General features: G+C 71.6%; 48 protein-coding genes and 2 riboswitches (1 of these 50 running past the window's edge). Of the genes, 17 read left to right on the top strand and 31 right to left on the bottom strand.

Annotated elements, in window-relative coordinates; genetic code table 11:
- Window positions 1-263, bottom strand: the 5' portion of a protein-coding gene (locus ACWGJO_RS15610) for an ATP-binding protein (protein ID WP_452184097.1). Its footprint begins 175 nt before the window's first position; only the first 263 of its 438 coding nucleotides appear in the window; the start codon lies at window positions 261-263; its stop codon lies beyond the left edge, outside the window.
- A gap of 234 nt (window positions 264-497) precedes the next feature.
- Here ACWGJO_RS15610 and ACWGJO_RS15605 point away from each other — a divergent pair, with 234 nt between their 5' ends.
- Both ACWGJO_RS15605 and ACWGJO_RS15600 read left to right on the top strand, forming a co-directional pair.
- Window positions 498-1,352 carry a helix-turn-helix domain-containing protein gene (locus tag ACWGJO_RS15605; RefSeq protein WP_452184096.1) on the top strand — a complete coding sequence of 285 codons (855 nt, stop codon included), beginning with the start codon at window positions 498-500 and terminating at the stop codon, window positions 1,350-1,352.
- A gap of 27 nt (window positions 1,353-1,379) precedes the next feature.
- Window positions 1,380-1,589 carry a DUF397 domain-containing protein gene (locus ACWGJO_RS15600; RefSeq protein ID WP_452184094.1) on the top strand — a complete coding sequence of 70 codons (210 nt, stop codon included), beginning with the start codon at window positions 1,380-1,382 and terminating at the stop codon, window positions 1,587-1,589.
- A gap of 62 nt (window positions 1,590-1,651) precedes the next feature.
- Here the strand turns inward: ACWGJO_RS15600 and ACWGJO_RS15595 are convergent, their stop codons facing one another.
- The 5 genes from ACWGJO_RS15595 to ACWGJO_RS15575 form a co-directional block, all read right to left on the bottom strand.
- The gene (locus ACWGJO_RS15595) at window positions 1,652-2,671 is read right to left on the bottom strand and encodes a ribonucleotide-diphosphate reductase subunit beta (protein WP_452184092.1); all 1,020 of its coding nucleotides are present in this window, start codon (window positions 2,669-2,671) and stop codon (window positions 1,652-1,654) included.
- Window positions 2,671-5,097, bottom strand: coding sequence for a ribonucleoside-diphosphate reductase subunit alpha (locus ACWGJO_RS15590; RefSeq protein ID WP_452184122.1), 2,427 nt, complete (start codon window positions 5,095-5,097; stop codon window positions 2,671-2,673). Before ACWGJO_RS15590 ends, ACWGJO_RS15595 begins: the two co-directional genes overlap by 1 nt.
- A 192-nt stretch (window positions 5,098-5,289) precedes the next feature.
- Window positions 5,290-5,446, bottom strand: a riboswitch (cobalamin riboswitch).
- A gap of 49 nt (window positions 5,447-5,495) precedes the next feature.
- The gene (locus ACWGJO_RS15585; RefSeq protein ID WP_452184090.1) at window positions 5,496-7,193 is read right to left on the bottom strand and encodes a glycosyltransferase family 39 protein; all 1,698 of its coding nucleotides are present in this window, start codon (window positions 7,191-7,193) and stop codon (window positions 5,496-5,498) included.
- Window positions 7,193-8,278 carry a glycoside hydrolase family 26 protein gene (locus ACWGJO_RS15580; protein ID WP_452184088.1) on the bottom strand — a complete coding sequence of 362 codons (1,086 nt, stop codon included), beginning with the start codon at window positions 8,276-8,278 and terminating at the stop codon, window positions 7,193-7,195. The genes ACWGJO_RS15585 and ACWGJO_RS15580 overlap by 1 nt, the downstream gene beginning before the upstream one ends.
- 5 nt (window positions 8,279-8,283) lie before the next feature.
- Window positions 8,284-9,702, bottom strand: a complete 1,419-nt coding sequence (locus tag ACWGJO_RS15575; protein WP_452184120.1) for a glycosyltransferase family 2 protein — start codon at window positions 9,700-9,702, stop codon at window positions 8,284-8,286.
- Window positions 9,703-10,136: 434 nt separating this feature from the next.
- Between ACWGJO_RS15575 and ACWGJO_RS15570 the strand changes: the two genes are divergently transcribed.
- From ACWGJO_RS15570 to ACWGJO_RS15560, 3 genes are all read left to right on the top strand, one after another.
- Window positions 10,137-11,357: a ricin-type beta-trefoil lectin domain protein gene (locus tag ACWGJO_RS15570; RefSeq protein WP_380548244.1), complete on the top strand. Its 1,221-nt coding sequence runs from the start codon at window positions 10,137-10,139 to the stop codon at window positions 11,355-11,357.
- Between the two features lie 94 nt (window positions 11,358-11,451).
- On the top strand, window positions 11,452-12,843 hold the full coding sequence (locus ACWGJO_RS15565) for a LamG-like jellyroll fold domain-containing protein (protein WP_452184086.1): 1,392 nt from the start codon (window positions 11,452-11,454) through the stop codon (window positions 12,841-12,843).
- Between the two features lie 187 nt (window positions 12,844-13,030).
- Window positions 13,031-14,719, top strand: a complete 1,689-nt coding sequence (locus tag ACWGJO_RS15560) for an ArnT family glycosyltransferase (protein ID WP_452184085.1) — start codon at window positions 13,031-13,033, stop codon at window positions 14,717-14,719.
- A gap of 19 nt (window positions 14,720-14,738) precedes the next feature.
- Here ACWGJO_RS15560 and ACWGJO_RS15555 read toward each other — a convergent pair whose 3' ends face one another.
- The gene (locus tag ACWGJO_RS15555; RefSeq protein ID WP_387695194.1) at window positions 14,739-15,233 is read right to left on the bottom strand and encodes a GNAT family N-acetyltransferase; all 495 of its coding nucleotides are present in this window, start codon (window positions 15,231-15,233) and stop codon (window positions 14,739-14,741) included.
- Between the two features lie 408 nt (window positions 15,234-15,641).
- Here ACWGJO_RS15555 and ACWGJO_RS15550 point away from each other — a divergent pair, with 408 nt between their 5' ends.
- Complete coding sequence (locus ACWGJO_RS15550; RefSeq protein ID WP_387695195.1) at window positions 15,642-16,604, top strand: helix-turn-helix domain-containing protein; 963 nt, start codon at window positions 15,642-15,644, stop codon at window positions 16,602-16,604.
- A gap of 90 nt (window positions 16,605-16,694) precedes the next feature.
- Here ACWGJO_RS15550 and ACWGJO_RS15545 read toward each other — a convergent pair whose 3' ends face one another.
- From ACWGJO_RS15545 to ACWGJO_RS15530, 4 genes are all read right to left on the bottom strand, one after another.
- Window positions 16,695-17,594: a histidine phosphatase family protein gene (locus tag ACWGJO_RS15545; protein ID WP_452184083.1), complete on the bottom strand. Its 900-nt coding sequence runs from the start codon at window positions 17,592-17,594 to the stop codon at window positions 16,695-16,697.
- 154 nt (window positions 17,595-17,748) lie between these two features.
- Complete coding sequence (gene mctP, locus ACWGJO_RS15540) at window positions 17,749-19,362, bottom strand: monocarboxylate uptake permease MctP (protein WP_359904553.1); 1,614 nt, start codon at window positions 19,360-19,362, stop codon at window positions 17,749-17,751.
- Window positions 19,359-19,622, bottom strand: a complete 264-nt coding sequence (locus tag ACWGJO_RS15535) for a DUF3311 domain-containing protein (RefSeq protein WP_452184081.1) — start codon at window positions 19,620-19,622, stop codon at window positions 19,359-19,361. The genes mctP and ACWGJO_RS15535 overlap by 4 nt, the downstream gene beginning before the upstream one ends.
- 417 nt (window positions 19,623-20,039) lie before the next feature.
- Window positions 20,040-20,831 (bottom strand): GntR family transcriptional regulator, encoded by a 792-nt coding sequence (locus tag ACWGJO_RS15530; protein WP_452184079.1) that lies wholly within the window; start codon window positions 20,829-20,831, stop codon window positions 20,040-20,042.
- A 337-nt stretch (window positions 20,832-21,168) separates the two neighbouring features.
- Between ACWGJO_RS15530 and ACWGJO_RS15525 the strand changes: the two genes are divergently transcribed.
- The 7 genes from ACWGJO_RS15525 (at window position 21,169) to ACWGJO_RS15495 (ending at window position 30,993) form a co-directional block, all read left to right on the top strand.
- Window positions 21,169-22,443 carry an extracellular solute-binding protein gene (locus ACWGJO_RS15525; protein WP_452184078.1) on the top strand — a complete coding sequence of 425 codons (1,275 nt, stop codon included), beginning with the start codon at window positions 21,169-21,171 and terminating at the stop codon, window positions 22,441-22,443.
- 91 nt (window positions 22,444-22,534) lie between these two features.
- Window positions 22,535-23,560: a carbohydrate ABC transporter permease gene (locus ACWGJO_RS15520; RefSeq protein WP_452184076.1), complete on the top strand. Its 1,026-nt coding sequence runs from the start codon at window positions 22,535-22,537 to the stop codon at window positions 23,558-23,560.
- Window positions 23,557-24,387 (top strand): carbohydrate ABC transporter permease, encoded by an 831-nt coding sequence (locus tag ACWGJO_RS15515; protein ID WP_452184074.1) that lies wholly within the window; start codon window positions 23,557-23,559, stop codon window positions 24,385-24,387. The genes ACWGJO_RS15520 and ACWGJO_RS15515 overlap by 4 nt, the downstream gene beginning before the upstream one ends.
- Before the next feature lie 6 nt (window positions 24,388-24,393).
- The gene (locus ACWGJO_RS15510; RefSeq protein ID WP_452184072.1) at window positions 24,394-25,947 is read left to right on the top strand and encodes a glycoside hydrolase family 3 protein; all 1,554 of its coding nucleotides are present in this window, start codon (window positions 24,394-24,396) and stop codon (window positions 25,945-25,947) included.
- 456 nt (window positions 25,948-26,403) lie between these two features.
- Window positions 26,404-27,684 carry an extracellular solute-binding protein gene (locus ACWGJO_RS15505; RefSeq protein WP_452184070.1) on the top strand — a complete coding sequence of 427 codons (1,281 nt, stop codon included), beginning with the start codon at window positions 26,404-26,406 and terminating at the stop codon, window positions 27,682-27,684.
- A 239-nt stretch (window positions 27,685-27,923) separates the two neighbouring features.
- Complete coding sequence (locus ACWGJO_RS15500) at window positions 27,924-29,009, top strand: SIS domain-containing protein (protein ID WP_452184068.1); 1,086 nt, start codon at window positions 27,924-27,926, stop codon at window positions 29,007-29,009.
- A gap of 463 nt (window positions 29,010-29,472) precedes the next feature.
- A complete protein-coding gene (locus ACWGJO_RS15495) occupies window positions 29,473-30,993 on the top strand; it encodes a sensor histidine kinase (protein WP_452184066.1) in 1,521 nt (506 codons plus the stop codon).
- Between the two features lie 598 nt (window positions 30,994-31,591).
- Here ACWGJO_RS15495 and ACWGJO_RS15490 read toward each other — a convergent pair.
- Both ACWGJO_RS15490 and ACWGJO_RS15485 read right to left on the bottom strand, forming a co-directional pair.
- Window positions 31,592-31,843 (bottom strand): WhiB family transcriptional regulator, encoded by a 252-nt coding sequence (locus ACWGJO_RS15490; protein WP_014138019.1) that lies wholly within the window; start codon window positions 31,841-31,843, stop codon window positions 31,592-31,594.
- A 369-nt stretch (window positions 31,844-32,212) separates the two neighbouring features.
- Entirely contained in the window at window positions 32,213-33,184 is a 972-nt protein-coding gene (locus ACWGJO_RS15485) for a diacylglycerol/lipid kinase family protein (protein ID WP_452184064.1), read from the bottom strand.
- Between the two features lie 50 nt (window positions 33,185-33,234).
- Between ACWGJO_RS15485 and ACWGJO_RS15480 the strand changes: the two genes are divergently transcribed.
- Entirely contained in the window at window positions 33,235-33,663 is a 429-nt protein-coding gene (locus ACWGJO_RS15480; RefSeq protein WP_452184062.1) for a hypothetical protein, read from the top strand.
- Window positions 33,664-33,727: 64 nt separating this feature from the next.
- On the opposite strand, the gene ACWGJO_RS15475 is transcribed toward ACWGJO_RS15480, so the two are convergent.
- The 8 genes from ACWGJO_RS15475 to sodN form a co-directional block, all read right to left on the bottom strand.
- Window positions 33,728-34,741: an RNA polymerase sigma factor SigF gene (locus ACWGJO_RS15475; protein ID WP_380355824.1), complete on the bottom strand. Its 1,014-nt coding sequence runs from the start codon at window positions 34,739-34,741 to the stop codon at window positions 33,728-33,730.
- A gap of 200 nt (window positions 34,742-34,941) precedes the next feature.
- Window positions 34,942-35,352 carry an ATP-binding protein gene (locus ACWGJO_RS15470; protein WP_359904520.1) on the bottom strand — a complete coding sequence of 137 codons (411 nt, stop codon included), beginning with the start codon at window positions 35,350-35,352 and terminating at the stop codon, window positions 34,942-34,944.
- A gap of 188 nt (window positions 35,353-35,540) precedes the next feature.
- The gene (locus tag ACWGJO_RS15465; RefSeq protein WP_452184060.1) at window positions 35,541-36,017 is read right to left on the bottom strand and encodes an N-acetyltransferase family protein; all 477 of its coding nucleotides are present in this window, start codon (window positions 36,015-36,017) and stop codon (window positions 35,541-35,543) included.
- A 10-nt stretch (window positions 36,018-36,027) separates the two neighbouring features.
- On the bottom strand, window positions 36,028-36,411 hold the full coding sequence (locus tag ACWGJO_RS15460) for a nuclear transport factor 2 family protein (RefSeq protein ID WP_387695208.1): 384 nt from the start codon (window positions 36,409-36,411) through the stop codon (window positions 36,028-36,030).
- Window positions 36,412-36,498: 87 nt separating this feature from the next.
- On the bottom strand, window positions 36,499-37,491 hold the full coding sequence (locus ACWGJO_RS15455) for an ABC transporter substrate-binding protein (protein ID WP_452184058.1): 993 nt from the start codon (window positions 37,489-37,491) through the stop codon (window positions 36,499-36,501).
- A gap of 28 nt (window positions 37,492-37,519) precedes the next feature.
- Window positions 37,520-38,344 carry an ABC transporter ATP-binding protein gene (locus ACWGJO_RS15450; protein WP_452184117.1) on the bottom strand — a complete coding sequence of 275 codons (825 nt, stop codon included), beginning with the start codon at window positions 38,342-38,344 and terminating at the stop codon, window positions 37,520-37,522.
- Window positions 38,345-38,349: 5 nt separating this feature from the next.
- Window positions 38,350-39,414, bottom strand: coding sequence for a FecCD family ABC transporter permease (locus tag ACWGJO_RS15445; RefSeq protein ID WP_452184056.1), 1,065 nt, complete (start codon window positions 39,412-39,414; stop codon window positions 38,350-38,352).
- Between the two features lie 139 nt (window positions 39,415-39,553).
- Window positions 39,554-39,692: riboswitch (cobalamin riboswitch) on the bottom strand.
- A gap of 68 nt (window positions 39,693-39,760) precedes the next feature.
- The gene (sodN, locus tag ACWGJO_RS15440) at window positions 39,761-40,156 is read right to left on the bottom strand and encodes a superoxide dismutase, Ni (RefSeq protein WP_045699892.1); all 396 of its coding nucleotides are present in this window, start codon (window positions 40,154-40,156) and stop codon (window positions 39,761-39,763) included.
- Between the two features lie 273 nt (window positions 40,157-40,429).
- On the opposite strand from sodN, the gene sodX reads away from it, so the two are divergent.
- On the top strand, window positions 40,430-40,792 hold the full coding sequence (sodX, locus tag ACWGJO_RS15435) for a nickel-type superoxide dismutase maturation protease (RefSeq protein WP_452184115.1): 363 nt from the start codon (window positions 40,430-40,432) through the stop codon (window positions 40,790-40,792).
- On the opposite strand, the gene ACWGJO_RS15430 is transcribed toward sodX, so the two are convergent.
- The 5 genes from ACWGJO_RS15430 to ACWGJO_RS15410 form a co-directional block, all read right to left on the bottom strand.
- Complete coding sequence (locus ACWGJO_RS15430; protein ID WP_452184054.1) at window positions 40,789-41,376, bottom strand: CGNR zinc finger domain-containing protein; 588 nt, start codon at window positions 41,374-41,376, stop codon at window positions 40,789-40,791. The genes sodX and ACWGJO_RS15430 overlap by 4 nt on opposite strands.
- Before the next feature lie 134 nt (window positions 41,377-41,510).
- On the bottom strand, window positions 41,511-42,314 hold the full coding sequence (locus ACWGJO_RS15425; protein WP_452184052.1) for an amino acid ABC transporter ATP-binding protein: 804 nt from the start codon (window positions 42,312-42,314) through the stop codon (window positions 41,511-41,513).
- Window positions 42,311-43,285 carry an amino acid ABC transporter permease gene (locus ACWGJO_RS15420; protein ID WP_452184050.1) on the bottom strand — a complete coding sequence of 325 codons (975 nt, stop codon included), beginning with the start codon at window positions 43,283-43,285 and terminating at the stop codon, window positions 42,311-42,313. Before ACWGJO_RS15420 ends, ACWGJO_RS15425 begins: the two co-directional genes overlap by 4 nt.
- Before the next feature lie 37 nt (window positions 43,286-43,322).
- Window positions 43,323-44,249 carry an ABC transporter substrate-binding protein gene (locus tag ACWGJO_RS15415; protein ID WP_452184048.1) on the bottom strand — a complete coding sequence of 309 codons (927 nt, stop codon included), beginning with the start codon at window positions 44,247-44,249 and terminating at the stop codon, window positions 43,323-43,325.
- A 420-nt stretch (window positions 44,250-44,669) separates the two neighbouring features.
- Window positions 44,670-45,593 (bottom strand): ABC transporter substrate-binding protein, encoded by a 924-nt coding sequence (locus ACWGJO_RS15410; protein WP_452184047.1) that lies wholly within the window; start codon window positions 45,591-45,593, stop codon window positions 44,670-44,672.
- A 584-nt stretch (window positions 45,594-46,177) separates the two neighbouring features.
- Here ACWGJO_RS15410 and ACWGJO_RS15405 point away from each other — a divergent pair.
- A complete protein-coding gene (locus ACWGJO_RS15405) occupies window positions 46,178-47,371 on the top strand; it encodes an NAD(P)-dependent malic enzyme (RefSeq protein WP_380358323.1) in 1,194 nt (397 codons plus the stop codon).
- Between the two features lie 98 nt (window positions 47,372-47,469).
- Window positions 47,470-48,432 (top strand): zinc-binding dehydrogenase, encoded by a 963-nt coding sequence (locus ACWGJO_RS15400; RefSeq protein ID WP_452184045.1) that lies wholly within the window; start codon window positions 47,470-47,472, stop codon window positions 48,430-48,432.
- A gap of 62 nt (window positions 48,433-48,494) precedes the next feature.
- Here ACWGJO_RS15400 and ACWGJO_RS15395 read toward each other — a convergent pair whose 3' ends face one another.
- The 5 genes from ACWGJO_RS15395 to ACWGJO_RS15375 form a co-directional block, all read right to left on the bottom strand.
- Window positions 48,495-49,535, bottom strand: a complete 1,041-nt coding sequence (locus ACWGJO_RS15395; RefSeq protein WP_452184043.1) for a helix-turn-helix transcriptional regulator — start codon at window positions 49,533-49,535, stop codon at window positions 48,495-48,497.
- A gap of 1 nt (window position 49,536) precedes the next feature.
- Entirely contained in the window at window positions 49,537-50,445 is a 909-nt protein-coding gene (locus ACWGJO_RS15390) for a DUF4097 family beta strand repeat-containing protein (protein WP_452184041.1), read from the bottom strand.
- A 212-nt stretch (window positions 50,446-50,657) separates the two neighbouring features.
- Window positions 50,658-50,837 (bottom strand): DUF6104 family protein, encoded by a 180-nt coding sequence (locus tag ACWGJO_RS15385; RefSeq protein WP_387695218.1) that lies wholly within the window; start codon window positions 50,835-50,837, stop codon window positions 50,658-50,660.
- 52 nt (window positions 50,838-50,889) lie between these two features.
- Window positions 50,890-52,830: a serine/threonine-protein kinase gene (locus ACWGJO_RS15380; protein WP_452184039.1), complete on the bottom strand. Its 1,941-nt coding sequence runs from the start codon at window positions 52,828-52,830 to the stop codon at window positions 50,890-50,892.
- A gap of 242 nt (window positions 52,831-53,072) precedes the next feature.
- Window positions 53,073-56,480: multifunctional oxoglutarate decarboxylase/oxoglutarate dehydrogenase thiamine pyrophosphate-binding subunit/dihydrolipoyllysine-residue succinyltransferase subunit (locus tag ACWGJO_RS15375; RefSeq protein ID WP_452184037.1), on the bottom strand; the 3,408-nt coding region annotated here is incomplete at its 5' end.

Raw genomic sequence — 56,480 nt, 5'->3', positions numbered from 1 at the left:
ACCTCGATGCGGAGGGTGTCGTCCGGGGAGAGGTGGAAGCGGACGAAGATCAGCCGGTCGCGCGGGGCACGGCAGTGCTGGACGGCGTTGGTGACCAGCTCGCTGACCAGCAACTCGCCGGTGAAGACGAGGAGTTCGCCACAGGGGTGGGGGAGGAGGAAGTCGTGGAGCTCCCAGCGGGCGGCGCGGGGCGCCTTGCGGTGCCGGGGCAGCCAGCAGGTCCGCTCGGCGGGGATGGGGGAGGGGGAGAGGTCTTCAGGCATGGCGGGGCCACCTATGGAGTGTGCAGGTGAAAGCGGCTGAAGAGGGCATGGGGATGCCCGGTGGCGAGATCCACCGAAATAACGCTGTGTGGTCTATCTCGCTACTGCAGGTAGCATGCACCTGGATTGATGCAACCTGCAAGCTAAACAACTGCAACGATGCATAATTGGCAGCGCTGGATTGACGAACAGTCACCAGGCACACTGGGGATCGTCAGGTGAGAGGACTTGCGCATGGCTGATGAACCGAAGCCGACCGTCCGTGCCCGCCGACTCGGCTCGGAACTCCGCCGTCTTCGCGACGCTGCGGGCAAGGGGACGGAGGATGCGGCGCAGGCTCTCGCTTGTTCCCGCGCCAAGATCAGCCGTATAGAGACCGGGGTGTCGGGCGTTCGCCGCCTGGACCTTGGGATCCTGCTCGATCTGTACGGGGTGGTGGGCAAGGAGCGTGATGCCCTTGAGGAGTTGTCGCGAGAGAGCAAGAAGCGCGGTTGGTGGCACGACTACGGCGACACGATCCCGTCGGCGTACGTCGATGTCCTCGGGCTGGAAGACGATGCTCGCTACATCCGCATGTGGCAGACCATGGTTGTGCCGGGCTTGTTGCAGACGAAGAGCTACGCCCGGGCCCTGCTCGAAGCCAATCCCGCTGCCGTCCGGCCGGAGCGCATTGATCAGCTGGTCGAGATCCGCATGGAGCGGAAGGAAGTTCTCGCAAAGCCTGATCCGGCGCGGTTCTGGGCGATTATTTGGGAACCTGCGCTCAGGTGTCCGGTGGGAGGGGCGGAGGTGCACAACGAGCAGCTGCGCCATCTCGCGGAGATGGCGCAGCTTCCCAACGTCACCCTGCAAGTGGTGCCGCTGGGGGTCGGCGCGACTGCGGGTGCATGTGGGGCCTTCGTGATGTATGGCTTCTCTGACTCGCCTACTCCCGGAGCGGTCTTCCTGGAGACACTGACAAGCAGCCACTATCTGGAGCAGCAGGGCGAACTGGACGGCTATGGGCTGGTCTTCGAATACCTGCGATCGGCTGCTCTGAACCCCAAGGAGTCGCTGGATATGATCGCGGCCATCGCGGCGGCGACATGACGATGAGATCAGAAGAGGTGTGAGCGCGTGACTGTGCCGGATGGTGCCGCTCGGGGTTGGTATAAGAGCAGCTACAGCGCCCAGGCGAACGAGTGCTTGGAGACCCGGTCGTTGATGGTGGGCGGGATGGCTGTCCGCGACTCGAAGGATCCGGACGGGCCGGCGCTTCTCTTCCCCGCCGGTGCCTGGTCGTCTTTCCTCTCCGGGGTCAAGTCCGGGGAGTTTCCGACCGACTGAAACGACAGGGGTGCCCCGCACGGGCTGTGGCCGTGCGGGGCACCCCTGTTGGTTCGTACTTCCTAGAAGTCGTCGTCGAAGGCGACGGTGCCCTCGACGGCCACCTGGTACGCCGACACCCGGCGCTCGAAGAAGTTGGTCAGCTCCTGGACGTTCTGGAGCTCCATGAAGCCGAACGGGTTGGTCGAGCCGTACCGGATCGGCAGGCCCAGCCGCGCGAGACGCTGGTCGGCCACGGCCTCCAGGTACTCGCGCATGGACTCGGTGTTCATGCCGGCGAGACCGTCACCGCACAGGTCCTGGGCGAACTGGAGCTCGGCCTCGACGGCCTCCTCCAGCATCTCCGTGACCTGCTTGGCCATCTCGTCGTCGAAGAGGTCGGGCTCCTCCTCGCGGACGGTGTCGACCACCGACATCGCGAAGTCCATGTGCATGGACTCGTCGCGGAACACCCAGTTGGTGCCGGTCGCGAGACCGTGCAGCAGGCCCCGGCTCCGGAACCAGTACACGTACGCGAACGCGCCGTAGAAGAACAGGCCTTCCACACACGCCGCGAAGCAGATCAGGTTCAGGAGGAACGCGCGGCGGTCCTCCTTGGTCTGCAGCGACTCGATGTGGTCGACCGCGTTCATGTACTTGAAGCAGAACTGCGCCTTCTGGCGGATGGAGGGGATGTTCTCCACCGCGGCGAAGGCCGCGTTGCGGTCCTCCGGGTCGGGCAGGTAGGTGTCGAGCAGCGTCAGGTAGAACTGGACGTGCACGGCCTCTTCGAACAGCTGCCGCGAGAGGTACAGCCGCGCCTCGGGCGAGTTGATGTGCTTGTAGAGGCTCAGCACCACGTTGTTGGAGACGATCGAGTCGCCCGTCGCGAAGAACGCGACCAGCCGGCCGATCAGGTGGCGCTCGCCCTCGCTGAGCTTCGCCAGGTCGGCGACGTCGGAGTGCAGGTCCACCTCCTCGACGGTCCAGGTGTTCTTGATCGCGTCCCGGTACCGGTCGTAGAACGACGGGTAGCGCATCGGGCGCAGGGTCAGCTCGAAGCCGGGGTCGAGCAGCATCTTGCGGTCTTCGGACTGGGACATTACTGGCAGGCCTCGCAGGACTCGGGGTTCTCCAGGGAGCAGGCGAGGGCGGCTTCCTGCTCCGGGGTGAGGGTCGGGGTGCCCACAGGGATCGTGTTGGCGGGCACGGGCGCCGGCGCGGCGGCACGGGCGGCACCGGACGCGGCCTGGGCGATGCGGGTGGCCGGACGCGAACGCAGGTAGTAGGTGGTCTTCAGGCCGACCTTCCACGCGTAGGCGTACATCGAGCTGAGCTTGCCGATGGTCGGCGCCGCCATGAACAGGTTCAGGGACTGGCTCTGGTCCAGGTACGGCATGCGGGCCGCGGCCAGGTCGATCAGCGCGCGCTGCGGCAGCTCCCAGGCCGTCCGGTACAGCGAACGCACCTCGGCGGGCAGCCAGTTCAGCTCCTGGACGGAACCGTTGGCGTCGCGCAGGGCGTCGCGGGTCTGCTGGTCCCAGACGCCGAGCTCCTTGAGCTCGCGCACCAGGTACGGGTTGACCTGGAGGAACTCGCCGGACAGCGTCTCGCGCTTGAACAGGTTGGACACCTGCGGCTCGATGCACTCGTACACGCCGGCGATGGACGCGATGGTCGCGGTCGGCGCGATGGCCAGCAGCAGCGAGTTGCGCAGGCCGGTCTCGGCGATCCGGGCGCGCAGCGCCGTCCAGCGGTCGGCCCACTGCGGGGCGGCCGTCGGGAAGTGGTCGATGTGCAGTTCGCCGCGGGCGGCGCGGGTCTCGCCGTACGCCTCGTGGCGGCCGAGCTGCTCGGCCAGGTCGGCGGAGCGCTCGTACGCGGTGAGCATGATGCGTTCGGCGATCAGCGTGGACAGGCGGGCGGCCTCGGCGGAGTCGAAGTCGATCCGCAGCTTGAAGAAGACGTCCTGGAGGCCCATCACGCCGAGGCCGACCGGCCGCCAGCGGGAGTTGGAGGTGCCGGCCTCGGTGGTCGGGTAGAAGTTGATGTCCACCACGCGGTCGAGGAACGTCACGGCCGTGCGGACGGTGGCGTCGAGGCGCTCCCAGTCCATGGCGCCGATCAGGTCGTCGGCCGAGGCACCGGGGGCCACGTGGGCGCCCAGGTTGACCGAGCCCAGGTTGCAGACGGCGGTCTCGGAGTCGTCCGTGACCTCCAGGATCTCCGTGCACAGGTTGGAGGAGTGCACGGTGCGGCCCGGCAGCGCGGTCTGGTTGGCGGCGCGGTTGGAGGCGTCCTTGAAGGTCATCCAGCCGTTGCCGGTCTGCGCCAGGGTGCGCATCATGCGGGCGTACAGGGTCTGCGCCGGGATGGTGCGCACGGCCTTGCCGGCCAGCTCGGCCTTGCGGTAGGCCTCGTCGAACTCCTCGCCCCACAGGTCGACCAGCTCCGGCACGTCGGCCGGGGAGAACAGCGACCAGTCCTGGTCGGCGTTGACCCGGCGCATGAACTCGTCCGGGATCCAGTGCGCCAGGTTGAGGTTGTGGGTGCGGCGGGCCTCTTCGCCGGTGTTGTCGCGGAGCTCCAGGAACTCCTCGATGTCGGCGTGCCAGGTCTCCAGGTAGACGCAGGCCGCGCCCTTGCGGCGGCCGCCCTGGTTGACGGCGGCGACCGAGGAGTCGAGGGTGCGCAGGAACGGCACGATGCCGTTGGACTTGCCGTTGGTGCCGCGGATCAGGCTGCCGCGCGAGCGGATGCGCGAGTACGACAGGCCGATGCCGCCGGCGTGCTTGGACAGGCGGGCGATCTGCGCGTAGCGGTTGTAGATCGAGTCCAGGTTGTCCAGCGGCGAGTCGAGCAGGTAGCAGCTCGACATCTGCGGGTGGCGGGTGCCGGAGTTGAAGAGCGTCGGCGAGGAGGTCAGGTACTCCAGGCGGCTCATCAGGCCGTACAGCTCGGCCACCTCGCGCACGGACTGCTCGCTGTCGCCGACCGCCAGGCCACAGGCGACGCGGAGCAGGAAGTGCTGCGGGGTCTCGATCACCTTGCGGGTGATCGGGTGGCGCAGCAGGTAGCGGGACTGCACCGTGCGCAGGCCGAAGTACTCGAAGCGGTCGTCGCCCTTGGTGTCGACGAGCGCGTCCAGGGCGGCCGCGTGCTTGGTGACGAAGGCGGCGGTGGTGTCGCCGATCAGGCCCTCGGCGTGGCCGACGGCGATCGAGGCGGAGAAGGACACCGAGCCCTGGCTGTTCGCCTCGTCGACGATCTCCAGGGCGAGCAGGCGGGCGGCGAGCTTCGAGTACTGGGGGTCCTCGGCGATCATCGACGCGGCGGCGTCCACGGCGAGCCCGCGCAGCTCGGCGAAGTCCGAGCCGGCGTGGCGGCCGCGCAGCGCGGCGGCGGCGACATGGCCGGGGTCGACCTCGGTGAGGTCGGTGCTGCGGTCGGTGAGCAGCCGCAGCAGCGCGCCCCCGGGGTCGGAGACCGTCGGGTCGGTGAAGGCGGTACCGGAGCCCTGGGTGGGCAGGGTGGCTGAGGCAGCGGTGGTCAAGGCGCTCTCTCCTGGCGGCGATCGGCGGCGGTGATCGGGGGGCCACCGGGCCGATCTGGGCAGGGGAGCACGGCGCGAACGCAAAAAGCGTCGCGCGAGGTGACTCCCCGGCCCGCCCGCGAGGCCCGGAGGGGTACTGCTGGTGCCGGCGCGGCCTCTGCGGGAGGGCCGTGGCGCACGCCGTCGGCAGGTACTCGGACTCGCGGGGCGCGGCTGCTGGAGCCGCCCGCTCACCGCTGCGGGGCAGTCCCGGATTCGCACCGGGTTCCCCTGCATCGACAGCAGTAGCGAGCATACATGTAGTGCCGCCGGACTGCGGCGGCACCATATGTTGTGCCTGTCGTGTCGCGGATGTGCGTGGGCCGGGCGGCCGGTCAGTGCTTCAGATAGACCTTGTACGTACTCGAATCGCCGGTCGGCGAGGTGAATTGGGCGACCAGCCGGTAGTGCCCGGCGGTGCTCAGGGCCTCGCTCAGGGCCCGGTCGGTGGCCCTCGGCGCGGTGCTGTCGAGGACGACCATGGTGAACCAGCCGTCCCGGATCGCGGCCACGCTGCCGTCGTCGCCGTGGTGCTCGACCCCGGCCCCGTCGCGGTAGTCCGTGCCGGCGCGCGCGGAGATCCACTGCTCGGGCTTGGAGACGCCGCCGAGGTAGTACTCGGCGAGTCCGTCGACCTCGGTGAGGTAGCGGCCCTGGGGCTCCGTGTGGACCCGCAGGACGGCCAGCAGGCGGCCGGAGTCGGGCCCGTTCTGGTAGCGCAGGGCGGACTGCTCCAGGCCGAGGGCGAGCAGGGCGACCCAGACCAGGATGCCGAGCTGGGGGTGGCGGAAGTGGGCGCCGACCAGCCGGGTCAGGCCGACCCCGGCGAGCGGGGCGGCGAGCAGCATGCCGTAACCGAGGTGGCGGAACAGCGCGCCGGAGGTGCCGGTCCACAGGTGGGCGGCGGGGACCAGCAGGGCGGTGGCGGTCAGGACGGCCCCGAGCAGGGCGCGCCGGCCCCAGGTGGTGGGGAGGGCGTCCTTCTCCGGCGCGTCGTGCTCGGGCATCTGTTCGCGGCGCGCGTAGGCGATGGTGCCGGCCACCGCGAGGACGGTGAACAGGCCGGCCCACTGGAGCGTGCCGAGCAGGATCGAGCCGGCCGAGCCGGGGGCGTTGCCGCGCGAGGGCGACCACCCGGCGACCTTGCCGAGGGTGCCGTACGGGAGCAGCAGGACGAGGGTGCCGAGGGCCGTCAGCAGCGCGCGCAGGGCGGCCGGGCCCACCCGGTGGTACGGCCGGGCGCAGGCGAAGGCGAGGGCGACCAGGGCGGGGGCGGCGAAGGCCGCGGAGTAGGCCGTGGCGCAGGCCAGAGCCGTGGGCGGGGCGGCGAGCAGGGCCAGGGCCGGATGGCGGCCGGCGGTGAACACCGTGGTCCAGGCCGCGAGGGCGACCAGCAGGAGGGCGAGGGACTCGGGCGCGGCGTAGAAGCCGACCACCACGGTGGACTGGAGGACGGCGTACCCGGCGATGGCGCAGATGGCGACCCGCTCGTTGAACAGCCGCCGGGTCAGCGAGTACAGCAGCACCGTGGTGAGCAGCGCGAAGCCGAGGCTGAGCAGCCGGGCGCCCCAGATGCCGTTGGCGTCGGCGGCAGCGCCGGCCAGCGGCGGGTAGAGCCAGGGCGAGCCGTGCACACGGTCGACCAGGTCGGTGGTGACCGGGGTGCCGTGCAGCAGGTGGGACAGCTGCTGGCGGCCGGCGACCATGGCGGCGGCCTCGTCGGGGTGCGCGGCGGCCAGCAGGCGCAGCGAGAGGGCGGCCTGGACGGTCAGGACGGCGCCCAGCAGGCCGCGGGCGATCCAGCGGCGGCGGGGGCTGGTGCCCGGGTCCCAGCCGATCGCGGGGACCTGCGGGATGGTGTACGGGGCCAGCTCGACGCCGTCGGGGTTGTCGACCGCCACGGCGGTGCCGGGCCGGGCAGGGCTGCCCGCCGCCGCGGCCCCGGGCCCGTCGGGGTCAGGGTCCGGCTCGGCGGCCGGGTCGTGGGCGGAGCTGCCGTGCGGGACGGGGGAGAACTCGGACTCAGTGCTCATCAGGGGTTCCGGATGTCGAAGCCGTAACGGGGGTCGGACACGCGCTGCTTGAACGCGGCGAGGGTGTCCGGCACGGCCTCGACCCGCCAGTCCGCCCGCTTGACGATGTTGAACCAGACGAAGCCGACGATGTCGTCGTGCGCCTCCAGCCCGGAGAACAGCTGGTCGATGTCGGCGCGTTGGCGCTTGCCCTGCTCGGAGGCGGTCTCGCTGATGAAGAAGGGTTTCTGGGAGAAGCCGCGGATCTCGGCCATGGTCGGGCCGTAGAGCGTCTCGAAGGTCTTGGGCCCGGTCTTGGTGAAGTAGCCGGTCATGCCGGCCCAGTCGACGTAGGTGTCGCCGGGGTAGTACGGCTCCAGACGGGTGTTGGGAGCGGGGTCGGTGATGTTGGGGCTCCAGACCCAGATCACGTTGGTGGCGCCGGCCTGGTCGAAGAGGTCGTGGACGTGGCGCCAGGCGGCCACGAAGTCCTCGGGGGTGGCGGCCTGACGGCCCCACGGGTACCAGTCGCCGTTCATCTCGTGGGCGATGCTGATGGCGATCGGCAGGTTGAACCTGGCGACGGCCTTGGCGACGCCGCGCACGTAGTCGTCGGTGTCGCCGGCCGCGATCGAGGCGAGCGAGCGGTCGTGCGGCTCCCAGGCCATGAAGGGAAGCGCCCCGGCGTCGTGGATCCGGCGGGCGCCCGTGGTGTCGAAGCCGCCCTTCCAGTGGGCGTAGAACTCCAGGATGTTGGGCTGCTTGCCGATCGCGTCGCGGTAGCCGGGCAGCGCGTCCATCGTGGCGGGGACGTCGGGCAGGGCGGCGCCGAGGTACTTGTGGCTCGGCCTGAGCAGCGGCGTGACGTCGTACGGGACGCCGGCCGGCAGGGCCTTGGGCTGGGTGGGCGCGGGAGCCGCACCCGGAGTGCCCGGAGCGCCAGGGGCCGGGGTTGCGGCCGGGGCGGCCCGGGCGAGGTCCTTCTGCATCGCGAAGCCGGGGTCCTCGGGGCCGCACGCGGTGGTGAGCAGCAGGCCGGCGGCGGCCAGCAGCGGGAGCGCCAGCCGGCGACGGAGCCGGCCGGCCCGTCTCGGGTGGGCGGTCATGGCGATCACACTGCTTCCGTCGGGCGGGGCTGGACGAGGACCCGGCCCACGATGGTGGCGTAGAAGAGGCCGGAGGCGAGGACGAGGGCGAAGTTCAGCGGGCCCATGGTGAGCATCCGCCAGATGCTCAGCAGCACCCAGAGCAGGGCGGTTCCGCCGCCCCAGGCGATGACGCCGATCCAGAACCGCCGGGTCTTGTTCCGCTTGGCGCCGCTGGAGCCGGTCGGCTGCCAGGCCATCCGGTTCCGGCGCACGATGTCCCAGATGGCGAAGACGTGCGCCCAGCCGTACATCATGCGGGCGGCCCAGGCCTCCAGCCGGTAGGGGTTGCGGTGCCAGAGCGGGAAGACGACCGTCGCGTAGAGCAGGCCGGGCAGCACCAGCGCGGTGTTCTCCCAGCGGATCAGGTCGGGGCGGGCGAGCAGCAGGACGATCGGGATGAGCGGTGAGACGACGGTGAACAGCGCCGTGTGGATGTAGTAGAAGAAGCCGGACAGGTAGCAGGCCCGGGTGATCGGCCGCAGCTTGGTCTGCCAGAACTTCTTGCTGCCGAGCAGGCTCATCGAGCCGGTGCACCAGCGGTACTGCTGGTTGAAGAAGCCGCCGACGTTGTCCGGGCAGACGCCGGTGGCCAGCGCGACGGGTATGTACTGGAGGTCCCAGCCGAGGCGGCGCAGGTCGAACCCGGTGTGCACGTCCTCGGAGTGGCCGATCAGCGTGGTGCCGCCGTTCTCCTCCAGCGCCGCGCGCCGGTACACCGCGCAGCTGCCCACGCAGATGGCGCCTTCGCTGCGCTGCCGGGAGACCTGGACGGTCCGGTAGAACAGCTCCTGGACGGCGCCGGCGCCGCGCTCGATCCAGTTCTGCGAGTCCAGGATGCGGAAGAACTGCGGGGACTGGACGATGCCGAGGCGGGGGTCGGCCTCCATGTAGGGGAGCATCTCGTTCAGCAGGTCCGGCCGGGGCGCGAAGTCGGCGTCCAGGATGAGGATGTAGTCGCTGTCGGAGTTGCGGAAGCCGAACTGGAGGTTGCCGGCCTTCTTGAACCAGCCGAGCTTGTCGCGGGTGCCGTACACGAACCCGAAGTCGACGGCCATCTGCGCGAGTTGCGGGCTGTTGCTGTCGTCGAGGACGTACGGGGTGACGTCGCCCGGGTACTGGTCGCGCAGCCGGGCGACGTGCGTCCAGGTGTTGTGCAGGACCTCGATCGGCTCGCCGGCGACCGGGAGGAAGATGTCGACGGTCGGATGGTGCTCGGGCTGCCAGGACCTGACCAGGGCCCGGTGGGCGGAGAGGTCGAAGGTCTCGTTGAAGCCGTGCACCCAGCGGGATATCAGGTAGTAGACGATGGTGAAGGCGAGCGGCGGTATGAAGAAGAGGAACCACGGCGTCGCGCTCAGCAGCCCGATCTCGCTGGCCACCATGCAGGCGAAGCTGATGAGGGAGAAGCAGGTCAGCACCCACAGGTTGGTGCGGGCGTAGAGGTACTTCTCGGTGTTGTCCGGGGGGTGGGGGAGCAGGCCCCACCGGTTGCGTGCGGCCGGGCCGCGCCGGCTGCGGCGTCGTGAGACCGGCGGCTGACCGCTTCCCGCGAGTCGCGCGCTCTCGGTGACAGTCACGTGCTCTACTCCCCCGAAGCCGTACTGAGACTGAACCATCCCCGGGTGGTGGCCGTTGTCGCTCGGGCACCAGGGGACGCCAGGATCGTACGGGACCGATCGCTCTGAGTCCGCTCTCCCCTCTTCGACCGGCCGCCCGGAACCGATATCGAGTTCCGATCGTGATGTGAACGGGGTGCGGCCGGAGCGCCTGTGTACGGTTGTCCGTTCGACGGGCGAGGACGGTTCGGGGGAGAGCGATGGGCATCGAGGACTGCGCGGCCGGGCGCGTGGCGCGGGGCCTTCGGGCGGTCGCCGCCTTCGGTGCGGTCGCCGCGCTGCTGGCCGGGTGCAGCGGCGACGTCGGCGCGGTGGAGCCGCCGGCCGGCCCGGCGACGGCGCTGTCCGGGCCGGGCATCTGCTCGACCGCGCAGGAGCCGTTTCCCAAGCTGGCGATGGACGGCGGCGCCAAGGTCCTCGAACCGAACCCGTGGAACACCGCGGGCACGGTCTGCGTGGACCCGGTCGGGGCCAGCGGGTTCACGGTGTCCCGGATCAACGACTTCGTCCCCAAGAACCCGCTCGCCCCGGGCGCCTACCCCAACGTCTCGACCGCCCCGGGCGCGAGCGGACTGCCGGTGCCGGTCAGCGCGCTCGGCGACGCCACCGCCGACTGGGACGCCAACGGCCGGGTGAGCGGCTCCTTCAACCTCTCCTTCGACCTCTGGTACGGCTCCAGCCCGGACAACTGCCTGCCGGGGGAGAGCGCCGAGGTGATGATCTGGCTGGACGCCACCGACAACGTGCGGCCCGCCGGCGACAAGGTGGCGGACGCCCTGCCGTTCGGGGACGCGAGCTACCACGTCTACCAGGCGCCGATCACCGGCCCGCACAGTGTGATCAGCTACGTCCGCACGGCACCCACCCACACCACCCGCGGCCTCGACCTGCGGCTGTTCACCGCCGATGCGATGGCGCGCGGCTACGTCCCGAAGAGCTCCTACCTCTGCCGGGTGCAGGCGGGGTTCGAGGTCTGGAGCGGCGGGACCGGCCTGCGCAGCAACTCCTTCGCCTTCCACAACCGGGTCGGCCTGCCGGCCGGCGAGGTCCCGGCGGGCGCCCCGGGGATCTGCCTGCGGCACGGCGGCGGCGGGACCGCCGGCAGCCCGGTGACTGTCGGATCCTGCGGCGACCAGGCCGTCTCGACCGGGTGGACGGTGGGCAACGACGGTTCGCTGCGCGGTGGAGCGGCCTGCCTGGCGCCGGGCGCCGACCGCTCCTCGGTGACGCTGGCCGAGTGCACCGGCGGCTCGGCGCAGCGCTGGGTCACCGCCCCCGGGCAGCGGCTGAAGCACCCGGACACCGGGCTGTGCCTGGGCACCGCAGGCGGGGCGCTCGCGGACGGCACGACGGTGCTCCTGCGGCCGTGCGCGGACACCGTCTCGCAGCGCTGGAAGCTGCCCTACAACGGGGTCGCGTGAGCCTGCGTCGCACCCCGGAAACCGCGGTCGTGCTGACGTTTCGTCCGCGCACCCCCCATGGGCGTGACGGGGTGGATGCCCTAGCATTCGGGCCATGAGCGATCGACCGGTACCGAGTGGCGAGCCGGGCCAGCCCGCCACGCCACCGCAGCAGGCACCGGCCGGGGGGCCCGCTCCGGCCACCGGTGTGCCACCGCAGTTCCCGAGCGGAGCCTTCGGCCCCGCGGCCGGCTACGGGCCGCCGCCCGCCGCACCCGCGCAGCCCCAGCAGATGACGCCGCATCCGGTCGCGCAGCCGGTGCCGCCAGTGCCGCACCAGGGCGGCGGACCCGCCCCGGTGGCGCAGGGTCCGGTGCAGCCCGGTCCGGTGGCGCCGCAACCCGGCCCGGTGGCACCACAGCCCGTCCAGCCGCAGGCGCCGATGCCGCAGCCCGGCCAGGCCGTCGGACAGCAGCCGTTCCCGCCGGGCCAGCAGCCGTTCCCGCCGAGCCCGCAGCCGGCCCAGCCCGTGGCGCACTGGCAGCAGCAGGGCGGCTTCCAGCCGCCCGGCCCCCCGCCCGGCCCGGCGGTCGCCCCGGCCGGCACGCCGAACTGGGAGGCGCTGGCCGAGCAGAACGCGCAGTCCGCCAAGCGCGGCCGCAGGCTCAAGCTGATCGGCGCGGTGACCGCGGTGGTCGTTGTGGCCGCCGCCGGTGGCGGCGGGTACTGGTACTACCAGCACGGCAAGGAGAAGACGCCGGCGGCCCACGGCCCCGGCACGCCGAGCCCGACGGTCTCCGGCCCGTCGAACACGACGAGCGCGCCGCCGCTCAAGGGCATCGACAGCCCGCCGACCGTCGGCTCGCTGCCCGCCAAGAAGGGCGCGGCCGCGCTCAACCTGGGGGCGGACGCCAAGCAGGGGACGATGGCCGGAGTCTCCGGGCAGGTCCTCAAACTGCCCAGCGGCCAGGACTCGTTCGCCTCGACGTCCACGTCGGTCGTCGAGGTCAACAAGAGCTTCACCGTCTCCGCGCGGGTGCTGGTCGACGTGCCCAACGGCAACCGCAGCGCGGTCAGCCAGGGCGACGGCCAGTACTACTCGTACGCGCTGGGCCGGGCCAACAACAACGGGCACGACCAGTGGTACTTCAAGGTCCAGGTGCCGGGCGGCGGTTCGGCGATCGCCTGGTCCAAGGGCGACGCGACGGTCAACCAGTGGGTGCTGCTGACCGGCGTGTACGACGACCCGTCGGGCCAGCTCACCCTGTACGTCAACGGTGCTCCGCAGTCCTCGGCCAAGTCGGCCGGGGTGCAGCCGAGCGGCACCAACTCCCTCCAGGTCGGCCGGCTGAGCTCCAACTCGCAGTGGGCCGACCCCTGGCACGGCGCCGTCGCCGACATCCAGGTGTGGGACCAGGTGCTGCCCGAGGCCGACATCGTCAAGATCGTGGCCGGCCCGAGCTCGCCGCCGTCCATCGCGCCGACCGGCGCCTGGCTCGGCGGCTAGCGCCGCCAGGGGCGGGTTCCGCGGGAGTCCGGTGAGGACGGCCGCAGGACCCCGCCGCGGGGCCGACCGGCCCCCGTGAACGTCCGGCCGCCGCCCCCGGCAGTGTGGGGCGGCGGCCGAAGCGCGCCCAGGGGCGCGCGCTCCACGGCGCGTCCGGATGCGAAGTCCCAGATGAGGAGCAGTACTGATGAGCGCGGACGGCCGCTGGATCCGGCCCGAGTCCACCCGCAAGCCCGTCCTCGGCGGAGCCCGGCCGGGCGGGGTGGCCCTCGGCGAGCGCGGCCGGACGGCCCCCGGGCCGGTACCGGCCTCCCCGACCGACCGGCGCCGCCGCAGGCCCGGGCCGCCCCGGGTGCCGCACCCGGCCCGGCCGGTGCTGCGGGCGGACTGGCTGCCGCTGCTGGCCGTGCTGCTGGTGCAGGCGGCGCTCTCGTACCACCTGATCCTCAGCAACACCGCCTTCATCGACGAGGGCACCTACATCTACGCGGGCTACCAGGAGATCGCGCACCTGCGGCACGGAACCCCGGTGTCGACGTACGAAACCTTCTTCTCCGGCTCCCCGCTGATCTACCCGGTGGTGGTGGCCGTCGCGGACTTCGTCGGCGGGCTGAACGGCGCCCGGCTGCTGAGCCTGGCGTTCATGCTCTCCGCCACCACGGCCGTCCACCTGGCCACCCGGCGGCTGCACGGCTCGCTCGCGGCGTTCTGCGCGGCGGCGGCCTTCGTCGCGCTCGGTCCCACCCAGTTCCTCGGCGGCCTGGCCACCTACGACGCGATGGCGCTGGCGGTCCTCGCCTGGGCCGGGTACTTCGCGGTGCGGCTGACCACGGGCGGCGGGTACCCGAGCCTGGTCGCCTCCGGGCTGCTGCTCGCCCTGGCCGGCGCCACCAAGTACGCCGCGCTGCTGTGGGTGCCGGTGGTGTGCGGCATCGCGGTGCTGGCCGGGCCGCGCGGGTCGCTGCGCAGCTGGGAGGCCTGGCGGCGCGGACTGCTGGTGCTGCTCACCTTCGTGGTGGCGGTCGGCGCGGCGGCGCTGGCGGCCGGCGAGAAGTACGTCAACGGCTTCAACCACACCACCCTCAAGCGCGCCCCGGGCCACGACTCGTACTCCTACGTGGCCTCGGAGGCCGCCCGCTGGGTGGGCCCGCTGCTGGTGGTCGCGCTGGCCGGGGTGCTGGTGCAGCTGGTGCGGGCGCGGCGGCGACGCGGCGGCGCGGCCTGGCCCGAGTTCTGGCTGGCGCTGTTGCTGCTGCTGGCCGGGCTGATGGCGCCGGTGAACCAGATCCGCATCCACACCTGGCTGTCGCTCCAGAAGCACGTCGACTTCGGCGCCTGGTTCTCCTGCATCGTGGTGGGCCTTGTCCTGGCCCGTGCGGCGCTGTGGCTGAAGGGCCGTCTGCACCTGGTGGCCGGGGTGGCGGCCGCCACCCTGGTGGTCGGCCCGCTCGCCTGGGTGGGCGCGGCCCAGGGCCGGGAGATGTACGGCGAGTGGTCGAACTCGAAGGAGTTCGTCGCCGCCCTGGAGCCGTACATCGTCAAGGGCGACGACCGGTACCTGGTCGAGAACTACAACGTCCCCGCGTACTACCTGCGCAAGCAGACCACCTGGCAGCAGTGGCACGACCTGGTGGCCGTCTTCCGCCGGGACCCGGCCACCGGTGAGATGCAGAACGGGGTGCCCGCGATCCAGGCCGGCATCCAGGCCCACGAGTGGAAGGTCGTGGTCCTGGACTTCACCCAGACCGGGGCCATCGACAAGGCGATCCAGCCCACCCTGAAGGCCTCCGGGTACCGGGTGGTCACCGTGGTGACGAGCGGGAAGCACGGCCGGTACACCGTCTATGTGGCGCCCGGGTACGACAAGAAGCCGTGACGGGCGCCCGGGCCCGCCGTCAGAACGCCATCGTGTAGACCATCAGGTCCATCCCCGGGTACGGGGCCCAGTCGCGCTCGGGGGTGCGGCGGAAGCCGACCCGCTCGTAGAGGCGGTGGGCGGTGGTCATCTCCGGGCGGGTGGAGAAGGCCATACCGGCCAGGCCGAGGTCGCGGCTGCGGGCGACGGAGGCGCGGACCAGGGCCTCGCCGACGCCCCGGCCCCGGGCGGCGCCGGCGGTGGCCAGCATTCGTATCTCGCCCTCCCGGGGGGAGGCGATGTCCGCCCACTCGGTGCCGCCGACGGCGAAGGTCACGCAGCCGAGGACCCCGGCTCCGGCCGCGTCGACGGCGACCAGGAGTTCGGCCTCCCGGGCCCGTCGCCCGGCGTCGCCCAGCAGCTCGACGTAGGTGCTCGTGGGGTTGGTGAAGCCGTCGCCGACGAAGGCCTCGACGGTGATCCGGCCGGCGTCGGTGAGGTCCTCGGGGAGGGCCTGGCGGATGAGGAAGTCCATCGGGCCAGTGTGCCGGAGGCCGGTGCGGGGCGGTCCTCCGGGGTCGAACCGATCGGGTCGGCGAACGGTTCGGCGGGCGCGGCGGCGGGCTGGGCGGCGGACGGGCCGGCGGTCCCGTACAGCCGCTCGGGCCGGGCCGGGTCGGCCGGGTAGCCGCCCGGGCGGTGGTAGTTGTCGCGGCCGGCCGCCGGGCCGCGGGAGGTCTCGCGGCCGATCAGGAGGCCGAGCAGGCCGAAACCGCCGACGGCCGCGGTCATGGCGAGTGCGCCGATGAGGGTGTCGCTGTCCATGGGCACCACTGTGGCCGGGCGGCGCCGCGGCCACGAGTGGCAGGAACGACCGATCACCTCGAAATCCTGCCATCCGGTTCCTTCCGTCGGGGCGGGCACCGGGGGCATCCTGGTGGGCATGCTGAAGAACGTGGTCGCGGTGGTGCTGGAGGAGGTCCACCCCTTCGAACTGGGCGTGGCCTGCGAGGTGTTCGGCCTGGACCGCACCGCCGACGGGCTGCCGGGCTACGACTTCGCGATCGCCGGGGCCCGCCCGGGGCCGCACGCCACCCACTCCGGCTTCGCGGTGGACGTCCCGTACGGCCCGGAGCGCCTCGCCGGGGCGGACCTCGCCGTGGTCACCGCGGCGAGCATCCGCCGCGACTACCCGGAGCCGCTGCTGGCGGCGCTGCGCGGGGTGGTCGAGGGCGGCGGCCGGGTGCTGTCCATCTGCAGCGGCGCCTTCGTGCTGGGCGCCGCCGGGCTGCTGGACGGCCGTCGTGCCGCCACGCACTGGCGGCACAGCGCGGCGCTGGCCGAGCGCTTCCCGCTGACCACGGTCGAGCCGGACGTGCTGTACGTGGACGACGACCCGGTGATCACCTCCGCCGGGACGGCGGCCGGCATCGACGCCTGCCTGCACCTGGTGCGCAAGGTGCAGGGTGCCGAGGTGGCCCGGGAGATCGCCCGCCGGATGGTGGTGGCCCCGCACCGGGAGGGCGGGCAGGCCCAGTTCGTGAACCGCCCGCTGCCCGAGGCCGCCGACGCCTCGCTGGCCCCGCTGCTGGACTGGATGCGCCACCACCTGGCGGAGGAGGCCACCGTCGAGCAGCTGGCCGCCCGGGCGCACATGTCGCCGCGCACCTTCGCCCGCCGCTTCCAGCAGGAGACCGGCACCACCCCGCACCGCTGGCTGGTCGGGCAGCGGGTGCTGCTCGCCCAGCGGCTGCTGGAGTCCACCACGGAGCCGGTGGACGCGATCGCCGCCCGCTGCGGCTTCGGCAACGCGGCCGCCCTGCGGCACCACTTCGGCCGTCGGCTGGGCACCACGCCGCTGGCCTACCGGCGCTGCTTCGCCGAGCCGGAGCCCCGGGCGGGCTGACCGGAGCCCCGGGCGGGCCGAGGGGGCTCCCGGGCGGGCCGAGGGGGCTCCCGGGTGGGCCGACCGGACGCCGGGCGGGCCGAGGGGGCGTCAGACCCCGTCGGGCACCAGGTGCCCGACCCCGTTCCAGCCGTCCGGCCGCAGCCGCCCGTCCTGGGCCCGCCACAGGCTGGTGGAGCAGTTGTGTACCGGCCCCAGCGCGGTGAGCTGCTCCTCGGTGAGCCGGTCCAGCGCGTAGCGGAGCATCAGCACCGTGCAGTCGTGCGCGACCAGCAGGACGGGCCGCCCGGCCTCCTCCTCGCAGAGGTCCCGCAGCAGGCTGCGCACCCGCAGCGCGACGTCGGCCCAGGACTCGCCGCCCGGCGGGCGGTAGTACAGCTCACCCATCTTGCGCCGCCGGGCCGCCTCCTCCGGGTGCTTGGCCTCGATCGCGGCCTTCGGCAGCATCTCCAGGATGCCGAGCTCGCGGTCGCGCAGCCGTTCGTCGTACCGGACGGCCAGGGTGACCGGGACGGCGCCGAGCCCGGCGGCCTGGGCGAGCGCGATCCGGGCGGTCTCGGCGGTGCGCACGTACGGGGAGCACCAGACGCTGCGCGGGCGGTCCGCGCTGGGCAGGCCGGCCCACCAGTGGCCGAGCGCCTGGGCCTGCTGCCCCCCGTGCAGCGACAGCGGGATGTCGGCGTCGCGGCAGCTGATCGGGACGCTGAGCGCTCCGGCGGCCTCGGCCAGCTGGAACTCGACGTTGGCGGTGGACTCCCCGTGCCGGGTGGCGATGAGCAGGGACGGCAGCCGGCCGGCGGCGGCCGGGCGGTGGGTGCTGCCGTGCTGTTCGTGGCCGCCGGGGTGCTGCTCCTGCCCGCCGGGGTGCTGGCCGTGGGCGGCACCGCGCTGACCCTGGGTGGTGCCGTGCTGGCCCTGGGTGGTGGCGTGGTGGTGCTGGCTCTGGGTGGACTGGTGCTGGCCGTTGAGGGTGGTGCCGAGTTCTGCCATGGCCGCGAGCTCCCCGTGGTCGATCAGGTTCCGGCCGGATGCCGGTCCGGTCTGGTGGTGCCCGGCGTGCACGCCTGTTCATACATATGATCGCGCCGCCTTCTCCAGTGTTCACGGAGAAGGCGGCGCGATCACAGGGCGCGTACCGCGCGAATCAGTGCGCCGCTACGGGCTCCGGCGCGTTCTTCAGCTCTTCGTCACCGGCTTCGGCGCTGTAGTCGGACGGCCTGGTCTCGTCCGGGAGCTCCGGCGCCTTGACCGCCCGCAGCACCAGGGTGAGCGCCACCGCGACGATCAGGTTGAGCGCGAAGGCGGTCAGGCCGATGTAGCCGATCTCGCCGATGCCGGGGATCCCGGCCGCGCTGCCGCCGAAGTGCTTGGTGGCCGGGCTGGCGATCCCGTACGCCTTCCAGGTGCCGTACACCATGCCGGCCGCCCAGCCGGCGAACAGCGCCCAGTGGTGGAACCAGCGGGTGAACAGGCCGCCGACGATCGCCACGAAGGTCTGCAGGATCCACAGGCCGCCCAGCAGCTGGAGGTTGATCGCGGCCTGCTTGTCCATGCCGAGCACGAAGGCCAGGGCGCCGACCTTCACCAGCAGCGAGACCAGCTTGGCGATCCGGGTCTCGTCGGCGGGGGTGGCGGAGGGCTTGAGCCAGTCCTTGTAGACGTTGCGGGTGAACAGGTTGGCCGCCGCGATGGACATGATGGCGGCCGGCACCAGCGCGCCGATGCCGATCGCGGCGAAGGCCACGCCGGTGAACCAGTCCGGGAACATGTCCGCGAACAGCTGCGGCACCGAGAGCTGGGCGTTGTAGCCCTTGACGCCCTTGCCCACGCCCGCCGCGATCGCCATGAACCCGAGCAGCGCCAGCAGGCCCAGCATCAGCGAGTACGCGGGCATGATCGCCATGTTGCGGCGCACGGTGCTGCGGGACTTGGAGGCCAGCACGCCGGTGACCGAGTGCGGGTACATGAACAGCGCCATCGCCGAGCCGAGGGCCAGCGTGGCGTACGTCCACTGGCTGCCGTGCGGGACGGTCAGCGATCCCTTGGCGCCCGGCGCGCTGAACTTGTGCGCGGCGGCGTCGAAGATGTGCCCGTAGCCGCCGAGCCGGATCGGGATGTAGATCACCGCGACGATGATCACGATGTAGACGAGGGCGTCCTTGACGAAGGCGATCAGCGCCGGGGCGCGCAGGCCGGAGGAGTAGGTGTAGGCGGCCAGCACGCCGAAGGCGATGAACAGCGGCAGGTCCTTGACGAACCAGTTGGCGTTCTCCCCGCCGCCGACCCCCAGCACGTCCAGCACGGCCTGGATGCCGACGAGTTGCAGGGCGATGTACGGCATGGTGGCCAGGATCCCGGTCAGCGCGACGACCAGTGACAGTGGCCGCGAGCCGTACCGGCCGCGCACGAAGTCGGCCGGGGTCACGTAGCCGTGCACCCGGGAGACCGACCAGAGCCGGGGCAGGAAGAGGAAGACCAGCGGGTAGGCGACGATCGTGTACGGCACCGCGAAGAAGCCCGCCGCGCCGGTGGCGTACACCGCCGCGGGGACGGCGACGAAGGTGTACGCGGTGTAGAGGTCGCCGCCGAGCAGGAACCAGGTCACCCAGGTCCCGAAGCTGCGCCCGCCCAGGCCCCACTCGTCCAGGTGCGCGGCGTTGTCCGCGCGGCGCCAGCGCGAGGCGAGGAAGCCCATCACGGTGACGAGGGCGAAGAACAGCACGAAGACCACGAGGGCCGGCACGTTGACGTCCTTCATCGCGCACCGCCCGTCCGGGCCGCCTTGCGGGCCTTCTCGTCCCGGGTGATCAGCAGGTAGGCGGCGACCGTGAACACGGCCGACACCGGCACCCAGAGCAGCTGGTACCAGTAGAAGAAGGGCACCCCGGCCACCGCCGGGTCGCTCTTGTCGTACGAGGACACCCAGAGCATCGCGACGATCGGCACCAGCAGGGCGAGGCCGGCCAGCACCCGCTCGGGCGTCACGGCCGGGACGGGCCTCCCGGCTGGCTCGGGCATGACATCTTCGAGGGTGAGGGGATCAGACGGCATCTTCGGCTCCGCTCCGGAGGGTTCCCCGTCGGCGCCGCAGCCCGGTCGGCGCCGAGCGCCGCACGGGCCCGCCGAGCAGCACCATCGGTGATCGGCAGTCAGGTCAGTACGGCTGCGCAATCTAGAGCATGAGGTGATCCATGTCACCGGAATTGACGGAACTGCCCGCCGGTCGGACGCAACCGGCCGATTGTTCACCGCCGGGCGACGGAAACGCGCTCCCGCGGCCGGGGAAGGTGCCGCCGCGGGACGTGAGGCGCCGTCACCGGGCATGCGGGTGCGGAACGCGAAAGGCGCCGGCGCGCGGGTCTTGCGCGCCGGCGCCCGAGGTGCGGCGGGGGAGTGCGGCTGCTCCGGGCGCTGCGGCCGGCCCGGACGCTCCGGCTACTCCGGACGCTTCAGCCGGGTGATGAACTTGTAGCGGTCGCCGCGGTAGATCGAGCGGACCCACTCGACCGGGTCGCCCTCGGCGTCGAAGGAGTGCCGGGACAGCTGGAGCATCGGCAGGCCGAGGTCGGAGCCGAGCAGGCCGGCCTCGCGGGGGTTGGCCAGGGTGGTCTCGATGGTCTCCTCGGCCTCGGCCACGGTGACCCCGTACACCTCGCGCAGCGCCGCGTACAGCGAGTTGTGCTTGGCCAGGTTGCGGCGCAGGGCCGGGAAGCGCTTGGCGGACAGGTGGGCGACCTCGATGGCCATCGGGTCGCCGTTGGCCAGCCGCAGGCGCTCGATCCGCAGCACCCGGCCGCCGGGCTTGATGTCGAGCAGCGGGGCGAGCCGGTCGTCGGCGGTGATGTAGCCGATCTCGATCAGCCGGGAGGCGGGCTCCAGGCCCTGCGCCCGCATGTCCTCGGTGTAGGAGGTGAGCTGGAGGGCCTGGGCGACCTTGGGCTTGGCGACGAAGGTGCCCTTGCCCTGGATGCGCTCCAGCCGGCCCTCGACGACCAGTTCCTGGAGGGCCTGGCGCACGGTGGTGCGCGAGGTGTCGAACTGGGCGGCCAGCGCGCGCTCGGGCGGCACCGGGGTGCCGGCGGGCTGGGTCTCGGTGAGCTGCAGCAGATGCCGCTTCAGGCCGTAGTACTTGGGGACGCGCGCGGTCGGGTCGGTGCCGGCCTGCGTCGGGAGGTTGTTCACCTCGGGGTCGCTGACCTGGGCGGTGGATCCCCCGTCGCTGCTCATCGGACCTGTTCTCCCGCTTCTCGCGAGGCCTTCAGCGGCCCCGCCACATCGTTAACGGCTCACATCGTTGCATGTATGGCTACGGAACGAATACCTCATCACGCGATGAACGATGTGCGGTGTCGGCTTGATAACGGGTGGTCGAGATCGGTCGAACAGCCGTTGACAGGCCCATTGGTCTAGGCCAAGCTCCAGGCAGCTGGTCTACACCACTAGACCGGTAACTATGAATCCCCCCACCCGTTCGATGGGGTCCGCGGCACCTTTCCCCCCGCTTTGTGTGGGTCTGCCGCTGCCGCCCGACGGGGGCAACCCAGGCATCCCTCAGGAGGATGGCGTGAAGCGTCAGCTCATCGCGGCGGTCGGCGTCGCAGCAATGGTCGTCGGCCTGGCGGCTTGCAGCTCGGACGGCAAGAAGACCGAGGGCGGCTCGTCCGCGGCGGCCAAGAACTACGACGGCAAGACCCTGACCGTGTGGCTGATGGACGGCTCGGCCCCCAAGGGCTGGGAGGACAGCGTCAAGGCCGACTTCGCCGCCGCCTACCCGGGTGCCAAGCTCGACATCCAGACCCAGAAGTGGAACGGCATCGGCCAGAAGGTCACCGCCGCCCTCTCCGAGGGTTCGGTGGACGTCCTGGAGATCGGCAACACCCAGACCGCGGGTTACGCGGCCACCGGTGGTCTGCTCGACATCACCAAGGACAAGGCCGACCTGGGTGGCGCCGACTGGGCCGCCAACCTGAACGAGTCCTCGATCATCGACGGCAAGCAGTACGCCGCCCCGTGGTACTTCACCAACCGCGTGGTGACCTACAACAAGGACATCTGGACCAAGGCCGGCATCACCACCCCGCCGAAGACCCTGGACGAGTTCTACACCGACCTGGACAAGGTCAAGGCCGTCCCGGGCGTCACCGACGCCCTCTACATGCCCGGCCAGGAGTGGTACGCCTACTTCGGCCTGCTGACCAGCGAGGGCGGCAAGCTCGCCAAGAAGGACGGCGACAAGTGGGTCGGCGGCCTGTCGAGCCCCGAGGCCCAGAAGGCCTTCGACACCTACAAGAAGCTGCAGAGCCACTCGACCACCGCGCCGAAGGACAAGGACGAGGCCACCCCGCAGCAGAAGGACGTCTTCGCCAAGGGTGACATCGGCACCATCATCGGTCTCGGCTGGGAGGTCCCGAAGCCCGAGGAGCTGGCCGCCGACAAGATCGGCTACTTCCCGCTCCCCGGCGCGACCGCGGACAAGCCCTCCAGCGTCTTCCTCGGCGGCTCGAACCTGGCGATCGCCCAGCAGGGCAAGAACCCGGAACTCGCCAAGGGCTTCCTGAAGATCGCCATGAACGACAAGAACGAGGGCCTGATCGCCTCCTCGGGTCTCATCCCGAACAAGGTCGCGCTCAACAGCAAGGTCACCGGCGACTTCGCCAAGGCCGCCCTGCCGGCCTCGCTCAACGGTGCGACCACCCCGAACGTTCCGACCTGGACCAACGTCGAGAACGAGCCGAACCCGATCAAGGACTTCCTGACCTCGGCGCTGAACGGCGACTACGCCGCCGCGGCCAAGAAGGCCGACGACGAGATCGCGAAGCGTCTCAACCAGAAGCAGTAAGGCAGTCGAGCGGCGTCGCTCACCGGCTCCCGGCGGGGGGTCGGTGAGCGACGCCTTCCGTCGTGGTCGGGTTTGCAAGGAAGAGAGAACGATGGCTGCGCAGTCGGAACGGGTGCAGACACAGTCCCCGGAACCAACGAATTCCGTGGTGGCGTCGACAGACAAGTCCACCACCCCCGGTGCCGAGCGCACCCCGAGGAGGAACGGCAGACCGTCGGACGGGCCCAGTGCGGCCGCCAGGTTCGCCCCCTACCTGCTGTTGCTGCCGGCCATCGCGGCGACCCTCGTCCTGCTGGTCTGGCCGCTGATCGAGACGGTCGTGGTCTCGGCCCAGAACCTCAACAGGCGGCAGTTCATCCAGCGCCTGACCGAGTGGAACGGCTTCGACAACTACACCGAGCAGCTGGGCAACTCGGAGTTCTGGGCGATCACCCTGCGCACGGTGGTCTTCACGGCGGTCAACGTCGTGCTGATCATGGTGTTCGGCACGCTGATCGGCCTGCTGCTCAACATCCTCGGCAAGCGGATGCGGCTGCTGCTCTCGGTCGGCCTGCTGCTGGCCTGGGCGATGCCGGTGGTCGCCGCGACCACCGTCTACACCTGGCTCTTCGACCAGAACTTCGGCGTCGTCAACTGGTTCCTGGACAAGCTGGGCTGGCACTCCATGGCCCACTTCAACTGGACCAGCGGCCAGTACTCCACCTTCTTCGTGATCATCCTGCTGATCGTGTGGCAGTCGATCCCGTTCGTGGCGTTCAACATGTACGCGGGCCTGGCCACGATCCCCAAGGAGCTCTACGAGGCCGCCCGCATGGACGGCGCCGGCTCGGGCAAGATCTGGAGCTCGGTGATCTTCCCGATCATGAAGCCCTTCCTCCTGGCCACGACGTTCCTGGAAGTCATCTGGGTGTTCAAGGCCTTCACCCAGGTCTACCTGATCAACAAGGGCGGACCGGACGGCCTCACCCGCACCCTGCCGGTGCACGCCTTCCTCGAAGGCATCGGGTCCCAGCACTTCGGCGTCGGTTCCGCGATCGCGGTGCTCACCATCCTGATGCTGGGCGCGCTGATGGCCTACTACTTCCGCATCATTCTCAAGCAGGAGGACGAGCTGTGAGGCGCTCGCTTTTCGGACGCACCTGGCCGAACGTGATCGCGGTCGTCCTCTTCGTCTTCTTCATCTTCCCCGTCTACTGGATGTTCTCGACCGCGTTCAAGCAGAACAAGGACATCGTCAGCCGGGACCCCGTCTTCCTGCCGCTGAACGGCACGTTCGAGCACTTCGACCGGGCCGTGCACGTCCCGAACTTCTGGACGTACGTCGGCAACAGCCTGATCGTCACCGTCGGCGCGGTGCTCGGCTCGCTGGTGATCGCCACCCTGGCCGCCTTCGCGATCGCCCGGATGCGCTTCCGCGGCCGCAAGAGCTTCGTCCTCGTGGTGATGGCCGCCCAGATGGCGCCCTGGGAGGTCATGGTCATCGCGGCCTACCTGATCGCCCGCAACAACGACCTGCTCAACAGCCTGGTGCCGCTGACCGCCTTCTACCTGATGATGGTGCTGCCCTTCACGATCTGGACGCTGCGCGGCTTCATCGCCGCCGTGCCCAAGGAGCTGGAGGAGTCGGCCATGGTGGACGGCTGCACCCGTACCCAGGCCTTCGTGAAGGTGATCTTCCCGCTGCTCGCCCCCGGCCTGATGTCGACCTCGCTGTTCGGCTTCATCACCGCGTGGAACGAGTTCCCGCTGGTCAACATGTTGAACAAGAACGAGACGGCGCAGACCCTCCCGGTCTGGCTCTCCTCCTTCCAGACCGCGTTCGGCACCGACTGGGGCGCGACCATGGCCGCGTCCACCCTCTTCGCCGTGCCGATCCTGATCCTGTTCATCTTCCTGCAGCGCAAGGCGGTCAACGGACTGACCGACGGCGCAGTGAAGGGCTGAGTCAACGTGAGCATCCTCGTTCCCACCGTGCCGGACAGCGACCAGCTGCACCGTGACGCCCTGACCGTCCTCCAGCCCGGCTTCGTCGGCACCGAGCCGCCGGAGTGGCTGCGCCGCCACCTCGCCGCGGGCCTCGGCTCGGTCGCGCTGTTCGACCGCAACGTGGTCGACCTCGACCAGCTGTCCGCGCTCACCGGTGCGCTGCGCGCCGAGAACCCCGACCTGCTGATCGCCATCGACGAGGAGAGCGGCGACGTCACCCGGCTGGAGGCGGGCTCCGGCTCGTCCTGGCCCGGCAACCTCGCGCTCGGCGCGATCGACGACCCGGCGCTGACCCGGGACGTGGCCCGCGAGCTGGGCCGGGCGCTGGCCGCGGCCGGCGTCAACTACAACTGGGCGCCCACCGCGGACGTCAACTCCAACCCGCGCAACCCGGTCATCGGGGTCCGCTCCTTCGGCGCCGACCCCGAGCTGTGCGCCCGGCACACCGCCGCCTGGGTGGAGGGCCTGCAGTCGGCCGGCGTGGCCGCCTGCTCCAAGCACTTCCCCGGCCACGGCGACACCGCGGTGGACTCGCACCACGGGCTGCCCGTCATCGACGTCGATCTGGACGTGCTGCGGGCCCGTGACCTGATCCCGTTCCAGGCGGCGATCGCGGCCGGCACCAAGGCCGTGATGACCGCCCACATCATGATCCCGGCGCTGGACCCGAAGCTGCCCGCCACCCTGAGCCCGGCCGTGCTGCGCGACCTGCTGCGCGCGGCCCCGGCCGACGGCGGCCTCGGCTACCAGGGCCTGATCGTCAGCGACGCGATCGAGATGGGCGCCATCGCCGACACCTTCGGGATGGGCGAGGGCACGGTGCTGGCCCTGGCGGCCAGCGCGGACGCGATCTGCGTCGGCGGCGGGCTCGCCGACGAGGAGACCGTGCTGATGCTGCGCGACGCCATCGTGGCGGGCGTGCGCTCCGGCCGGCTCGCCGAGGAGCGGCTGGCGGACGCGGCCGCGCGGGTGCGGGCGCTGGGCAGCTGGGGCCGGATCGCGGCCCAGGGCGAGCGGGTCGAGCCGGACCTGGCGGTCGGTCTGCGGGCCGCGCGCCGGGCGCTCAGGGTGGTCCGGGCGCCGGGCCTGACCGTGCCGCCGGTGAGCGAGCGCCCGTACGTGGCCTCGTTCTCGGACGAGCCGAACATCGCCGTCGGCGACGTCACCCCGTGGGGTGTGGCGGGCATGCTGGCCGACCGCTTCCCCGGCACCCGCACCCGCGAGGTGTCGGCGGCCGACGCCGCGCCGGAGCTGCTGGACGCGCTGGTCGACGAGCTGCTGGCCGCCGCCGAGGGCCGCCGCCTGGTGCTGGTGGTCCGCGACGCGCACCGGCACGGGTGGATGGCCGCGGCGCTGGGCCGTCTGGTGGCGGCCCGGCCGGACGCCGCCGTGGTCGAGATGGGCCTGCCCCAGTCCGAGCCGGTCGGGGCGCTCCACATCGCCACCCACGGCGCCGCCCGGGTCTGCGGACTGGCGGCCGTGGAGGTCCTCACCGGGCAGCCGGGAGCGATCGGCTGAACCGTTCGACGAGACGTCACCGGCCGTGTCCGGTGGGCGTCGGCCGACGGGCCCGTCATGCGCATGTCGCATGGCGGGCCCGTTTCGTTTCCCCGGCGTTGACCTGCGGGTTCGTCGAGTGACCGTGTTCCCTCAAGTGGGCCTTAAATCCACCTTAAGGCCCACTTAGGGTGACGGAACGACAACTGGCGGCCACGCGGTACAACAGCTCTGCAACGGCCGTCCCAAGGAGGGCTTTTGGTCGTTGACACCACCTATGGTCTAGGCCAGAGTCCAGTCATCCGGTTCGATATTCAACCTCGCCGGATGTGGTATCGGCCCACCCCGAAGCTCTTCGCCGCCCCCTGTCCGGACTCTCCGCCGCGGGCGCCAATCACGCTGCCGGCGGGCAAGACGGCTCTACAACCCTCGGAGGACGGCGTGAAGAAGCGTCAACTCATCTCGACGCTCGGGACCATGGCACTGGCAGTCGGTCTGACGGCCTGTTCCTCGACCGCGAAGCCGGCGGGCGACAGCGGCGCGGGCGGCTCCGCCGACCCGAAGGCCGCCGGCGGCACCGTCACCGTCTGGCTGATGGACGACGCCCAGAAGAACTGGCCGGACCTGGTCCAGCGGGTCAACGACGAGTTCGCGGCGAGGTATCCGAACGTCAGCCTCAAGCTCGTGTACCAGGGCTGGGCCGACAAGGTGGGCAAGCTCGACAAGGCCATCGCCGACGGCAACGCCCCCGACGTGGTCGAGCTGGGAAACACCGAGACCATGAAGTACGTGCTCTCCGGCGCGCTGGCCCCGGTGGACCGCAGCACCTTCGACAACTCCGACAGCTGGATCAAGGCGCTCGCCAACACCTGCACCTACCAGGACAAGCTCTGGTGCGTGCCCTACTACGCCGGCTCCCGGGTCGCCATCTACAACTCCGCCGCCTTCCAGCAGGCCACCGGCAGCGCCGACTTCCCGAAGACCGAGGCGGACCTGCTGGCCGCGCTGGACAAGGTCGCGGACCGCAACAAGGCCGACAAGTCCTACTCCCCGCTCTACCTGCCCGGCCCGTACTGGTACGCCGCGATGAGCTACGTGGCCGCGTACGGCGGCAGCATCGCCAAGTTCGACAGCTCCGGCAACTGGCACGGCACCCTGCACGACCCCAAGTCCCAGCAGGGCGTCAGCCACTTCGTCGACCTGGTGCGCAAGTACAACAAGGGCGACCTGACGGTGAACGAGCAGAACCAGTTCGAGTCGATGGCCCGCGGGCACGCCGCGTCCTTCTACGGCAACGGCTACGAGGCGGCCAGCGTCACCGCCCCGGTCACCGGCGACCCGAGCCTCAAGGACGCCGTCAAGGTGGCCACCATGCCCGGCCCCGACGGCAAGCCGCTGCCGACCTTCATCGGCGGCTCCGACCTCGCCGTCACCGCGAAGTCCCAGCAGGTGGCGCTGGCCACCGACTGGATCCGGATGTTCACCAGCACCAAGTCCGAGCAGGCGCTGGCCGACAAGGACATCCTGCCGAACAACCTGACCCAGCTGAACCCGCTGAAGAACAAGCCGACCACCGCCGCCGCGGCCAACGCCGTCCCGGACGCCTGGTTCACCCCGCTGGCCCCCGGCTGGGCCGCGGTCGAGAAGCAGAAGGTCATCCCGGACATGCTGACCGCGATCCTCAAGGGCAAGTCGGTGGACCAGGCCACCAAGGAGGCCGACGCCGCCATCGACCAGCTGATCAACAAGGCGTCCTGACCTTCCGTCGCGCCCGCGGCCACGCGCCCCTCCCGACCGTGCGGGCGCGTGCCGCGGGCGTGCGCCGCCGGGGCGCGCCGGGTGCGCGCGGGCGTGCGGACGGAGGTGCCCGGCGGAAGGCGCGCCCGTAGGATTGCCGCACGAAGGACCGCAGCGAGTGTGCGGACTCGCCGCCGTGGAGGTCCCCGCCGGGCAGCCGCCCGAACGGGGTCGAACCGTCTCATCGGAGGCAGACCCAGATGTCCGACCCGCAGACTGTTTCCGTCCCCGGCCGGATCATGGCGGCGGAGATGGCCGAGCAGCCGGCCGTCCTCCGGCGCATCCTCGACGAGGGCGCCCCGAAGATCCGCGAGGTCGCCGCGCAGATCGCCGCCCGCAACCCGCGCTTCGTCCTGCTCACCGCGCGCGGCACGTCCGACAACGCCGCGCTGTACGCCAAGTACCTGATCGAGATCCTGCTCGGCAAGCCGGCCGGCCTGACCTCGATGTCCACCACCACCGCGTACGGCGCCAAGCAGGACCTCACCGACGTCCTGGTCGTCACCGTCAGCCAGTCCGGCGGCTCGCCCGACCTGGTGGCCTCCACCAAGGCGGCCCGCGAGGCCGGGGCCGTCACGCTCGCGGTGACCAACAACGCCGCCTCGCCGCTGGCCGAGGTCTCCGAGTTCCACATCGACGTGCTGGCCGGCCCGGAGAAGGCGCTGCCGGCCACCAAGACCTACACCGCCGAACTGCTGGCGCTCTACCTGCTGGTCGAGGGCCTCGCGGAGGCGTGGGGGTACCCCCGGCCGAGGGCCGGGGGAGGCTCGGCCGCCGAGGAGTTGCCGGACCTGGCCGCCGGGGTGCTGGCCCGCACGGCGGAGGTGAAGGCGCTGGCCGAGCGCTACCGCTTCGCCCAGCGCCTGGTCATCACCTCGCGCGGCTACGGCTACCCGACCGCCCGCGAGGCGGCGCTCAAGCTGATGGAGACCACCTACATCCCGGCCACCCCGTTCTCCGGAGCCGACCTGCTGCACGGCCCGCTGGCCATGGTGGACAACGTCTCGCCGGTCATCGCGATCGTCCCGGACGGCAAGGGCGGCGAGGCCCTCCAGCCGGTGCTGGACCGGCTGCGCGGGCGCGGCGCGGACCTGGTGGTGATCGGCCAGCAGGCGCAGGTGGAGGCCGCCTCGGCGGGCTTCGCGCTGCCGGCCGGCGTGCCGGAGGAGGTGCAGCCGATCCTGGAGATCCTGCCGCTGCAGCTGCTGGCCTACGAGGTCACCATCGCCCGCGGCCAGGACCCGGACGCCCCGCGCGCCCTGGCGAAGGTCACCGAGACGAGGTAGGGCCCCGCGGACGCGATCCGGCCCCGGTCCACAGGCTGTGGACCGGGGGCGGATCGGAGATCCCCCCGACGGGGCAACACGGGGCCCAAAACACAACGGGCCACGGCGCCGACACGGGACCCTCAACCCATGCGGCACCGCAGCCCGGAGCTGTCGTCGGGCACCGGATCCGGTCGAGAACTGTGCGGGGTCCTCGATCGTCGGCGTCCGACCGAGGAGGGGCCGCGCGCGGTCAGGGCAGTTGCGCGGGGGCCTCTCCTTGGTGCTCTTTCATTGTGGACTAGACCAATATCGGTTGTCCAGGCCTCTCGGAAAATTGGTCTAAACAACTCCGGAGGGTGCGCAGGAGGGTGCGCAGGAGGGTGCGCAGGAGGGTGCGCGGGAGGGTGCGCGGGAGGGCCCCGCGGGGCCCTCCCGCCGGTCCGCCGCGCCGCGCCCGGTCCGGCGGCGCTACCCTCGCCATGTGCCCTCGCTGAACGAACTCGTCCGCCGCCACACCACCCTCACCGGGGCCGATGTGGAATGGCTCCACCACCTGGTCTCGGAGTGGCAGCTGCTCTCCGACCTCTCCTTCGCCGACCTGGTGCTGTGGATCCCCACCTGGGACGGCATCCGCTACGTCTCGGTGGCGCAGATGCGGCCCAACACCGGGCCCACCTCCTACCAGGACGACATGGTCGGCCACCTCGTCCCGCGCGGCCGCCGTCCGCTGCTGGACGCCGCCTTCGACGAGGGCCGGATCGTGCGCGAGGGCGACCCGGAGTGGCGCGAGGAGGTCCCGGTCCGGGTCGAGTCGATCCCGGTCCGGCGCGAGGGCAAGGTGCTGGGCGTGATCGCGCGCAACACCAACCTGCTGACCGTGCGGACCCCGAGCCGGCTGGAGCTCACCTACCTCCAGAGCGCCTCCGACCTGGCCCAGATGATCGCGGCCGGCTCCTTCCCCTACCCCGGCATCGAGCAGGCCGACATGGACGCCGCCCCCCGGGTCGGCGACGGCCTGATCCGGCTGGACGCGGACGGCGTCGTCACCTACGCCAGCCCCAACGCCCTCTCCGCCTACCACCGCCTCGGCCTCACCACCGACCTGGTCGGCAGCCACCTCGGCCGGGCCACCGCCGATCTCGCCCCGCCGTCACGCTCGGCCGTCCACGAGGCGCTGGTGAAGCTGGCGAGCGGCTGGGCGCCCCGGCAGACCGAGGTGGAGGCGCAGGGGGGAGTGGTGACCCTGCGGGCGATCCCGCTCAAGCCCAAGGGCACCCTGACCGGTTCGCTGGTGCTCTGCCGGGACGTCACCGAGCTGCGCCGCCGCGACCGCGAGCTGATGACCAAGGACGCCACCATCCGGGAGATCCACCACCGGGTGAAGAACAACCTCCAGACCGTCGCGGCCCTGCTGCGGCTGCAGTCCCGCCGGATGGAGTCGGAGTCCGGCCGGGCCGCACTGGACGAGGCGGTGCGCCGGGTCGGCTCGATCGCGATCGTGCACGAGACGCTCTCCCAGGCGCTGGACGAGAAGGTGGCCTTCGACGAGATCGCCGACCGGGTGCTGGCGATGGCGATGGAGCTGTCCCAGGACGGCCGGGTGGCGACCCGGCGCACCGGCAGCTTCGGCATCCTTTCCGCCGAGGTGGCCACCCCGCTGTCGATGGTGCTGACCGAGCTGCTCCAGAACGCCCTGGAACACGCGTTCGGACCGACCGCCTCCGGGAACCTGGAGGTCAGTGCCCTGCGCGGGCGGGCGCCGGCGACCGGCGCGGGCTGGTCGGAAAGCTGGAACGGCGGCGCCCGGCCGGAGGAGTACCTGCTGATCACGGTGCAGGACGACGGCCGCGGCATGCCGGAGGGCTTCGACCCGAAGACGGCGGGCAACCTCGGGCTGCAGATCGTCCGGACGCTGGCCACCGGTGAGCTGGGCGGCACCTTCGACATGGTGGCCGGCCCGGACGGCGGGACCAAGGTGATCCTGGAGATCCCGGTCCGCTGAGGCCCGGTCCGCGAGGTCCGGTGCGCGAGGTCCGGTGCGCTGAGGTCCGGTCGGGCGGGATCCCGCCGGGAATCCGTGGCGCGAAGGCGTACGGACACGCGCGAAGGTGTGTGGCGGGGGCGCGTGCTCGGATCAAGCGCCGGGTCCGCGCTCCGCACTCCGGAGTGCGGAACCAGAGCGTGGAGCCGGACGTGCAACCGGGGCGCCGAGTCGGGGTGCCCGACGGAGCGCCAAGCCGGGGCACGCGACCGGCGTGCCCGACCGGGGTGCGGAAACAGAAACGAGGCCCTGTCGACCGGGGGGGGTGGGTCGACAGGGCCTCTCAACCCGTTCCGGCCGTCGGGGGGAGTCGGCCGGAGCGGGGGCTCTGGGTGGTGCGACACCTCGCCGGTGCGTTGCACACGGTGAGCGCCACAGCTCCACGATATTGCTCTCAGTGAACAGTATCAAGTGTCTGGGCGGGTCCGGTGTCGCGGGACCCGGCAGGGCAAGGTCCTTTGTGCGGAAGGCTTCACCAGGAGGTGCAGGGAAGCCTTTGATCATGTGTCGATCGGTACTGCGGTCACTGCTGGTGCTACGGCGTGTGATCGCCGGGCGATCAGGCGGTGCGGGCCCGGTTGCGGGCGGCGCGGCGCTTCATCGCGCGACGCTCGTCCTCGCTCATGCCGCCCCAGACACCGGCGTCCTGGCCGGTCTCGAGCGCCCACTGGAGGCACTGCTCCATCACCGGACAACGGCGGCACACGGCCTTGGCTTCCTCGATCTGCAGCAGAGCAGGACCGGTGTTCCCGATCGGGAAGAACAGCTCCGGGTCCTCTTCGCGGCAGACAGCGCGGTGGCGCCAGTCCATGGTCGTCCAACTCCTCCTGCCGCGGGGGGTGGCCCGATCGGCACAATCGAATGGCTTGTGAATGTGAACGCTTTCACGAATCCCGCAACAGCAAAAGAGACCAAAGGCCCGTCGGGCCCGGGTGGTCTGTGCTGGGGGGGATTCGGCGATTCGAGGGACACTCCGCGGTCGGCGCTCCTGTGGTTCCGGAGTTGCCGTCGCTGCGATGTGTCCCGATCGCCATGTAGAGGTTCGCAAACCTCGGGCTCGGATACAACCCCCTTCGGGGAGGAATTTTGGATTCTTCGGTGTCGCCTAGCTCACAGCCAGTACTTCTATGGAGTGAAGGGGGCTTGTGCGTTCGAGAAGAAGGAGGAACCCCCCTTCCAGTCACACAATCACACGCAGTGCCCGCCGTACGCCTGTGAAACTGACGCGACTCCTGTCTCCAAGATGGTCCCCGTCGACCTGGAACGGCGCCGGTTCCTCCGAAACCAAGGTGAAGTGTCTGACGTCGTGATAGGAGACGACGTGCTTCCCGGAAGGGCCCATCGGAGGGGCGCCGTCACCCGAAGGCGCGTACGACCGCAGGATCTGACGGACCGTTCGAGCCGTGCCGAACGCCGTCATCCGGGTGATCCCGAAGACGTCCAGATCCGTGTCGAAGGAGGCGAGTGGTGAGGGGTAGACCGGCCGGTTGCCGAGGAAGGTCCAGGGCGAGGTGTTGCTGACTATCGACAGCACCAGGCCCGGAACCCGCTCGTGGCCCGGCATTTCCAGGGAGATCGGGCCGGAGCGGCGCTGCTCACGCTGGGTGAAGTAGTGCCGCAGGGCCTGGCCGACGTACAGGGCGTGGGTGGACTTGCGCCCGGCCCGGCGCTGCTCCTCGACCCGGCCGACCACGCCGGCGTCGAAGCCGAGGCCGGCGGTGAAGGTGAACCAGCGGTCCGGCAGGCCGTCGGTCATCGCCTTGCCCAGCCCGATCGGCCGCTCCCGGCCGTGCTCCAGCGCGTCCAGCAGGGCGCCGGTCGCCTCGACCGGGTCGTTGGGCAGGCCCAGCGCGCGGGCGAACACGTTGGTCGAACCGCCCGGCACCACGGCCAGTCGCGGGACCTTCTCGCCCGGGCCGTGCGCCAGCAGCCCGTTCACCACCTCGTTGACGGTGCCGTCCCCGCCCAGCGCCACCACCAGGTCGACCGTGCCGTCCTCCGCCGCCCCGCGGGCCAGGTCGCGCGCGTGGCCCCGGTACTGGGTCTCGGCGACCTCCAGCTTGAGATCGCTGCGCAGGGCGTGGATCAGGACGTCCCTGGTCCGGCCACTGGTGGTGGTGGCCTTGTGGTTCACGACCAGGAGAGCGCGCATGGGGAAAGCCTACGGGTCGGTACGGACCGACCGGCGGCTACCCTGCTGGAGTGACCGCAGAAACCTCCGCACCCGCACCCACGGCCGGCGTCGGCCGACCGGCCTCCCTGACCCTGGGCGCCGCCATCACGGCCCTGGAGGGCATCGCGCTGGCCGTCGTCGGCGTCCTGGACATGGTGGCCGCCCTGTCCGGCCAGTCCAAGCAGCTGGCCCTGAACGAGTTCGGCGGAGCGGTCATCGTGCTGCTCGGCGTGCTGCCGGTGCTGGCCGCCCTCGCGCTGCTCAAGGAGCGCCGCTGGGGCCGCAGTCCGGCGGTGCTGACCAACTCGATCTGCCTGCCGGTCGCCTACTACATGTTCGAGAGCGGCGGCACGGCGATCGCGTTCGGCGTGCTGATCGGCGTGCTCGGCCTGGTGGGCATCGGCTGCCTGCTGAACCCGAAGTCGACGGCGGCCCTGTACGCCCCGTCCGAGAACTAGGGGCGTACAGGGCCGGGGCAGGGGATCGGACGGCCGCCGAGCCGGAGCTGAGCGGCCGTCAGTCCTACTCCTCCACCAGGAGCTTCTCCCGCAGCTGGGCCAGGGTCCGGGCGAGCAGCCGGGACACGTGCATCTGGGAGATCCCCACCTCGGCGGCGATCTGCGACTGGGTCATGTTCCGGAAGAACCGCAGCACCAGGATCTTCTGTTCCCGGGGCGGCAGTTGGGCCAGCAGCGGCTTGAGCGACTCGCGGTACTCGACGCCCTCCAGCGCCTCGTCGGTCGCGCCCAGGGTGTCCGCGACGGCCGGCGACTCGTCGTCGCTGTCCGGCACGTCCAGCGAGAGCGTGGAGTACGCGTTGGCGGACTCCAGGCCCTCCAGGACGTCCTCCTCCGAGATCCCCAGGTGCTCGGCCAGCTCGTGCACCGTGGGGGAGCGGCCGTGCCGCTGGGAGAGCTCGCTGGTCGCCGTGGTGAGCGACAGCCGCAGCTCCTGGAGGCGGCGCGGGACCCGCACCGCCCAGCCCTTGTCGCGGAAGTGCCGCTTGATCTCCCCGACGATGGTCGGCGTCGCGTAGGTGGAGAACTCGACCCCGCGCTCGTGGTCGAAGCGGTCCACGGACTTGATCAGGCCGATGGTGGCGACCTGGGTCAGGTCGTCCAGCGGCTCGCCCCGGTTGCGGAAGCGCCGGGCCAGGTGCTCGACCAGCGGGATGTGCATCCGCACCAGCTGGTTGCGCAGCTCGACCCGCTCCGGGGAGCCCTCGGGCAGTGCGGACAGCCGGACGAACAGCGCGCGGGCGGCCTCCCGGTCCGGGGCGCCGGTGCGGTGCGAGCCCTGGGCGGGCACGGCGCTGTGCGGCTCGGCCTCGACCGCCGGGTCCGTCTCGCCCGCCGGGTCCGGCGGGGGCACGGAGGCAGGCGTCGGCTCGGACGTCGGCTCGGTGGGGTGGCTCATCCGCTGGGCGTCCTTCGGGTGCGCTTCGTCGTTGGCGGCGAGGCCGGGAACGCTCGCCTGGGTCGGTACGGCGGGTCCCGCCGTCGCGAGGCCGGTACGGTCCAGATCACTCACGGCCATTCCCCCGTTCCGTTCCGGGAGCACCGGGGCCGGTGGCCCCGGAATCGTCTCGTTGGTCGTACCGCGTGGGTGGCGGTACCGGGAGCCGTCCGTCGGAACCCCGGTCGGGGGAGCGGCGGACGGCCCTTGCGCGGGTGGTGCTCAGTGCTGCTCGGTGCTGCTCGGTGCTGCTCGGTCGTGCGGTTCGGTCCGGCGCCCGGCTAGTGGGCGGGGGACCCGCCGCGCTTCTTGTTCAGGCTGATCGACACGGTCTTGTCCGCGCCGACCGAGGAGTCGACCTCGCCGGCCAGGGCGGAGAGCACCGTCCAGGCGAAGGTGTCCCGCTCGGGGGCCTTGCCGTCGGTGGTCGGTGCCGAGACGGTGACCTTCAACGAGTCGCCGACCAGCCGGAACTCGCAGGACAGTACGGACCCGGGCACCGCCTGCTGGAGCAGGATGGCGCAGGCCTCGTCGACCGCGATCCGCAGATCCTCGATCTCGTCGAGCGTGAAGTCCAGCCGGGCCGCCAACCCGGCCGTCGCTGTTCGCAGGACGGAGAGGTAGGCCCCCGCTGCGGGCAGCCGGACCTCCACGAAGTCCTGAACACCGAGATCGCCGTCGATCTGGGACACCCTTGCCTCCTGGGTGGCGCGCTGTGCTTTCTTGGTACCCCGCTTGTTACCGCTTGCTACCCCCGAAGGGGGCCCGGCGTCACGCATCCACCATCGCTCCGCCTTCCGCACCCCGGTTCGGGAGTTACTCATGGTAAGGCATTGCGACGCAGGGTGGCAGACCCTTTCGCCGGTCTCCGGACGGCCGTTCAGCGCCGCCCGGCTTCGGCCAGGGCCTCGCCGGTGAGCCGGTAGACCGTCCACTCGTCCATCGGCACCGCGCCGATCGCCTTGTAGAAGTCGATCGAGGGCTGGTTCCAGTCCAGGACCGACCATTCGACCCGGGAGTAGCCGCGTTCGACGGCGATCCGGGCGAGCTCCAGCAGCAGCGCCTTGCCGTGGCCGCCGCCGCGCGCCTGCGGACGGACGTACAGGTCCTCCAGGTAGACCCCGTGGGTGCCGCGCCAGGTCGAGAAGTTGCGGAACCACACCGCGAAGCCGACCGGCTCGCCGGTGGCGTCGTCCTCGGCGATCAGCCCGAACAGGGCCGGGTTCTCGCCGAACAGGGCGTCGTGCAGCTGCTCCTCGGTGGCCTTCGCCTCGTGCAGGGCCTGCTCGTAGTCCGCGAGTTCGCGGATCATGGCATGGATGACGGGAACGTCGGTGGCGACGGCGGTGCGGATCATGCCTGTGAGCCTACTGCTCGGGACCCGTCTCGTCCCAGGCCTGGACGGAGGTCTGGTCGACGATCCGGCCGTCCCGCAGCACGGCCATCGAGGACATCAGCACCCGGACGCCGTCGGGGTACCGGCAGGACTCCAGGAAGGCGGCGTGGTCGCCCTGGACCACCACCTGTTCCAGCTTGTGGGTCATCTCGCGGCCGTAGACGTCGTCCAGCATGGCGCCGATCTCCTCCCGGCCGTGCATCACCAGGGGGTGGCTGGGCTGGGTCCTGCGATCGACCATGCGCAGTTCGGCGTCCTGGGCGTAGAGCGCGAGGAGGGTCTCGGCGTCGCAGCGCTCGATGCCCTCGCGCAGGGCGCGGGTGTCGAAGGCGCCGGGGGCCGCCATCGTGGTCATGATCTCGCTCCTCCGGTCGGGTTCCGTCGGCTCGTACCTTGAGCGTACGCCCGCGGCCACCGCCCCGGAGGAGCGGACCGGGGGCCGTCAGCGGGCCGGCACGGTGCGCAGGTACTCGGCCAGTGCGCCGACCGCTGCCGGGTTGCGCGGGCTCTCCACCAGGTCGACGTAGTCCATGACGAAGATCCGGTCGTTCCTGACCGCGGAGACGTTGGCCAGTGGCGGGAAGGACTTCAGGAACTTCCGCTTCTCCTCGGCCCCGGGTGTCGCGTAGTCGTTGATCACGATCACCTCCGGGTCGCGCCGCACCACGCCCTCCCAGCCGGCCGTGACCCAGGTGTCGGCGAGGTCGCCCATGATGTTGCTCCCGCCGGCCTTGGCGATGATCTCGTTGGCGGCGGCGAACTTCCCGGCGGTGTACGGCTTGTCCTGCCCGCTGTCGTACAGGAAGACGGACGGGCGGCGCTCGGGTTGCGGGACGGCGGCGATCTGCGCCTTGAAGTCCGCGATCAGCCTGTCGGAGCGGTCCTTGACGTCGAAGATCTCGCCGAGGTTGGCCAGGTCGGTGTAGAGGGCCTCCAGCGGGTCCATCACGCCGCGCTCGGTGCCCTTGCCGCTGCGGCAGGACTCGCTGAGCACGTACGAGTCGACGCCGAGCGCCTTGAAGGCCTGCGGGGTGACGCCGGCGCCCTCGTCGAAGCCGTAGTGCCAGCCGGCGAGGACCAGGTCGGCCCGGGCGTCCAGGGCGATCTCCTTGGTGAGCACCTTCTTGGAGAGCCAGGTGGTCTGCTGGTAGCCGTCCTTCCAGGCCACCTTGTCGATCCGGCCCTTGTCGTCGGGCATCACGTAGCCGGCCATCCGGTCGGCGAGGCCGAGGGAGAGCATCAGCTCGGTGATGTTGACGTCGTTGGTCACCACCCGGGCGGGCTTCTGCGCGAAGGTGAGCTTCTGCCCGCAGTTGTCCACCGTCACCGGGTAGTGGGCGGAGGCGGTGGCGGCCTCCTTCGGGGCGATCTCGGCGCCGCAGGCGGTGAGTCCGAGGACGAGCAGGGCGACGGTGGCAACGGCCTTGGTGCGCAAGGTGGTTCCTCTGGGCAGACGGGACGGGTCAGGAGGAGGGGGCGAGCCGGTCGAACAGCAGCTGGAGGGCGCCGGTCTCCGGGTGCCGCACCGGGGTGGCGCGGACGCCGAACACCTCGGCCAGCAGGGCGGGGCGGAGCACCTCGTGGGGCGGGCCGGAGGCGACGATCCGCCCGGCCCGCAGCACGTAGACCAGGTCGCAGTGGCCGGCCGCCAGGTTGAGGTCGTGCAGCGCGGTGAGCACCGTCGGGCCGGCCTCGCGGGCGAGCGCCAGCACCTCCAACTGGTGGGCGATGTCGAGGTGGTTGGTGGGTTCGTCCAGCACCAGCAGGCGCGGTTCCTGGACCAGCGCGCGGGCGAACAGCACCCGCTGCTTCTCGCCCCCGGACAGGCTCAGGAAGCCGCGCTCGGCGAGGTGTCCGGCCCGGACCTTGCGCAGCGCCCCGGCGCAGCGCTCCGCGTCCCCGTCGGCCGGGGAGCCGAAGCCGCGGCGGTGCGGCAGCCGGCCCATGGCGACCACCTCGGCGACGGTGAAGTCGAACTCGGCGGAGTGCTCCTGGGTCAGCGCGGCCACCCGGCGGGCCGTGTCGCGGGCGCTCAGGGCGTGCAGGTCGTCGCCGGCCAGCCGGACCACGCCGCCGGCCGGCTTCAGCACCCGGTAAACGCAGCGCAGCAGGGTCGACTTGCCGCTGCCGTTCGGGCCGACCAGCCCGACCACCTGCCCGGCGGCGGCCGCCAGGTTCACCTCGTGGACCAGCCGGGTGCCGGCCAGCTCCACCGAGACGGCGTCGACGGCGAGGTCCTGGGCCCGCGCCGGGGCGGTCGGGTCGGCCGGGTCGGTCGCCGTGGTCACGTCGGTCACCGGGTTCCTCCGAGGGCCTGGCCGCGGCGGCGCATCATCAGCAGGAAGGCGGGTACGCCGAGCACCGCGGTGAACACCCCGACGGGCAGTTCGGCGGGTGCCAGCAGGGTGCGCGAGGCGATGTCCACCCAGACCAGCAGCAGCGCCCCGGCGAGCGGCGCGATCACCAGCACCCGGCGGTGCCCGGCGCCGACCAGCATCCGCGCCAGGTGCGGCATCAGCAGCCCGACGAAGCCGATCGCCCCGCTGACCGCGACCACGGTGCCGGTGACGGCGGCCGTCACCACGAACAGCTCGCGGCGCAGCCGGTCCGGGTCCACGCCGAGCGAGGCGGAGGTCTCGTCGCCCATGGCGAGCGCGTCCAGCCGCCCGGCGGCGCAGGCCAGGTACGCGAGGCCGGCCACCACCGTGACGGCGGCGATCGGCACCTTGCCCCAGGTGGCGCCGCCGAGGCTGCCGAGCAGCCACATCATGGCGTCCCGGGCGGCCTCGCCGCGGTCGGCGGCGAAGACCATCAGGGTGGTGGCGGCGGAGAAGCCGTAGGACAGCGCGGTGCCGGTGAGCACCAGGCGCAGCGGGGTGAGTCCGTACGCGGTGCGGGCGGCGAGGTAGACGAGCGTCATGGCGGCCAGCGCGGAGCCGAAGGCGGAGGCGGAGATCGCCCACACCCCGAGCGAGGCGAAGGCGCCGAAGAGCAGGACGGCGTTGGCGCCGACGGCCGCGCCGGAGGAGATGCCGAGTACGAAGGGGTCGGCCAGCGCGTTGCGCACCAGGGCCTGGACGGCGACCCCGCAGGCGGCGAGTCCGGCGCCGACGACGGCGGCCAGCACGGTGCGCGGCAGCCGGATCTCCCAGACGATCGCGTACGCGGCCGCCTCGCCCGCGTCCAGCCGTCCGCCCGTCAGCCCGGCGCCCAGCAGCCGCAGCACCCGGGGCAGGCCGAGTCCGGAGGAGCCGAGGGCGACCCCGCAGAGCAGCGACAGCAGCAGGGCGGCGACGAGGCCGGCGGCGAGCGGGACGACGGGTATTCGACGGGTGGGCGGGCCGACTGCACGGTCCACGACTGCACGGTCCACGGGTGCGCCTTGCCTCGGGCCGCGGGTGCGCCGGGGCGGGCGCCGGCCGAAGGCGTGCCGCGGCGCCGTTCCCCTCGCAGTCCGCGGCGAGTTGTCGGGAGTTCAGCGGCCGGGGGCGATCGGGCTGGCGCGGGCCGTACGGGCTGGTACGGGCCGTGCTCACCGTTGCGGGTCAGCGCCGGATTCACACCGGACTTCCCCCTCGGACGCCCTGGCAGCATAACAGCCACTCAGGGCAGGCAACCCTTACCGGCCCTGGGTGGGCCGGGAACGCGCGACCGCCCCCGTCCGGCGGTACGGACGGGGGCGGTCGGGTGGCGACGTGTCAGGCTCAGGCCTGCTTGGTCTCCCAGAAGATCTTGTCGACCTCGGCGATCAGGTCCAGCAGGGCCTGGCCGGTGGCCGGGTCGGTGGACGCCTTGGCGGCCGAGGCGGCCTTCAGGGTGTCGTTGATCAGCTGGTGCAGCTGCGGGTACTTCTCGAAGTGCGGGGCCTTGAAGTAGTCGCTCCACAGCACCGAGATGTGGTGCTTGACGGCCTCGGCGCGCTGCTCCTTGATGATGATGGCGCGGGCGCGGAAGTGCGGGTCCTCGTTGGCCTGGTACTTCTCCTGGGTGGCCTTGACCGACTCGGCCTCCAGCTTGGCCTGAGCCGGGTCGTACACGCCGCAGGGCAGGTCGCAGTGGGCGTGGGCGGTGGCGCGAGGTGCAAACAGACGAGAGAACATGGGAGTCCTTCCTTAGATCGTCTTCCCGCGCCCGAGATTACCCTTCCGGCCTCGCCGTTTCGCGATCGGGCGGCGGGCCTAGGGCAAAAGACGGACCAGGAACCGGGGTAATCCGGACATCGGACCGGTGACGGTCCGTACGGCAGACTGGGGGCGGGCGGAGCAGGAGGAGGAGTCGTGGCGCGGAGCACGCGACCGCAGGGCGCCGGGGCCGGGGGGCCGGACCGGGGCGGCGCGCTGCCGTTCGGACTGGTCGACGTGGCGGGGCCGTCGATGGTCCCGACCCTGCGCGAGGGCGACCAGCTGCTGGTCCGCTACGGCGCGCCGATCCGGCCGGGCGCGGTGGTGGTCTTCCGGCACCCCTTCCAGCAGGACCTGCTGGTGGTGAAGCGGGCCGCCGAGCGCCGGGCCGCGGGCTGGTGGCTGCTCTCCGACAACCGCCCGGTGGACAGCGACAGCCGCAGCTACGGCGCCGTGCCGGACGAGCTGGTGCTCGGCCGGGTGCTGCTGCGGCTGCGCCCGAGCCCGGTCTGGCTGGCGCCGGGGCGCCGGCTGGAGCGGCTGCTGCTCAACCCGCGGCTGGCCCGGGTGCCGGGCCTCGCCCGCCGGCTCGGCGCCTGGGTGGAGGACGTCTAGGTCCTGTCCCGGGCCGCCGCCTCCGCCTCCTGGCGCTTGCGGGCCCGGTAGGCGGCCACGTTGGCGCGGGTCGCGCAGCGGTCCGAGCAGTAGCGGCGGGAGCGGTTGGTCGAGGTGTCCAGGTAGGCGTTGCGGCAGGGCGCGGCCTGGCAGATGCCGAGCCGGTCGGCGCCCAGCTCGGTCAGGTGGACGGCCAGGCCCATGCAGGCGACCGCGGTGAAGTGCGCGGTGGCGGTGGGGGAGTTGTCGGCCAGGTGCAGGTGCCAGCGCGGTCGTCCGGCGTCGTCCAGGTAGTCGTGCCCGGAGACCAGCGGGCTGACCGGGTACTCCATCAGCAGGCTGTTCAGCAGGTCGACGCCGCGGATCTCGTCCCCCTCCGCGGCGGCCTCGAAGACCCCGCGCAGCCGGGTCCGCACCGCCCGCAGCCGGGGCAGGTCGGACTCGTCGGCGAGCGCGGCGGCCCGCGCGGAGTCGGAGAACAGGCCGCGCACGGCCTCCACGGAGGTCAGCGTGTCGGTGCCGCGCTCGGGCTCCTCGGTGTTCACCAGCCGAACGGCGAGATCGGCGTAGGCGGCGAGCTCCACAGGGGTCCTTCCAGGTTCGGTAACGGGCTGACTGCCTCCAGCCTATTACCTGGGCGGAGCTCCGGCCTCTTTTCCCTGGCGGGAGGGCGTCGGCACCCGGCAGGAGCGGCCTGCCGGGCGCCGACGGTACGGGCTCAGAGCACCTTGGACAGGAAGGCCCTGGTGCGCTCGTGCTGGGGGTTGGTGAGTACCTCGCGGGGGTTGCCGGACTCGACCACCACACCGCCGTCCATGAACACCAGCGCGTCGCCGACCTCGCGGGCGAAGCCCATCTCGTGGGTGACGACCACCATGGTCATGCCCTCCTCGGCGAGGCCGCGCATGACGTCCAGGACGTCGCCGACCAGCTCCGGGTCGAGCGCGGAGGTCGGCTCGTCGAAGAGCATCAGCTTGGGCTTCATGGCCAGCGCGCGGGCGATCGCCACGCGCTGCTGCTGGCCGCCGGAGAGCTGCGAGGGGTAGTTCTTCGCCTTGTCGGCGAGGCCGACCCGCTCCAGCAGGGCCATGCCGCGCTCGCGGGCGTCGGCCCTGCTCTCGCCCTTGACCTGGACCGGCGCCTCCATGACGTTCTCGACGGCGGTCATGTGCGGGAACAGGTTGAAGCGCTGGAAGACCATGCCGATGTCGCGCCGCTTGAGGGCGACCTCGCGGTCCTTGAGCTCGTACAGCCGGTCGCCCTTCTGCTGGTAGCCGACCAGCTCGCCGTCCACCCAGAGGCGGCCGCCGTTGATCTTCTCCAGGTGGTTGATGCACCGCAGGAAGGTCGACTTGCCGGAGCCGGAGGGGCCGATCAGGCAGAACACCTCGCCCTTCGCCACCTCCAGGTCGATGCCCTTGAGCACCTCGACCGGGCCGTAGGACTTGTGCACGTTCTCGGCGCGGACCATGGGCTCGGCCGGGGCCGCGGCGTCGGCGGGGGTCTTGGTCAGATCGGTCATACGTGACCACCTCCCTCGAGCCCCGGGACGACGTCGGCGGTCGTCCTCGGGGCGGGCTTCCCGGCGAACAGGCCCCGCAGTCGCTGCAGCGGGGTGGGCGGGAGGGTGCGGTTGGAGCCTCGGGCGTAGTGGCGCTCGATGTAGTACTGGCCGATGGTCAGCACCGAGGTGAAGAACAGGTACCAGAGGCTGACCACGATCAGCAGCGGGATGTTCTGGTAGTTCCGGGAGTAGATGACCTGGCCGGCCCGGAAGATCTCCTCCAGGGAGATCACGGAGACCAGCGAGGTGGTCTTGAGCATCGAGATGGTCTCGTTGCCGGTCGGCGGGATGATCACCCGCATGGCCTGCGGCAGGACGATCCGGCGCATGGTCCGGAACCGGCTCATGCCGAGCGCGTGCGCGGCCTCGCTCTGGCCCTCGTCCACCGACTGGATGCCGCCGCGGACGATCTCCGCCATGTAGGCGGCCTCGTTGAGGCCGAGGCCCAGCAGTGCGGCGACGAAGGTCGGGATCAGCACGTTGGTCTGCTGGGACCAGAACTCGGGCCCCCACGGGACGCCGATCGACAGCTTGGCCCAGATCAGGCCGAGGAAGTTCCAGAACACCAGCTGCACCAGCACCGGGGTGCCGCGGAAGATCCAGATGTAGACCCACGCGACGCCGGCCAGCAGCGGGTTCGGGGACAGGCGCATCACCGCGAGGATGATGCCGCCGACCACACCCATGAGCATGGCGAGCACGGTCAGTTCCAGCGTCACCAGCAGGCCGTGCATGATGCTGTCGTGGAACAGGTACTGACCGACGATGTCCCACTTGAAAGCGGGGTTGGTGAGGAGGGCGCTCAGCAGCATCGCCGCGAGCAGGGCGATGACGACGGCGCCCGCCCAGCGTCCGGGGTGGCGGACGGGGACGGCCTTGATGATGTCAGGCCGCCCCTTCTCCGCCGTCCCCTTGTCCAAAGAGTTCACGGTGTGGCCTCGGGGGAGAAGATGGAGCGAACGAGGGTCAGCTGACGGCACCGTTGACGGCCGACGTGGAGATGGCGCCGGCCTCGACGCCCCACTTGGTGAGGATCTGCTTGTAGGTGCCGTCGTCGATCAGCGACTGGACGGCGCCCTGGACGGCCGGGGTCAGCTTGGAGCCCTTGGCCAGGGCGACACCGTAGGGGGCCGTGCCGTAGGTCTCGCCGACCTTCTCCAGCTGGCCGCCGGACTGCTTGATCGCGTAGTCGATCACCTGGGAGTCGGCCATCATCGCCTGGTCGCGCCCGGACACCACGGCGTTGGTGACGTCCGTCTGGAGGTCGAACTTGTCGCCCTCGTTCGGGATGCCCGGCTTGCCGGCCTTGGCGCAGTCCGGGTCGCGGGTGTCCTTGATCTCGTCGGCCTGGGTGGTGCCGGTCTGGACGGCGATCTTCTTGCCGCAGAGGTCCTTCGGGTCGACCTTCTCCGGGTTGCCCTTCTTCACCGCGACGGCGCTGCCGGAGTTGAAGTAGGTGACCATGTCGACGATCTGCTCGCGCTCCTTGTTGTCCGTGAAGGACGACATGCCGAGCTGGAACTTGTTCGACTGGATGCCGGGGATGATCGCGGTGAAGCCGGAGTCCTGGACCTCGGCCTTCAGTCCGAGCTTGGCGGCGATGGCGTTGGCCAGGTCGACGTCCATGCCGATGATCTTGCCGCTGTCGTCCTTGAACTCGTCCGGGGCGTACGAGGCGTCCGCGCCCACGACGATCTTGCCGGCGGACTTGACGTCCTCCGGGACGAGCGAGGCCAGCTTGGGGTCGGCCTTGACCTCGTTGACGGTGGCGGAGGCGTTGGGGGCGCCGCCGCCGTCGCTCTTGCTGCTGCTGCAACCGGTCAGCACGAGGGAGACCGACGCGGCGACCACACCGGCTGCGAGGAGCCGGCTGCGCTGGATACGGGTGGTCATGAGGGGGATCTCCATCCTGGGGGAGAGAGGTCGGGCGGAGCGCGCCGCGGGAGCGGCGCACCGGACCGGCGAGCCGCGCGGCTCGGTACGGGTGCGTGTCGCCGTACGTCGTCGTACGTGCAGGCCGGGTCGTGCGGTTTCCCGGGCGCGGGGGGAGCCGCCCGGGGTCGTACGCGGTACTGCTTCCGCCACCCTCCGCCGAGGTGGACGTTGACCGGACGGCCTCGACCAGTGGCCGACTCGATCCGAGATGGGGGGAATCCTGCCATCTGATGACAGTCAGATGGCCCTCATCCAGATCAAAATCGGATAACGAGGGGTCGCACTGTCCGCTATTCGGACTTATTCCGTGCCCCTGTCACCCTGCGCATACGTATGCAGACCGGTCCGTGCCGCACCCGGCGCCCGTCGCCCGCCGGATCAGATGCCCCCGTTGACCACCGCGTTCTGCGCCGCGCCGGCGCTCACGTTCCACTTGGCCAGGATCTTGTCGTACTCGCCGCTGCGGATCAGCTGGTCGATCGCCTTGGCCAGCACGTCGCGCAGCTGCCCGTCGTCCTTGCGAACCGCGATCCCGTACGGGTTGGAGGTGGACTGCCCGCCGGTCACCTCGAAGCGGCCGCCGCCGTCGGTGGTCTTCGCCGCGTAGGCGGCCACCGGGAAGTCGTTCAGGCCGGCCGCGGCGGCGCCGGAGGCGACCTCGGCCAGCGCCTTGGCGTCGGTGTCCACCTTGTGGGGGGTCAGCGGGCGCCCGGCCCGGGCGCAGACGGCCACCTGGCGGGTGACGATCTCGTCCTGGGTGGTGCCCTGCTGGAGCGAGACGGTCCTGCCGCACAGGTCGTCCAGGCCCTTGATCCCCTTGGGGTTGCCCTTCGGGACGACGATCGAGGTGCCGGCGATGAAGTAGTCCACGAAGTCCACGCCGGGGCCGGTCTGCTTGCCGTTCTCGTCCAGGGCGTCGCGGCGCTGGCGGGTGTCGCTGAGCGCCGACATCGCCACGTCGTACTGCTTGGCCTGGAGGTTCGGCACCAGCTTGTCGAAGGGGGTGTCGACGAACTCGACCCGCACGTCGAGGATCCGGCCCAGGGCGGCGGCGAGCTCCGGGTCGAGGCCGGCCGGCTTGCCGTCCGGGCCGCGGTACTCCACCGGGGCGTAGTTGACGTCCATGCCGACCCGCAGGGCCCCGGCCGTCCGCTGGGCGTTCGGCAGCTTGCCGCGGAGGTCCTTGACCGGGTCGTCCGAGGCGGCCTGCCCGCCGCCGCAGCCGGTCAGCAGCAGGGCACCGGCGGTGGCCAGGGCGGCGGCGGCCGGTATCGGACGACGGGCATGGCGGACGTGAAGCATGAGGGAGGCTCCTGTGGGAGGGACGAGCGGCCGCCACGGTGTCGCGCGGGTGTACGCGAAATGGCGGACAAGCGATCCTGCCATCCCGGCCTGCCGGGCCCGGCGGCGGGTGTGTCAGAATTCGTTACCGGGTGACCCCCGAACGCTCGAACCAGACCGACGAGCCCCGACAGGCTCGGGGTGCCCGGGAACGGAAGTCCTCACGCGGCTCCGTATCCGGGGCGCCGACTCCCCTTCGGATCTGCGTTCACTCCTGCGGGTGCGCGTGCGCTCAAGCCGTTGCCGCCGCCGGTGCCCGGCGCTTCCGACGCCGGGCCCTGTGACGCGACGGCACGGCGATGAACCGCACGTGACGAGGACGAAAAGGCATAGGTGCGATGCCTTCGTCCGACCTACGCTCGGCCCGGAAGCACAACGCGGACAACACAAGACCCCATAAAACCCTCATCCGAGGGCGCCGCCCGACGGCAGCGCCCCGACCCTGACCCCGGGTCCGCTTCGGCGTACCCGGTTTCCGGTTTCCGGCCGGGTCGTCCTGCCCGTCGGCCGCGCGTCCTCGCCAGATCAATGACGAAGAGGTCATCGTGGCAGCGGAGATCATCAGCAGCACCCAGGACACCGACGATCCGGTCGACGCGGTTTTCGCGCTCCACCGCGGCGGCAAGATGGAGATCCGGGCGACCGTCCCGGTGCGCGACGCGGACGACCTGTCCCTCGCCTACACCCCCGGTGTCGCCCGGGTCTGCACGGCCATCGCCGAGCAGCCGGAGCTGGTCAACGACTACACCTGGAAGGCCAACACCGTCGCGGTGGTCACCGACGGCACCGCGGTGCTGGGCCTCGGCGACATCGGCCCGCAGGCCTCGCTGCCCGTGATGGAGGGCAAGGCGATCCTGTTCAAGCAGTTCGGCGGCGTGGACGCGGTGCCGATCGCGCTCGCCTGCACCGGAGTCGACGAGATCGTCGAGACCGTGGTCCGGCTGGCGCCCTCGTTCGGCGGCGTCAACCTGGAGGACATCTCCGCGCCCCGCTGCTTCGAGATCGAGCGCCGGCTCCAGGAGGCCCTGGACATCCCGGTCTTCCACGACGACCAGCACGGCACCGCGATCGTCACCACCGCCGCCCTGTGGAACGCCGCCAAGGTGACCGGCCGTGAGATCGGCTCGCTGCGGGCCGTCATCTCCGGTGCCGGCGCGGCCGGCATCGCCATCGCCAAGATGCTGGTCGCGGCCGGCATCGGCGACGTGGCGGTCTGCGACCGCAAGGGCGTCGTCCACGAGGGCCGCGGCGACCTCACCGACGTCAAGGCCGAGATCGCCGGGCGGACCAACCGCACCGGCCTCAAGGGCTCGCTGGCCGACGCGCTGGCCGGCGCCGACGTGTTCATCGGTGTCTCCGGCGGCACCGTGCCGGAGGAGGTCGTCGCGACCATGGCCGAGGGCGCGTTCGTCTTCGCGATGGCCAACCCCACCCCGGAGATCCACCCCGAGGTCGCGCACAAGTACGCCGCCGTGGTCGCCACCGGCCGCAGCGACTTCCCGAACCAGATCAACAACGTGCTGGCCTTCCCGGGCATCTTCGCGGGCGCCCTCCAGGTCCGCGCCTCCCGGATCACCGAGGGCATGAAGCTCGCCGCCGCCAAGGCGCTGGCCGGCGTCGTGGCCGACGAGCTGACGCCGCAGAAGGTCATCCCCTCGCCGTTCGACGAGCGCGTCGCGCCGGCGGTCACCAAGGCCGTCGCCGAGGCCGCCCGGGCGGAGGGCGTCGCGCGGATCTGACGATCCGACCGGACATCCGCCGAACGGCCCGGGGCCGGGACACGCGTCACACCTCCGCGTGGTTCCCGGCCCCGGCCGTCGCGGCTATCGTCCGGGGCATGTTCGCTGCCTACGCCGCACGTATCGACGCCGCCGACCCGCTGAGCGGGCTGGAACTGGGCGACCTCCCCGAGCCGCAGGCCCGTCCCGGGTGGAGCGTGGTCACGGTCCGGGCCGCCAGCCTCAACCACCACGACCTGTGGTCGCTGCGCGGGGTCGGCCTGCCCGCCGAGAAGCTGCCGATGATCCTCGGCTGCGACGCCGCCGGCGTTGACGAGCACGGCAACGAGGTGGTCCTGCACTCGGTGATCGGCCAGAGCGGCCACGGGGTCGGCCCGGACGAGCCGCGCTCCATCCTGACCGAGCGCTACCAGGGCACCTTCGCCCAGCGGGTCGCGGTACCCACCTGGAACCTGCTGCCCAAGCCCGCCGGGCTGAGCTTCGAAGAGGCCGCCTGCCTGCCCACCGCCTGGCTGACGGCCTACCGGATGCTGTTCACCAACGCCGGGGTCAAGCCCGGGGACACCGTCCTGGTGCAGGGCGCGGGCGGCGGAGTGGCGACCGCGCTGATCGTCCTCGGCAAGGCGGCCGGCCTGCGGGTCTGGGTCACCGGACGGGACGAGGCCAAGCGCGCCCGGGCGGTGGGACTCGGTGCCGACGCGGCCTTCGAGAGCGGCGCCCGGCTGCCCGAGCGGGTGGACGCGGTGCTGGAGACGGTCGGCGCCGCGACCTGGTCGCACTCGGTGAAGTCGCTGCGCCCGGGCGGCACCGTGGTCATCTCCGGCGCCACCTCCGGCCCCAACCCGAGCTCCACCGAGCTGAACCGGATCTTCTTCCTGGAGCTCAAGGTGGTCGGCTCGACCATGGGTACCAAGGAGGAGCTGGCCGGGCTGCTCGCGTTCTGCGCCAACACCGGCGTCCGGCCGGTGATCGACTCGGTGCTGCCGCTGGCCGAGGCCCGGGACGGCTTCGCCCGGCTGGCCGGGGGCGACGTCTTCGGGAAGATCGTCCTCACCCCCTGACGCCGCGGCGGCCCGGCGCCCCCGAACGGGGGCACCGGGCCGTCACCCTCCGGACCGCCGGCTCAGCCGAGCAGCCGCTTCAGCCGCTCGCCCGCGGCGCCCAGCACCGTACGGGCCTCGGCCAGCTTGTCCGCGCTCACCCCGCCGTCCCGGGCCGCGTCGCGGACCTGGTCGCGGAAGCGGTCGAGCAGCCGCTCCAGCTCGCGGGCCGGGTCCCCGGCCGGGTCGGTGCGGGCCCACGGCGGCAGGTCGGCCGCGGCGTCCGCGGCGGGCCCGTCCTTGTCCAGGTCGATCCGGGACACGGTGATCCGCTCGGCGGACCCGGCGGGCTCCTCCTGCGCGCCGTGGCCCCAGCGGGCCGCGTCGGCCAGCCCGGCCAGGCCCTTGGTCAGCTCCGAGAGGCCCTCGGCCAGCCCGGTCGGCCAGTCGCCCTTCGCGGCGTGCTCGCGCACCTGCTGCTCGACCCGCCGCTTGATCCGCAGCGCCTCCTGCTGCGCGGCGGTGCGGGAGGCCTTGGCCTGCTCGCGCAGCCGGCGGGCCTCCGCCTCGGCGGCCTTCGCCTTGGCCTTGGCGGCCTTCTCCTGCTCCCGGGCGCGCTTGGCCTGCTCCTTGGCCTGCTGCTTGAACTGGGCGAACTCCTCCTTGGCGCGCTGCCAGGACTCGTTGTCCCCCCAGGGCCCGGCCCACGGGTCCCCGCCCTCGGTGCGCTCCGGCCGGGGCGCCTGCTTCGCGGCGTTCCACAGCTCCTCGCGCAGGTCCTTGGCGCTGTCCCGGACGTCCTCGCGGATCGCCCCGGCGAGCTGGGTCACGGAGTCGTGGATCTCCACCTCCAGCTCCTCCAACTCGACCTGACGGGCTTCGAGTTCGGCGCGGCCGGCGTCGGTCAGCCGGTACACCTTGCGGCCGCCCTCGGTGCTGTGGGCGACCAGGCCCTCCTGCTCCAGCTTGGCCAGCCGCGGGTAGACCGTCCCGGCCGAAGGGGCGTACAGGCCCTGGAACCGCTCCTCCAGCAGCCGGATGACCTCGTAGCCGTGCCGCGGGGCCTCGTCCAGCAGCTTCAGCAGGTAGAGGCGGAGCCGGCCGTGGCCGAACACCGGGGTCATCTCAGGCCTCCTTGGTGAGGTTCGGGGTGCCGGGGCCGGCCGGGAGCTCCTTGACCACCACCGGGCCCTCCTCCTCCGAGTCGGGGCGGCGCAGCACGGTGACCGCGCCGGAGACGGTGGTGACGTTGAGGTTGCCGCGGCCCTCGCCGAGCCGGCCGGAGATCTTCTTGGCGCCCCAGGTGCTGCTCATCTGGAGTTCCTCGAAGGTGCTGGAGACGTCGCCGCTGGTGGAGCCGGCCTCGACGGTGGCGTCGGCCAGCGAGGGGATCCGGACCACGACCGCGCCGCTGACGGTGTTGACCTTGACGTCGGTCTCACCCGCCACGTCGAGGTCCAGGGTGACGGCCCCGGTGACGGTGTTGGCCTGGATCCGGTCGGCGGTACCGGCGATCACGGTGAGCTGCCCGGAGACGGTGTTGACCTTGAGCCGGCCGCCGACCGCCTGGGCGTCCACGTCGCCGGTGACGGTACTGGCCTCGATCCGGCCGGTCACCCCGGCGAGGGTGGTGTCACCGTTGGCGCTCTGCACCGAGACGTGCCCGCTGACGCCGCTGACGGTGGCGTGCGCCGACACGGTGCCGACCTTGACCTCGACGTCGGCCGGGACGGTCACGGTCACGCCGGCGATCCGCTTGCGCTTGAAGGAGCCGAAGAAGTTCTTCACCGAGCCGACCGACTTCAGCCAGTCGCCGAACTCGCCCCAGCTGTTGATGTCCTTGTAGGTGACCGTGAGGACGCCGTCCACCAGGGTCACGTGCAGGGGGTCGCCGACCAGCTCGGTGACCTCCAGACGGGCCGGGCCCTCGGCCGCGACCACGTTCACCGTGCCCTCGATGGTCCGCACGTGCAGCGTGCGCACCGACTCGTCGAAGGTGATCCTCTCGGTGCCCTCGACCGTCCACTGGCTCATCTCTGCCGCCTCCCGTCGCGGATCGCGATGTATCGCGTTCTCTTTTAAAGACGATATATCGCGTGCTGGCAGAGTCAAGCGTGCCGGACCCCGATCCCGACCCCGATCCGTCCCCGAGACCTCCCCTACGGGGACGGCGGGGCTCCGTACCCGAACACGCGCGAGGCCCGGGAGGCGGTTGCCTCCCGGGCCTCGCGGCGGCCGTCACCGGGTCACTCGTCGTCCTCGTCGTCGAGCCGCGCCAGCCAGGTGGCCAGCCGCTCGACCGGGACCTCGAAGTCCGGGTTGAGGTCGACGAACGCGCGCAGCTGCTCGGCCAGCCACCCCAGGGTGACCTCCTCCTCGCCGCGCCGGTTCTCCAGTTCCTCGATGCCTCGGTCGGTGAAGTACACGGTTCGCTCCGGTCCGATGGGGATTGACCTGGTCAGGATAGTCCGGGGCCGATCAGCCGTTGTAGCGGTAGTAGCTCAGCGCGATGCGGACCGCGTCGGTACCCGTCTCGTGGCTGATCATCCTGACGATCGCGACGCTGCGGTCCTTGCGGTTGCGCACGCAGAACACCCGCCCCGGCGGGACGTCCGCCCAGGTGAGCTTGGCGGTGGGGTTCTGGTCGATGGCCGCGGAGCACTGCTCGGGGGTGAGCGAGCCGTCCCGGCTGATGTACCGGTCGAAGTCGGTGTCCACCCTGGGGCCGGAGCTGTCCGGGTCCATGAAGGTGGCCGAGCCCCCGGACGGGCTCACCTTGCCGGCCGCGAGTTCGAAGCCGTAGTCGTGGCCGGGCGAGCCGAGCTCCCGGTCGGTGTAGACCGCGACGTAGGCGCCGCCGGGCAGCGGGGTCCCGGATGCCGTGGGGGCGGACGGCTGCGTGGGCGTGGGCGTGGGGGTGGTCGGGGCCGCGCTCGGCTTCTGGCTCTGGGGGGCCGCCGAGGTGGTCGCGGGCGGCAGCGGATCGGAGGTCCTGGTGACGGTGACCTCGGGGGCCGGCCCGGCCGCCGACCCCTTGCCGTCGTCCAGCTTCTTCATCAGCACCACACCGCCCGCGGTGCCGCCGACCGCCATCACCAGGGCGACGGTGAGCAGCACCTTCCAGGACACCCCGCCCTTGCGCGCGGGCGCGGGCTCCGGGGCGGGCGCGGGCGCAGGGGCGGCGGTCACCGCCGGGCCGGGCGGCGGGGTGTCGTGGGACGGCGGCTCCGGCCGGTGGAACCCGACGGTCGGCGGGGTGGGTAGCACCGGTGCGGTCGGCGACTCGGTGGGCGGCTGCGGGGCGCCGTACGAGCCGACCGGCGGCGGCGCGAAGCCGGACGGGGGCGTCGCCGGCTGCTGCGGCGGGTGGGCCGCGGTGGCCGGGTGGGCCGGCGCGCCGGCGGGGGGCGGGGGAACGGCCGGCATCGCGGGCAGCGGGGCCGGCGGGGTGGCGGGCGCGGCCGGCAGCGGGGTCGGCGGAGTCCTGGGGAGGTCCGAGCGGCGGGTGATCTCGGTGCTGACCTCGCGCGGCAGCCAGTCGTCGCCGAACCGCAGCTGGCCGCCGACCTCCGGGTGGTTGCGGGCGGCCTGGATGATCTCGGCCGGCGTGGGGCGGTCCTCCGGGGACTTCGCCAGGCAGCGCTGGATCAGTTCGCGCAGGTCCGCCGGGACGGCGGTGAGGTCCGCCTCCTCGTGCACCACCCGGTAGAGCACCGCGGTGTCCGGGCCGTCGCCGAACGGCGCGGTGCCGCCGGCCACGTACGCGGCCAGGGCGCCGAGCGCGAAGACGTCGGTGGCCGGGGTGGCCGGGCGGCCCTGGGCCTGCTCGGGGGACATGAAGGCGGGGGAGCCGATCCGGTAGCCGGTGCCGGTCAGCGCGGTGGCGTCGGCGGCCCGGGCGATGCCGAAGTCGATCACCCGCGGGCCGTCCCCGGCGACCAGCACATTGGCGGGCTTGAGGTCGCGGTGGACCACCTCGACGCTGTGGATCGCCTGGAGGGCCTCGGCGATGCCGCCCATCAGCAGCAGTACGGTGCGCACCGGCAGCGCGCCGTTCTCGCGCACCACCTGCTGCAGGGACGGGCCCGGGACGTACGCGGTGACCAGCCAGGGGGCGTCGCCGTCCAGGCCGCCGGAGTCGATCACCTGCGCGGTGTAGAGCCCGTGGATGCGCTGGGCGCTGCTGACCTCCTGGGCGAAGCGGCGGCGGAACTCGCCGTCCTCGGCGAACTCCGGGCGCACCACCTTGAGCGCCACCGGGCGCCCGCCCGGGGTGTAGGAGAGGTAGACCCGGCCCATGCCGCCGGCGCCCAGCCGGGCGAACAGCCGGTAGCCGCCGACCTCCCGGGGGTCGTCCGGGAGGAGCGGCTGGAAGACCGGAGGAAGCGTTCCGGCGTCCCGAGGCGTGTCGGCGGTCATGCGGTGATCCCCCTGGGAGAGCGGTGAGGCGGTACGGCCGCGGCGGCCGGGGCGCGTGGACGGGCGCCTGGTCGCCGGACGGCGAGCCATAACCTATCGATCCGTCAGGAGTCCGCGCACGGTGGCTCCGGATTGGTTGCAGAGCTGGAACCGAACGGGCGGCGGGCACCAACGCCCGTGGCCCCGCCCTCCCGATGGGGAGGACGGGGCCACGGGCGTTCGGACCGCGGGGCTTCGGCGCGTCAGAGCGCGAAGACCTCCTCGACCAGTGCCTGCTGCTCGGCGGCGTGCCGCTTGGCCGAGCCGACCGCCGGGGACGAGGCCGCCGTGCGGGCGACCCGGCGCAGCCGGGCGTCGCCGCCGGTGCGGCCGATGACGACCTGGAGGTGGTCCACCAGGTTCATCGCGATGAACGGCCAGGCGCCCTGGTTGGCCGGCTCCTCCTGCGCCCAGACGAACTGGACGTTGTCGCCGTAGCGGGCCAGCTCCTCCTGGAGCTCGGCCACCGGCAGCGGGTAGAGCCGCTCGACCCGGACGATCGCGGTGTCGGTGACGCCGCGCTCGGTGCGGGCGGCCGCCAGGTCGTAGTAGAACTTGCCGGCGGTGATGACCACCTTGCGGACCTGCGCCGGGTCGACGGTGGAGTCGCCGATGACCGGGCGGAACGAGCCGGACAGGAACTCCTCGGTCGCACTCGCCGCGGCCTTCAGACGCAGCATCGACTTCGGGGTGAAGACGACCAGCGGCTTGTGGTGCGGGTTGTGCGCCTGCCAGCGCAGCAGGTGGAAGTAGTTCGACGGCAGGGTCGGCATGGCGACCGTCATGTTGTTCTGCGCGCACAGCTGGAGGAAGCGCTCCGGGCGGGCGGACGAGTGGTCCGGGCCCTGGCCCTCGTAGCCGTGCGGCAGCAGCAGGGTGACGCCGGAGTGCTGGCCCCACTTCTGCTCGGCGGAGGCGATGTACTCGTCCACCACGGTCTGCGCGCCGTTGACGAAGTCGCCGAACTGCGCCTCCCACATGACCAGCGCGTTCGGGCGGGTCAGCGAGTAGCCGTACTCGAAGCCCATGGCCGCGTACTCCGACAGCAGGCTGTCGTAGACGGTGTAGCGGGCCTGGTCCTCGGTGAGGTACTGCAGCGGGGTGTAGTCCTCGCCGGTCTTGCGGTCGATCAGGACGGCGTGCCGCTGGCCGAAGGTGCCGCGGCGGCTGTCCTGGCCGGCCAGGCGGACCGGGTGGCCCTCCATCAGCAGCGAGCCGATGGCGAGGGTCTCGCCCATCGCCCAGTCGATGGTGTTGTCCTCGACCGAGCCGGCGCGGCGCTGCAGCTGCGGCAGCAGGCGCGGGTGGACGGTCAGCCAGTCCGGGTGGTTGACCTGGGAGGCGGCGATCCGCTTGACCATCTCCTGGGAGATGCCGGTCCGGATGGAGACCGGGAAGTCGGCGACCGGCTTGCCCGTGGTGGTGTCGGCCGGGGCCTGGGCCGCGTCGCGGACCTCGGCGAAGACCTTCTCCAGCTGGCCCTGGAAGTCCTGGAGCGCCTGCTCCGCCTCTTCCATGGTGATGTCGCCGCGACCGATCAGGCCCTCGGTGTACAGCTTGCGCACCGAGCGCTTCTTGTCGATCAGGTCGTACATCAGCGGCTGGGTGAACGACGGGTTGTCGGCCTCGTTGTGACCGCGGCGGCGGTAGCAGATGAGGTCGATCACCACGTCCTTGTGGAACTCCTGGCGGAACTCGAAGGCGAGCCGCGCGACGCGGACCACGGCCTCCGGGTCGTCGCCGTTCACGTGGAAGATCGGGGCCTCGATCATGCGTGCCACGTCGGTGCAGTACATCGAGGAGCGCGAGGACGCCGGGGCGGCGGTGAAGCCGACCTGGTTGTTCACCACGACGTGCACGGTGCCGCCGGTGCGGTAGCCGCGCAGCTGCGACATGTTCAGGGTCTCCGCGACGACGCCCTGGCCGGCGAAGGCCGCGTCGCCGTGGATCTGGATCGGCAGCACCGGGAAGGTGGTGCCGCCCTGGTCCAGGATGTCCTGCTTGGCGCGGGCGATGCCCTCGACGACCGGGTCGACCGTCTCCAGGTGGGAGGGGTTCGCGGCGAGCGAGACCTTGATGGTCTCGCCGTCCAGGCCGGTGAAGGTGCCCTCGGAGCCCAGGTGGTACTTGACGTCACCGGAGCCGTGCATCGACTTCGGGTCGAGGTTGCCCTCGAACTCGCCGAAGATCTTGCCGTACGGCTTGCCGACGATGTTGGCGAGCACGTTCAGGCGGCCGCGGTGGGCCATGCCGATGACGGCCTCGTCGAGGCGGTGCTCGGCGGCGGCGTCGATGGTCGCGTCCAGCAGCGCGATCAGCGACTCACCGCCCTCCAGCGAGAAGCGCTTCTGCCCGACGTACTTGGTCTGCAGGAAGGTCTCGAAGGCCTCGGCCGAGTTCAGCCGGCGAAGGATCCGCAGCTGCTCCTCGCGCTCGGGCTTCGCGTACGGCTTCTCCAGGCGCTCCTGCAGCCACTTGCGCTGCTTCGGGTCCTGGATGTGCATGTACTCGATGCCGACGGTGCGGCAGTAGGTGTTGCGCAGCAGGCCGAGGATGTCGCGGAGCTTCATCATCTTCTGGCTGCCGAAACCGCCGACCGCGAACTCGCGCTCCAGGTCCCACAGGGTGAGGCCGTGGGTGGTGACGTCCAGGTCGGGGTGCTTGCGCTGCTTGTACTCCAGCGGGTCGGTGTCGGCCATCAGGTGGCCGCGGACCCGGTAGGAGTGGATCAGCTCCATGACGCGGGCGGTCTTGTTGACCTCGTCGTCGTGGGTGGTGGCGACGTCGGTCGCCCAGCGGACCGGCTCGTACGGGATCCGCAGCGACTCGAAGATCTCGTCGTAGAAGCCGTTCTCGCCGAGCAGCAGGCGGTGGATCTCGCGCAGGAACTCGCCGGACGCCGCGCCCTGGATGACGCGGTGGTCGTAGGTCGAGGTCAGCGTCATGATCTTGGAGACGCCCAGGCGGGACAGGGTCTCCGGGGCGGAGCCCTGGAACTCGGCCGGGTACTCCATGGCGCCGACGCCGACGATGGTGCCCTGGTTCTGCATCAGGCGCGGCACGGAGTGCACGGTGCCGATGCCGCCGGGGTTGGTCAGCGAGACCGTGACGCCGGTGAAGTCGTCCATGGTCAGCTTGTTGGCGCGGGCCCGGCGGACGATGTCCTCGTAGGCCTGCCAGAAGCCGAAGAAGTCGAGCGTCTCGGCCTTCTTGATGGCCGCGACGACCAGCTGGCGGTCGCCGTTCGGCTTGACCAGGTCGATGGCCAGACCGAGGTTGACGTGCTCCGGCTTGACCAGGAAGGCCTTGCCGTTCTCCACCTTGTAGCTGTAGTTCATGCCCGGGGCGGCCTTGATGGCCTGGACCAGGGCGTAGCCGATCAGGTGGGTGAACGAGACCTTGCCGCCGCGGGCGCGCTGCAGGTGGTTGTTGATGACGATGCGGTTGTCGATCAACAGCTTCGCCGGCACGGCGCGGACCGAGGTCGCGGTCGGCACCTCCAGCGAGGCGTCCATGTTGGTGGCGACGGCCTTCGCCGGGCCGCGCAGCTGGATCAGCTCGGGGCCGGCGGTGGCGCCGGCCGCGGCCGGCGCCGGGGCGGCGGCCTTGGG

The sequence above is a fragment of the Kitasatospora sp. NPDC054795 genome, assembly GCF_053611565.1.
Note: the sequence above shows the minus strand (reverse complement) of the source record. Positions and strands in the feature narration are given on the sequence as shown.

What these genes read in the sequence shown, in the direction of transcription:
- ACWGJO_RS15585 (WP_452184090.1), bottom strand. Translation starts at nt 7,193, where the DNA reads ATGAGCACTGAGTCCGAGTTCTCCCCCGTCCCGCACGGCAGCTCCGCC.
- ACWGJO_RS15565 (WP_452184086.1), top strand. Translation starts at nt 11,452, where the DNA reads ATGAGCGATCGACCGGTACCGAGTGGCGAGCCGGGCCAGCCCGCCACG.
- ACWGJO_RS15575 (WP_452184120.1), bottom strand. Translation starts at nt 9,702, where the DNA reads ATGGTGGCCAGCGAGATCGGGCTGCTGAGCGCGACGCCGTGGTTCCTC.
- ACWGJO_RS15415 (WP_452184048.1), bottom strand. Translation starts at nt 44,249, where the DNA reads ATGACCACCCGTATCCAGCGCAGCCGGCTCCTCGCAGCCGGTGTGGTC.
- ACWGJO_RS15545 (WP_452184083.1), bottom strand. Translation starts at nt 17,594, where the DNA reads ATGGCAGAACTCGGCACCACCCTCAACGGCCAGCACCAGTCCACCCAG.
- sodN (WP_045699892.1), bottom strand. Translation starts at nt 40,156, where the DNA reads ATGTTCTCTCGTCTGTTTGCACCTCGCGCCACCGCCCACGCCCACTGC.
- ACWGJO_RS15580 (WP_452184088.1), bottom strand. Translation starts at nt 8,278, where the DNA reads ATGACCGCCCACCCGAGACGGGCCGGCCGGCTCCGTCGCCGGCTGGCG.
- ACWGJO_RS15555 (WP_387695194.1), bottom strand. Translation starts at nt 15,233, where the DNA reads ATGGACTTCCTCATCCGCCAGGCCCTCCCCGAGGACCTCACCGACGCC.
- ACWGJO_RS15485 (WP_452184064.1), bottom strand. Translation starts at nt 33,184, where the DNA reads ATGCGCGCTCTCCTGGTCGTGAACCACAAGGCCACCACCACCAGTGGC.
- ACWGJO_RS15530 (WP_452184079.1), bottom strand. Translation starts at nt 20,831, where the DNA reads ATGAGCAGCGACGGGGGATCCACCGCCCAGGTCAGCGACCCCGAGGTG.
- ACWGJO_RS15520 (WP_452184076.1), top strand. Translation starts at nt 22,535, where the DNA reads ATGGCTGCGCAGTCGGAACGGGTGCAGACACAGTCCCCGGAACCAACG.
- ACWGJO_RS15460 (WP_387695208.1), bottom strand. Translation starts at nt 36,411, where the DNA reads ATGACCACGATGGCGGCCCCCGGCGCCTTCGACACCCGCGCCCTGCGC.
- ACWGJO_RS15390 (WP_452184041.1), bottom strand. Translation starts at nt 50,445, where the DNA reads ATGAGCCAGTGGACGGTCGAGGGCACCGAGAGGATCACCTTCGACGAG.
- ACWGJO_RS15395 (WP_452184043.1), bottom strand. Translation starts at nt 49,535, where the DNA reads ATGACCCCGGTGTTCGGCCACGGCCGGCTCCGCCTCTACCTGCTGAAG.
- ACWGJO_RS15410 (WP_452184047.1), bottom strand. Translation starts at nt 45,593, where the DNA reads ATGCTTCACGTCCGCCATGCCCGTCGTCCGATACCGGCCGCCGCCGCC.
- ACWGJO_RS15595 (WP_452184092.1), bottom strand. Translation starts at nt 2,671, where the DNA reads ATGTCCCAGTCCGAAGACCGCAAGATGCTGCTCGACCCCGGCTTCGAG.
- ACWGJO_RS15380 (WP_452184039.1), bottom strand. Translation starts at nt 52,830, where the DNA reads ATGACCGCCGACACGCCTCGGGACGCCGGAACGCTTCCTCCGGTCTTC.
- mctP (WP_359904553.1), bottom strand. Translation starts at nt 19,362, where the DNA reads ATGAAGGACGTCAACGTGCCGGCCCTCGTGGTCTTCGTGCTGTTCTTC.
- sodX (WP_452184115.1), top strand. Translation starts at nt 40,430, where the DNA reads ATGGTCCCGACCCTGCGCGAGGGCGACCAGCTGCTGGTCCGCTACGGC.
- ACWGJO_RS15465 (WP_452184060.1), bottom strand. Translation starts at nt 36,017, where the DNA reads ATGATCCGCACCGCCGTCGCCACCGACGTTCCCGTCATCCATGCCATG.
- ACWGJO_RS15505 (WP_452184070.1), top strand. Translation starts at nt 26,404, where the DNA reads ATGGCACTGGCAGTCGGTCTGACGGCCTGTTCCTCGACCGCGAAGCCG.
- ACWGJO_RS15570 (WP_380548244.1), top strand. Translation starts at nt 10,137, where the DNA reads ATGGGCATCGAGGACTGCGCGGCCGGGCGCGTGGCGCGGGGCCTTCGG.
- ACWGJO_RS15425 (WP_452184052.1), bottom strand. Translation starts at nt 42,314, where the DNA reads ATGACCGATCTGACCAAGACCCCCGCCGACGCCGCGGCCCCGGCCGAG.
- ACWGJO_RS15475 (WP_380355824.1), bottom strand. Translation starts at nt 34,741, where the DNA reads ATGGCCGTGAGTGATCTGGACCGTACCGGCCTCGCGACGGCGGGACCC.
- ACWGJO_RS15550 (WP_387695195.1), top strand. Translation starts at nt 15,642, where the DNA reads ATGCTGAAGAACGTGGTCGCGGTGGTGCTGGAGGAGGTCCACCCCTTC.
- ACWGJO_RS15605 (WP_452184096.1), top strand. Translation starts at nt 498, where the DNA reads ATGGCTGATGAACCGAAGCCGACCGTCCGTGCCCGCCGACTCGGCTCG.
- ACWGJO_RS15535 (WP_452184081.1), bottom strand. Translation starts at nt 19,622, where the DNA reads ATGCCCGAGCCAGCCGGGAGGCCCGTCCCGGCCGTGACGCCCGAGCGG.
- ACWGJO_RS15500 (WP_452184068.1), top strand. Translation starts at nt 27,924, where the DNA reads ATGTCCGACCCGCAGACTGTTTCCGTCCCCGGCCGGATCATGGCGGCG.
- ACWGJO_RS15560 (WP_452184085.1), top strand. Translation starts at nt 13,031, where the DNA reads ATGAGCGCGGACGGCCGCTGGATCCGGCCCGAGTCCACCCGCAAGCCC.
- ACWGJO_RS15400 (WP_452184045.1), top strand. Translation starts at nt 47,470, where the DNA reads ATGTTCGCTGCCTACGCCGCACGTATCGACGCCGCCGACCCGCTGAGC.
- ACWGJO_RS15490 (WP_014138019.1), bottom strand. Translation starts at nt 31,843, where the DNA reads ATGGACTGGCGCCACCGCGCTGTCTGCCGCGAAGAGGACCCGGAGCTG.